Origin of the sequence: Granulicatella balaenopterae (genome assembly GCF_900111135.1) — a bacterium.
Classification (GTDB): Bacteria; Bacillota; Bacilli; order Lactobacillales; family Aerococcaceae; genus Granulicatella; species Granulicatella balaenopterae.
This window is the reverse complement of the sequence record NZ_FOGF01000008.1, coordinates 1-56,200: the sequence shown is the minus strand read 5'-3', so window position 1 is coordinate 56,200 and position 56,200 is coordinate 1. Positions and strand designations below refer to the sequence as shown.

The following is a 56,200-nucleotide window of genomic DNA, read 5'->3' as shown; positions in this document are numbered from 1 at the left end:
GATTGATTTAGCTGAGTCGGAATCGTTTATTAGTTTGAAGCAAGAAAGTTGGCAATGGTTTATCCGTTCAGTGGAGTATTACCCCCAAGCGTTTATGATGGTTCAAACAAAATTAAAACCTATTTTAGAAAACAAAAAGCAAGAACAGCAATTATTAGAAATGATCGCATTTTATTGTCGAGATATGTTATGTGTATGTGAAAAAACTGCTGACCAATTAATCCAACCAGAAAAACTGAACGATTATCAAGCATTAGCTAGTAAAACTACCACACAATATTGGTTAATGAAAATCGAAAAAGTCTATCAGGCGATGAAAATGCAGCAATCAAATGTTGGCGTACAAGGTATTTTAGAAGAATGGTGTCTGCCAAATTGATAAGCATGCAATAGAAAGGTGAGCAAAGATGAAAAAAGCAATAGGAGTCACATTTGAATCATTTGGAGATATTTTTTATTATCAAGTTCCAAATTTTCCAGTTCAAGTAGATGACCAATTAGTTATAGAACGTAATAAGGTGTTAGAGATTGCTATGGTAAAGTGTGTTCGTAGCGATATTCAAGAAGATGATTATTTAGAAAACAAAAAAGAGATTAAACGTCTGGTCGATCAGATTGATTTGAAAAAAATAGCTAAGAATGAAGCGGATTGTAAAGATATTGTCATTAAAACAAGAGAAATTATCGAAAACTTAGAATTACCAATGAAAGTGATTTCTGCGGAGTATACCTTGATGCGTGAACGTTTAATGATTAAATTTAGTTCTGATTCCAGAGTTGATTTCCGTCAATTAGTTAAAGAATTAGCAGCAATTTATCATACACGTATTGAATTACGTCAAATCGGTGTGCGTGATGAAGCGCAAATCGTTGGTGGCATTGGAATTTGTGGACGCCAGCTATGTTGTTCATCGTTTTTAGGCGACTTTACACCAGTATCCATTAAAATGGCCCGCGAGCAGCATTTATCATTGAATCCAACTAAAATTTCAGGGATTTGTGGGCGTTTAATGTGTTGTTTGAGTTTTGAGAATGAGACTTATGAAGAGATTCGTAAAAAAATGCCTGATATTGGTCGTGAGATTGATACTCCAGACGGCCGTGGCAAAGTTGTTGGTTTAAATATTTTGGAAATGGTGATTACCGTCTTTGTATTTGAATCCCGCCAAAAAGTCGATTATTATTTCAATGAATTTGATAAAAGTATGGTTAGAGTCACAGAAAATGAGAATTAAATAAAGATGAGGTGTCGATATGCAAAATCGTGAGGTATTAGATCGATTAGCAAGATTAAAAGAATCAGCCACAGAACAACTTGCAGAAATTACCCAATTAGAAGGGGAATTAGTTACTTTAATGGAAGAAAATCATAATCTTGCAATGGAAAATAAACATTTAAAAGATCGTTTAGATAGCTTGCAAGAGCCTGATGAAATCATTATAGAAGGTCAAGAAATTGAGTCATCAATGAGTAAATCATTATTAAACTTAGAAAATATTTATCATGAAGGGTTCCATATTTGTAATTTATATTATGGTAAGCGTCGTGAAAATGATGAAGAATGTATGTTTTGTACAGATATTTTGTATGGTGAATAGGATTTATAGACTATTTTTCAGAGCAAATCTATCTATGGTATAATACCTATGAAGATTTGCTTTTTTTAATGATGTTAAAGGTGGGGAAATAATGAAGATAGAATTAAAAGAAGGGGAACGCATTGATCGTTTGGAACGTGAGGGTATTTCAATTATTCAAAGTAGTCAGGTCTTTTCTTTTTCGTTAGATGCGGTGTTGTTAGCAGATTTTGCTAGTTTACCTCGTACAAAAAAAGGTGTTGTTGTGGATTTATGTTCAGGAAATGGGGCGGTAGCCTTTTTATTAACAGCTAAAACTAAGAATAAAATTTTAGGGGTAGAATTGCAAAGTGCTTTAGTAGATATGGCAAAAAGAACGGTAGCAATGAACAATTTAGAAGAGAAAGTATCGTTTTTACAAGCAGATGTAAGGGAGCTGAAAGGTGTTATTGCGAAGGATTCAGTGGATGTAATTACGTGTAATCCACCATATTTTAAAGTGGCTAAGAAGAATTTAACCAACAAATTAGATAGTTACACTTTGGCTCGTCATGAAGTAGCCTTGCCCTTAGAAGAATTATTAGAAGCAATGAGCGGTTTATTGAAGATGAAAGGGAAAGCGTATATGGTTCATCGTCCTGATCGTATGGCAGATATAATTATTTTAGCACGCAAATATCGTTTGGAACCAAAACGTGTGCAATTTGTTAGCCCTAAAAAAGGGAAAGAGAGTAATATTATGCTGATTGAATTTATTAAAGATGGTGGATTAGGAGGTATGCGTATTTTGCCGGAATTAGTAGTTTTTGATGAACAAGGTGACTATACGAGCGAGCTGAAGCAGGTGTTATTTGGTGAAGCCGATGACGAATAATAAAAAGAGTCACTATATGTATATTGTCTATTGTAAAGATCAGACTTTATATACTGGTTATAGTACAGATTTTTTAAGTCGAGTAAAGACTCATAATGCCGGAAAGGGTGCCAAATATACGAAGATTCGTCGTCCAGTTAGATTATTATTTGCTAAGGAATACCTTGATAAAAGCAGTGCCTTAAAAGCTGAAGCTGCCTTTAAAAAACAGACACGATCAAAGAAGATAGCTTTTTTAAAAGAGCATCAAATAGATTTAGAAAAAGTACAAAAACCAGTAATTGAGCTGTTAGAGGAGAGTGGAAAAGATGAATAGACAAAAGAGTTTTTCCCCAGATGTAATGGGGTGTTTATATTTAGTGCCAACACCAATTGGAAATTTAGAAGATATGACTTTTAGAGCAGTCCGTACTTTAGCAGAAGTTGATATTATTTTAGCGGAAGATACTAGACATACACAAAAGTTATTAAATCATTTTGACATTAATACATCACAAATGAGTTTCCATGAGCATAATACAAGAGAACGGATTCCACAAGTCATTGAAATGATACAGTCAGGGAAAACATTTGCGCAAGTAAGTGATGCGGGAACACCATCAATTAGTGATCCAGGTTTTGAATTAGTTCAAGCCTGTATTGAACAAGATATTACGGTTGTTCCATTACCGGGGGCTAATGCTGGGATTACTGCTTTAATTGCATCAGGTTTAGTGCCACAACCATTTTATTTCTATGGATTTTTAGGTCGTCAAAAACGTGAGCGTAAAGAGCAATTAGCATTATTAAAGAGTCGCCCGGAAACGGTTATTATTTATGAATCACCATATCGCTTGAAAGAATGCTTCAATCAAATTAGTGAAGTCTATGGTCGTGAGCAAGAAGTGGTATTATGCCGTGAATTAACGAAGAAATATGAAGAGTTCATTCGTGGTACGGCTGAGGAATTAGTTGAATTAGTTCATGAGGAAGATTTGAAAGGTGAATGCTGTATTTTAATTGGTGCCAAAACTGCGCAAAGTTTACAATCAATTGCCGATAATTCGGATGATGAACAATTATTAGCATTATCAATCGAAGAACATGTCCAACATTTAATTGATACAGATGGTTTAAGTCAAAAAGATGCGATTAAAAAAGTTGCGAAAGATCGCTCTTTACGTAAGCAAGAAGTCTATTCCATTATTCATCAATAACAGTATACAAAAAAACTATCAAACCATTTTGAGGTGGATTTGATAGTTTTTTATTATTTGTCCGCTAATAAATCACGAATTTGAGCTAATAACTCTTCAGTTGTAGGAGTAGCAGGTACTTCTTCAACAACTTCTTCGTCTTTTTTGCGTAAATTTTGAGCAGTATTCATTGCTTTAACAACAACGAATAAAACAGCTCCCACAATCAGAAAGTTAATAATAGCTGCGGCTAATTCACCAACACCTAAATTAACAGAACCAATTGTCCAAACAACTTTAGCGATTGCTTCAGCATTGAAGATAGCTGCGATAATTGGATTAATAATAGCTGTTACAAGCGCTGAAACAATCTTTTGGAAAGCTCCACCGATAACAACAGCTACTGCTAAATCAATCACATTACCACGCATTAAAAATTCTTTAAATTCTTTTAACATAGTCGACTTCCTTTCGTACTTTTTGAGATACTTGACTAGTATAATCTATTTTTTTGAAAATTACAAATGATTACATTTTTTATACATTTTTCAGTCAAATAATCTGTTTTCAAAATGTGTAAGTCAACATTTTTGTGGTATTGTGTTTAAGTTGTTAAAGTTCATGTTTATTTTTTGTGAATATAATTAGCTGGATTATAGTTTTCGCATGGGAAATCAGGTGTAGTACCTTGTGCGACTTGACTTAATAATTCACCAATATATGCTCCAGAAGTTAAGCCAGATGAGCCTAAGCCACTTGCTACTAATAATTGTGGGTAATCAGCTAATTGGCCAAAGAATGGTGCAAAGTCTGATGTATAGGCACGAGTTCCGATGCGGTCACGATCAATTGGATAGTTTTTTAGTCCTGGGTATAGTTTAATAACTTCTTCATACATATGATTTTGCAATTCTTTATCAGGTGTTAAATCAAAACCTTTATCATTCTCATGAGTTGCCCCAACAATAATACGTCCATTATGGAATGGTAAAAAATCAATCTCCCCATGTAACATACAAACTGGCCAGTTATCAGTGTAGTATTTGGTAGTATCCATTTGTATTTCGATTAATTGCCCTTTTTGTGGACGAACATCGACTGATAATGGTAAGGGACTCAAGATTTCTTTTAACCATGCGCCAGTTGCTAAGATGATTTGGTCGAATTCTTGCATTTCTCCATCGTTTACAACGAAAATTCGTTCTTTATATAATGTTAAGCTAACTTTTTTACGGATAATGGTTGCACCGTATTTTTTGGCTAATGTTAGTAGTTCCTCGGTTAATAATTTACCATCAACACGACCACCTCCACTACAAAAAACAGCGCCATCTTGTCCTTGCCAACCAGGGATTTTTTCTTGGATTTCTTCTTTTGTAACAATTTTTAAGTCACCAATCATCGGAGCATCTTCACGCCGTTTTTGAGCGATTTTTAATAGTTTTTCTAATTGTTGTTCTTTATGTTTAAAGACATAAGTACCGACTTGTTTATAGGGGATTTCTGCTATATTTTCTTTTTCAAGTTCGGCCATTAATTGAGGATAATAGCTTGCGCCAGTAGATGTTAGGTGATACCATTCTTTATTTCTTCTTTGTGATAACCATGGGCAAATAATTCCCGCTGCTCCAGCAGTTGCTTGTCCAGTACCTTCATCGAAAACAGTAACATTAATGCCTGCTTTAGCTAATTTGAAGGCTGCTGTTGAACCGACAATTCCTGCCCCAATAATGGCAATATTTTTCTGTTTCATCGGATAACCTACTTTCTATTTTTATTTATTGACATGCTCATTATACCACAAAATCAGAATTTGATTGAAAAATTACTTAATGTAAGCTAGTATAAAGCGTGTATAGAAAATTTTTAGTTTAAAATGAATTAATCTGAGGAGAAATGAAAATGAAACGTTTTGGAATTATTTTAGCAGCTGGTAAAGGAACTCGAATGAAATCTTCATTATATAAAGTGTTACATCCAGTTTGTGGTAAGCCAATGGTAGAACATGTAGTTGAAAAATTGGAAAAGGCCAATGCTGATGAGATTGTCTCAATTGTTGGTTGTGGGGCTGAAATGGTGCAAGATGTACTAGGAGATCGTTGTCAATATGCCTTACAAGAAGAACAATTAGGAACAGGACATGCAGTATTACAAGCAGAGGGTGTATTAGGTGATAAAGAAGGTACAACAATCGTCTTATGTGGTGATACGCCATTAATTACAGAAGAAACGATTAATCAACTAATTAAAACGCATCAAAAATTACAGGCAAAAGCAACTATTTTAACAGGTTTTGCAGAAAATCCAACTGGTTATGGACGTGTAATTCGTTCAGAAGATGGTTATGTAGTGAAAAACGTAGAACAAAAAGATGCAACGCCTGAAGAACAATTAATTCAAGAAGTTAATACAGGAACTTATTGCTTTGATAATCAAACTTTATTTGAAGCATTGCACCGTGTTGGAAATGATAATGCACAAGGCGAATATTATTTACCAGACGTATTGGAAATTATAAAAAAAGACGGTGGCATGGTAGCGGCTTATCAAATGTCTAATTTTGATGAAGGTTTAGGGGTTAATGATCGTATTGCTTTATCAAAAGCTGAAAAAATTATGCGTCAACGCATTAATCAGTATCATATGATGCAAGGTGTTACATTGATTGATCCAGAAACAACATATATTGAAGATAGTGTTATGATTGGCTCTGATACAGTTATTGAACCAAATGTTATTCTTAAAGGTCATACGAAGATTGGGTCAAATTGTTTCATCGGTGCGCACTCAGTAATTAGTCATTCGATTTTAGAAGATAATATTCGTGTGATTTCTTCTAATTTAGAAGATTCAGTAATGAAAAAAGGTAGTAATATTGGACCGTTTGCTCATTTACGTCCAAAAGCAGAAATTGGTGAAAACGTTCATATTGGGAATTTCGTTGAAGTTAAAAATGCTAGTTTAGCACAAGGAACTAAAGTAGGTCATTTAACTTATGTTGGTGATGCTGATTTAGGTCAAGATATTAATGTTGGTTGTGGAACTATTTTTGTGAATTATGATGGTAAAAATAAACATCGCTCAAAAATTGGTGATGGTGTCTTTATTGGCTGTAATGCAAACATTATTGCGCCAGTATCAGTAGGCAATCATGCTTTTATTGCAGCAGGCTCAACCATTACAAAAGATGTTCCTGAAGAGGCTCTAGCAATCGGACGTTCAAGACAAGAAATTAAAGAAAAATATGCGAATAAATTACCAGGAATGAAGAAATAATAACTATCAAGAAATCCATTTACAAAAAATGTAAATGGATTTCTTGTTTCATAGCGAAAAAAAGCGTTAACATCTACTAAAAAGTGAAACTGTAAAGGAAATGTAATATTTAAAGTAAAAAAAAGTGCTTTTTGCTATTCAAAAATGCAACAAAACATATTATTATAAGAGTAGATATATAAAAAAATGAAATTCGGGGGTTATTCTGGTGGAACATTATTCCGATCCAAAATTTAAGTTATTTGCATTAAGTTCAAATCGTCCTTTAGCAGAGAAAATTGCATCTGATTTAGGCATTGAACTAGGGAAGGTATCTGTTACTCATTTTAGTGATGGAGAGATTAAAATTAATATCGATGAAAGTATTCGTGGAGCGCATGTTTATGTGTTACAATCTACTTCATCTCCAGTAAATGATAATATTATGGAGTTGTTAATTATGATTGATGCATTGCGTCGTGCAAGTGCTAAGACTATCAATGTTGTATTGCCATATTATGGTTATGCTCGTCAAGATCGTAAAGCACAATCGCGTGAGCCAATCACATCAAAATTAGTAGCCAATATGATTACACAAGCTGGAGCAGACCGAGTGTTAACATTAGACTTACACGCCGCACAAATTCAAGGTTTCTTCGATATTCCAGTAGATCACTTGTTTGGTGCACCATTATTAGCTAATTATTTCTTAGAAAATCACTTCAAAGAAAAAGATATCGTTGTTGTATCACCTGACCATGGTGGGGTAACACGTGCTCGTAAATTAGCTGAATTCTTACATGCTCCAATTGCGATTATTGACAAACGTCGACCAAAAGCAAATGTTGCAGAAGTAATGAATATTATTGGTGATGTTAATGGTAAAGTAGCTGTATTAATTGATGATATGATTGATACTGCAGGTACGATTACATTAGCAGCCCAAGCTATTAAAGATGCAGGAGCTACAGAAGTATATGCTTGTTGTACACATGCAGTATTATCTGGCCCAGCATTAGAACGTATTAATAATTCAGTTATTAAAGAAGTAGTAGTAACAGATTCTATTAATTTACCAGAAGAAAAACGTGGTGGTAAAATTGTAGAAATTAGTGTATCACAATTAATGGCAGAAGCAATCCGCCGTATTCATGAAAATCGTTCAGTTAGCCCATTATTTATTGAAAAATTTAAAATGATTGACTAATAGGGAATGGTGTAAAAAAGCATTGAAGATTATCTTCAATGCTTTTTTTTGTATATAATGTTTCTTTGTTAAATCATGTGGATGAAGTGAAACTAGGGGTTAGTAGTGCTAGAAAGATGCCAATATTATTAGATGAAATATGCATTATTAGTAGATTTTATAAACGAAAGAAGCGATAACAAAGGTTACTTATCCTAAATTTTATCGTATTTTGAACTGCAAGAGTTAGTTTTTTGTAAAAATTGACAAGAAATGTATTGACAGAAATGACTTTTTAGGTTAACCTAATTTTTATAGGAGGTCTTTAGGGTAACCTAATTTATAAAGGGTATGGTAAAGATCTAAAGGAGGGATACAATGATTGAATGTCGTGATGTGAGTGTTATCTATCAAAACTCAGTAAAGGCATTAGAAAATATCAGCTTCTCATTAGAAGGTCCAACGATTACAGGAATTATCGGACCAAATGGAGCAGGTAAATCAACATTATTAAAAGCTATTTTACATATTATTAGAAGTGAAGGTATGATTACTATCGATGGTGTCGATTCACGAAAAAAATTAAAAGATGTGGCTTATGTTGAACAGAAAAGTGCGATTGATTTCACTTTTCCAATTACAGTAGAAGAATGTGTGTCTTTAGGGACTTATTCTCGTGTAGGGATTTTAAAAAAATTAGGGCAAAAAGAATGGGATGATGTCCATAAAGCGCTAGAAATGGTTGGTTTAGTCGATTTTAAAAAGCGTCAAATTGGTGAATTATCTGGCGGACAGTTTCAACGTGTCTTATTAGCGCGTTGTTTAGTGCAAGATACGAAATATATTTTCCTAGATGAACCTTTTGTGGGGATTGACTTAGTGAGTGAACAGATTATTGTTAGCATTTTAAATGATTTAAAAAAACAAGGCAAAACAATTGTGATTGTTCACCATGATTTAGGGAAGGTTAAGCAATATTTTGATCAAGTCATTATTTTAAATAAAAAATTAATTGCAGTAGGTAATACAGAAGAAGTCTTCAATAAAGTTGTCTTAAAAGAAGCTTATGGAGAAAAGATATTTGTTGAATAATAGGAGGAATGAAAAATGATTGCGAATTTTATAGAAGGTTTGCAGGAATTTCATTTCTTGCAAAATGCATTAGTTACATCTGTAGTAATTGGTGCAGTATCAGGTATGATAGGGTGTTTTATTATTTTAAGAGGAATGTCTTTAATGGGTGATGCTATTTCACATGCGGTATTGCCTGGGGTGGCATTATCGTATATTTTAGGGATTAATTTCTTTATTGGAGCCTTAGTATTTGGGTTCTTAGCATCCTTTATTATTGAGTTTATTAAAGGTAATAGCGTGATTAAGGGAGACACAGCTATTGGGATTACCTTTAGTTCATTTTTAGCCTTGGGGGTGATATTGATCGGAGTAGCCAATAGCTCAACCGATTTGTTCCATATTTTATTTGGTAATGTATTAGCGGTACAAGATATCGACAAATATATTACGATTGGTATGGCAGTATTTGTTGCAGTAATGATTGTCTTGTTCTTTAAAGAATTATTGATTACTTCATTTGACCCATTAATGGCACAAGCGATGGGGATGAATGTTGTAGCTTATCATTATTTATTAATGTTTTTATTAACATTAGTATCGGTAACAGCTATGCAAAGTGTTGGGACAATTTTAATTGTAGCTATGTTAGTTACACCGGCAGCAACAGCATTTTTATACGCTAAAAGTTTGAAAACGATGGTACTGTTATCATCAATTATCGGAGCATTTTCATCGTTTTTAGGGTTGTTTATTGGATATAGTTTTAATATTGCAGTAGGTTCAAGTATTGTTATTACATCAGCAGTCTTGTTCTTAATCAGTTTTTTTATATCACCAAAACAAAATTTTATCAGAAAGTGAGATTAGAAGAATGAAAAAGGTTATGAGTAGTTTTAAATTTATAGTAACAATTATGTTAGGGTTTTTATTAGTTGCATGTAGCCCAAGTACAACAAATACAGGAGAATCATCAGATACTCCAAAACCACAAACAGAGCAACAAGAACCATTAAAAGTTGTGGTAACTAACTCTATCTTATACGATATGACTAAAAATATTGCAGGAGACAAAATTGATTTACACTCAATCGTTCCTGTAGGTCAAGATCCACACGAATATGAACCATTACCAGAAGATGTGCAAAAAACATCTCGTGCAGACGTTATTTTCTATAATGGGATTAACTTAGAAACAGGTGGTAATGCTTGGTTTACTAAATTAGTTGAAAACGCAAATAAAGTAGCCAATGAAGATTATTTTGCTGTTAGTGATGGCATTGACGTTATTTACTTAGAAGGTGAAAGCGAACAAGGTAAAGAAGATCCTCATGCTTGGTTAAATATCGAAAATGGTATCATCTATGCAACAAATATTGCTAAACATTTAGGTGAAAAAGATCCAGCAAACAAAGAATTCTATGATGCAAACTTAAAAGAATATGTTGCTAAATTAGATAAATTAGATAAAGAAGCTAAATCAAAATTTGATGCTATTCCAGCAGAGAAGAAATTAATCGTAACTAGTGAAGGTTGCTTTAAATACTTCTCTAAAGCATATGGCGTACCATCAGCATACATTTGGGAAATTAACACTGAAGAAGAAGGAACCCCTGAACAAATTACAAACTTAGTAAACAAATTAAACGAGACAGAAGTTCCAGCATTATTCGTTGAAACAAGTGTTGACGATCGCCCAATGAAAACTATTTCTAATGAAACAGGTATTCCAATTTACGAAAAAATCTTCACTGACTCAATTGCCAATGAAGGTGAAAATGGAGACAGCTACTACTCTATGATGAAATGGAACCTAGATAAAATTTCAGAAGGTTTAGCACAATAATAGTAGCCTAATTACTGACAAAAGAGACAAATCCGGATATTTCGAAAATACTTTCTCCCATGCTTAACTTATCGAGAGGTATCTGGTGATTTGTCTTTTTTTTTATGTATAAAATATTGTGGAATAAATATAACTAGTAAATGTTCATTATAAATCACTAATAAAAAAGTTTTATGTCAGTTGTGAGCACTGTAAGCGTTGCCGTTTTTAGAAGGGTGTTATAATGTAACTGTTAATTAATATTCATATTTTTAAGGAGGGAACTAAGAATGAAAAAAGATCAAAGTATTAAACAAAAAGTTATCTTAGTTGGAGATGGTGCTGTTGGCTCTAGTTATGCATATGCGTTAGTATTACAAGGAATTGCTGAAGAGTTAGGAATTATTGATATTGCACGAGAGAAAACAGAAGGTGACGCATTAGACTTATCACATGCATTAGCTTTTAACTCACCTAAGAAAATTTATGCAGCTTCATATGAAGATTGTTCAGATGCTGATATTGTGTGTATTACAGCTGGAGCACCACAAAAACCAGGTGAAACACGTTTAGATTTAGTACATAAAAATTTACGTATATTAAAAGGGATTGTTGAGCCAATTATGGCAAGCGGCTTTGATGGTATTTTCTTAGTAGCAGCGAACCCAGTTGATATTTTAACATATGCAACAATGAAATTCTCAGGCTTACCAAAAGAACGTGTTATTGGTTCAGGTACAGCATTAGATAGTGCTCGTTTCCGTCAAGCAATTGCTGAATTAGTAAATGTTGATGCTCGTAACGTCCACGGATATATTTTAGGAGAACATGGAGACACTGAATTTCCAGTATGGTCACACGCTAATATTGGTGGGTTACAAATTTATGAATGGGTTAAACAAAATCCAGAAGTTGATGAAGAAAAAATGGTTGAAATTTTCTTCCAAGTACGTGATGCAGCCTATGAAATCATTAAGAAAAAAGGAGCAACTTTCTATGGTATCGGTGCCACTTTAGCACGTATCACTAAAGCAATCTTAAATAATGAAAAAGCTATTTTACCATTATCTGTTTATTTAGAAGGACATTATGGATTAGATGATGTATATATCGGAGCTCCAGCTGTTATTGGACGTAATGGTATTGAATCAGTTATTGAAATTCCTTTAGCACCTGCTGAACAAGAAAAAATGGAACATTCAGCTAAAACATTAAAAGCTATTATTGATGAAGCTTTTGAACAATTAGAAAACGAATAATTTATATTATTAGACTGGTTGAGGTTAATCACTTCAGCCAGTTTTTTTATGCATTGAAAAGGATGGTGGGGGAGTATTTGGAATGAGGGGATTTGTGCGTGGTTTTTAGATACAAAAAAGAGAGAAACGGCTTCTCTCTTTCAGATTGGTGTTAGGGAATTATTGTAAAGATAAAGTCGGGCTGTTGCATTTCTGGAAAGATAAATTCTGGGATTGTGATAATTTCAGAAATATCAGGCCAAAAATAATCTGGTAAAGTAATTACTTCTGAATCAATAGGAAGACTTGGCTCCACAATTTCAGGAACGACTACTTCAGGTTCCACAATTTCAGGTTCCACAATTTCAGGTTCCACAATTTCAGGTTCCACAATTTCAGGTTTCACGACTTCAGGAACGACTACTTCAGGTTCCACAATTTCAGGTTTCACGACTTCAGGAACGACTACTTCAGGCTCCACAATTTCAGGAACGACTACTTCAGGTTCCACAATTTCAGGTTCCACAATTTCAGGTTTCACGACTTCAGGAGCGACTACTTCCGGAACGACTACTTCCGGAACGACTACTTCAGGTTCCACAATTTCAGGTTTCACGACTTCAGGAGCGACTACTTCAGGTTTCACTACTTCAGGAGCGACTACTTCAGGTTCTGCAATTTCAGGTTCCACTACTTCAGGAGCGACTACTTCAGGTTCCACAATTTCAGGTTCCACAATTTCAGGTTTCACGACTTCAGGAACGACTACTTCAGGTTCCACAATTTCAGGATTCTTGATTTCCGGAATGAGCACTTGTGCTTGAACCGTTGTTAGTGGTGCAATTGGTTGTTTTGAATGGAAGAAACTTGCTTCAGAATTTAGTGAAGCAACTACCACCATATGGTCATTTTCCGGTAATTTTTCTTCTTGAGTTATGGTATGGTGATTATTAGCACTAATTTCTAATGATGAACGAGACTTATCTGCTAATAAAAGATCTGAATGGACAGAAGTGTCAACATCATCAGTTTGAACAATTAATGGGAATAGTTGATCAGAGACATATGGAGTGATAAATACCCGACCTACAGCAGCATTTGTAGCTATGATAATAGATAATATTGAAAAAGCACAAATTTGTCCAGCTGTAGAAGCTGCTTTAAATGTTTGAATCACTTTTTTTAGCATTTTCTCCCTCCTTTCACAATAAGGTGCTATTAAAAAAATGAGATAACGTCATATTTTGTACATATATATTATTTTATAACTGTATTATACACGATTATGTCCAAAAAATATACTAATTTTGTTCAAAAATAATAAAATATCTTGAAAAATGTCCTAGAAATAGGTTCTTTCATTCGTGAGAGTATTTATCTTGAGATAATCTTAATATCATTGTATTTTTACTCAGATTAGTGATAGGATATAATATGCATACAGAAGGACTAGAAAAGGTGGTTAGGAAATGAAAGTAGTAGTTGGATTAGGTAATCCTGGTAGTCAATATAGAGATAATAGACATAATATTGGCTTTATGACAATTGATGAATGGGCATACCAACACCATTTAGACTTTAATAAAGCAATGTTTGATGCAGTATATGCTGAGGAAATAATTAATGGAGAAAAAGTATTATTTGTTAAGCCGCAAACATTTATGAATTTATCAGGTCAAGCGGTGAGACCGATTTTGAATTATTTTAAAGTTCCAGTAGAAGATCTGATTGTGGTTTATGATGATATGGATCTTGATGTTGGCCGTATCCGCTTGCGTCAAAAAGGTAGTGCTGGTGGTCATAATGGCATTAAGAGTATGATTGAATGTTTAGGTACACAAGAATTTAAGCGTATCAAAGTAGGGGTAGGACGTCCTCAAGGTAAGCGTACTGTTGTTAGTCATGTGTTATCTGGATTTCCTAAAGAAGAGCAAGAAGATGTGATTTTATCGGTTAAAACAGCAGTCGATGTGATTAGTGATTGGTTAGAGCATGATGATTTTACGAAGACGATGAATCGTTTTAATCGCAAATAGATGAGAGAAGTAATACACTAGAATTAATGATAAAGTGAGTAGAGCCCAGAATAAAATCTGAGCTTTTTCTTGCTATAAAAATATATTGGAGGTTGCTATGAAGAATATTATTCAACAATTTAGTCAGTTAGCAAGTATTGAAAAATGGTTAGCTGATACAAAACATTCGAATAATCAATTAGTTTTAGGTTTATCTGGCTCAGCAAAACATTTAGCGGAAGCGGCTTTATTTGAAAAATTAGATAAAATGATTGTGATTGTTACGCCAACTGTCTTACAAGCCACACAAACCTATGAAGAATTAAGTGAATGGTATCCTAACGAGGAGATTTATTTATTTTCTTCAGAAGAATCATTAGCCGCTGAGACAGCTTTTGTATCGCCTGAAGTTAGAGCGGGACGTATTGAGACATTAGAATTTTTATTAGAAGGAAAAAAGGGGATTGTGGTATTACCAGTCGCAGCATTACGGAAACGTTTGGTGCCGGTTGCTGTATGGCGCCAGCAAGTTAAGCGCTTGGCAATTGGTGAAGAAATTACATCCTTAGAAGAGTTATCACAGCAATTAGTTCAAATGGGGTATAAATTTGAAACAATGGTACAGTCTCCAGGGGAATATGCGATTCGTGGGGGGATAGTAGATATTTATCCATTGAATCAAGAATATCCTTTACGAATTGATTTGTTTGATACGGAAATTGATTCCATTCGTTTATTTGATGTGGAAACGCAGCGCTCCTTAGAAGTGATTGAAGAAGTTGTGGTGTTACCGGCGACGGATTTACCAATTTTAGTTAGCGATGTTTTTCGAGCAAAAGATACTATTGTAAGTGTGATTGAGAAAGCGATTAAAAAATCAACTTCAGTAGAGTTAGCGGAGCAATTGCGAGCGTTAAAAGAATATCTCATAGGGCAACTTTTAGCTAATGAAATTCCAGAAAATATTGAATGGTGGTTAGAAGCTATTTATCCGGGAGAGACGACGGTATTAGATTATTGTATGGAGGCGACTCATTTAGTATTAGATGATTATCCAAGATTATTAGAAAAAGAACGCCAACTTAGTGAAGAAGATGCTCATTGGATGATGCATCGGGTTAGTCAAGGGCGCTTTTCTCCTAATCTGTCCATGACGATTGATATTAAAAAGACTTTAAAGAAATTTAATTTTAAGCGAACTTATTTTGCTATTTTTCAAAAAGGTATGGGGCGTGTACAGTTAGATTGTATCCATAATATTAATTATCGTGGCATGACTCAGTTCTTTTCACAATTACCATTAATTAAATCAGAAACTGAGCGCTATAAAAAACAAAATGCAACCATTATGATGGTGGTTGAATCTAAAAAAGCAGCTCAAAAGCTAGAACAAACATTAGAAGATTTTGAGATTAATGCCACCGTAACAGATGGTCAGTTATTATTACCAGGTAAAGTTCAAATTATGGTAGGCAATTTACAAAATGGTTTTGAATTACCACAAGATAAGTTTGTAATGATTACGGAGCGTGAACTATTCAATAAAATCAAAAAACGGATACCGAAAAAACAAAAACTATCAAATGCGGAACGTCTGAAAAGTTATACCGAATTACAAGTCGGCGATTATGTGGTACATGTTAATCACGGTATTGGTATTTATAAAGGGATGGAAACCCTAGAAATTAATGGGATTCACCAAGATTATATGTCGATTAGCTATAAGGATGGTGGTAATTTATTTGTACCGATTACTCAAGTGAAGTTAATTCAAAAATATGTTGCCTCAGAATCAAAAGAACCTAAAATTAATAAATTAGGTGGTACAGAATGGGCTAAAACTAAGCGCAAAGTAGCATCTAAAATTGAAGATATTGCTGATGAATTAATCGAACTCTATGCTAAACGTGATTCAGAAAAGGGATTTGCCTTTAGTAAGGATGCTCCGGAACAACATGAATTTGAAGAAGCTTTTCCCTATACAGAAACTGATGACCAATTGCGCACAGTTGAAGAGATTAAAAAGGATATGGAAAAGGAAAGACCAATGGATCGTTTATTAGTAGGGGATGTTGGCTATGGTAAGACGGAAGTAGCGATGCGTGCTGTCTTTAAAGCAGTTATGGATGGAAAGCAAGTAGCGATTTTAGTGCCGACAACGATTTTAGCTGAACAGCATTATGAAAACTTTATCGAGAGATTTAATGAATATCCATTTAATATTGGGTTATTAAGTCGTTTTAGAACGAAAAAACAACAAGATGAGACGATTGAAGGTTTGAAACAAGGACAAGTTGATATTGTCATTGGAACACATCGAGTGTTATCAAAAGATGTGGAGTTTTTAGATTTAGGGTTATTAGTAGTTGATGAGGAGCAACGTTTTGGTGTACGCCATAAAGAGCGTTTAAAACAATTAAAATCTCAAGTAGATGTATTAACCTTAACGGCCACACCAATTCCACGTACGTTACATATGTCAATGCTTGGTGTGCGTGAGTTATCGGTTATTGAGACACCGCCAGCTAATCGTTATCCTGTTCAGACTTATGTATTAGAACAAGATGCTTTAACGATTAAAGATGGTATTGAGCGTGAAATGGGACGTGGGGGACAAGTTTTCTATTTACATAATCGAGTAGATTCTATTGAGCGTAAGGCAGAAGAGATTAAAGCTTTAGTTCCGGGTGTTAGAGTAGGAGTAGCGCATGGACGAATGAGTGAGTCAACTTTAGAATCTGTTTTGTATCAATTTATTGAAGGGGAGTATGATGTTTTAGTCACGACTACCATTATTGAAACAGGGGTCAATATTCCAAATGTGAATACCTTATTTATTGAAGATGCGAATCGTATGGGTTTATCGCAATTGTATCAATTAAGAGGGCGTGTTGGTCGTTTTAATCGTGTGGCGTATGCGTATTTAATGTATCAACCGAATAAGTCATTAACAGAAGTCAGCGAAAATCGTCTGCAAGCTATGCGTGAATTTACCGAATTAGGGTCTGGTTTTAAGATTGCTATGCGTGATTTATCGATTCGTGGGGCAGGTAATTTATTAGGTAAACAACAACATGGCTTTATTGATTCGGTTGGGTTTGATTTGTATTCTGAAATGCTTAGTGAAGCCGTTCGTAAAAAACAAGGGAAACAAATGAAATTAAAAGATGATACAGTTGAAATTGATATTTCTGTAGATGCGTATTTACCAAATAAGTACATTCAAGATGAGCGTCAAAAAATTGAGATTTATAAACGAATTCGCTCGTTGGAAACAGAAGAAGAATATGATGCATTACTAGATGATTTAATCGATCGATTTGGTGAATTTCCTGATGAAGTGGCGTATTTAGCAGAAATTGGCATGATAAAAGCATTTGCTGAAAAAGTTGGTGTCACCTTAATTAAGAGAAATAAAACAGTTATTACTATCACAATCAATGCAAAAGGAAAACAATATCTACAAGGGGTGCCAATATTTGAAGCGTTAAAAGATATTCCATTAGCTGCACAAGTAGCCGATAAAGGCAATACCTTACAATTAACGATTAATGTCGCTACTCATCCAACTGATCGCTGGTTATTATACTTAAAAAAAATCTTAAAAAATTTAGCAGAAAAAATCAATCAAGCAACTGCTACTAAAGAAGAAGGTGAATAAGATGGCAGAAATCAAGCAACAGCCTATGACTCAAACACCAAGTTCCACTAGTCATAATCACAAAAAAATTATGCAAGGAGCTATTGTATTGTCACTTGCAGGTGTCATTGTGAAGATATTGAGTGCTATTTATCGTGTACCATTTCAAAATTTAGTGGGCAATACAGGTTTTTATGTTTATCAGCAAGTATATCCAATTTATGGGGTTGGAATGACCTTTGCTTTGTCAGGTTTCCCAGTATTTTTATCACATTTGATCGCCCAAGAAAAAAACGTCACGAAGCAAAAAACAGTAATGCAAAAAAGTTTTATGATTTTAACTGGATTAGGTTTATTATGTTTTTGTGGGTTATTTTTTGGAGGAGAATCGATTGCCTTATTAATGGGAGATAAAGGATTAACTCCAGTAGTTCATATGGTATCTTGGATGTTTTTATTAATGCCTTTCTTAGTGGTTAGTCGAGGGTATTTTCAAGGGAATTTCCAAGTCATGCCGACTGCTATTTCGCAAATTATGGAACAAATTGTCCGCATTAGTGTAATATTATTGGTGGCATTTATTTATTCAAGAGGACGCCTTAACTTATATAATATGGGGCAATGGGCGATGTTTAGCGCGACTGTTGCGGCTTTAGCAGCGAGTGTTGTCTTATATGGCTATCTTAAAAAAGATTGGCAACAACATTTTGGCACCAATTGGCTAAAGGAGTTCTTTGTATTTGAAAAAGATTCAAGCATTTCCTTAAAAGAATTAGCTTATCGCTTTTTAACTGAAGGGGGGACAATTTGTTTAGTAAGTTCGATGTTAGTGTTGTTTCAATTGGTAGACTCTTTTACTGCCTATAAAGCATTAGTTAATGGTGGTGTATTGCCAGAAGTTGCGAAGAGTTTAAAAGGGGTATATGATCGTGGACAGCCTTTAGTGCAATTAGGGATGGTGATAGGTATTGGCTTTACGTCAAGTTACTTACCCATGCTTGCAAAATCATTTGCTAGTCAACGGGAGATATTATTTCGACGTGAGGCAAAGTCCTTGATCAAAATGACCTATATTCTAGCTTTAATGGCAACAATTGGGATGATGGCAATTTTACCGCGTTTAAATCATGTCTTATTTGGAGATACTAGTGGGAATGTAATATTGGCGATTTATATCGTAAGTATTTTAGTGGCATCAATGATTATGGCGCATAATGGTATATTGCAAAGTACTTCAAATTATAAAATTACTTTAATAAGCTTATTAGTTGGCATTATCTTAAAAATCGTGTTTAATAAGGTATTAATAGCTCATTTTGGTTTAGTGGGAGCTAGTCTAGCGACAGTTGGTGGTTTAGTGGCGATGTATTTCGTTATTTTTAGTTTATCATCAAGTTATTTACAAAGGATTGTAAAATCAGTCATTATCAATTATCATATTATTGGTATCGCTTTAATGGTATTTAGTAGTGTGTATATGAGTGATTTCTTTATTCAAGAAGTCGTTCCCCATGGTGTGACAAGACTAGGGGATTTTGTGATTGTTTTAGTTGAAGTAATGATTGGGGCAATTGTTTTTGTTTCATTAGCACTATATAAACAGATTTTTACCACGCGCGAATGGCTAATGATGCCAAAAGGGAAAGAATTTTTACGTTATATAAAAAAATAAATAGAAAGATAGAGGAAGAAATATGAGATTAGATAAGTATTTAAAAGTATCTCGTTTAATTAAAAGACGATCAGTAGCAAAAGAAGTCGCTGATAAAGGACGTGTCAAAATTAATGGCGGCGTTGCCAAATCATCAGCAAATGTAAAAGTCGGCGATGAAATTACCATTCAATTTGGTAATAAGATTGTCACAGTTCGAGTGGAAGCGTTAATGGATTCTACTAAAAAAGAAGATGCCAAAGAAATGTTTAGCTTACTAAATACTGAACAAATTGTTGAAGAAGGATAAAAATTAAGACACTTGCATTCAATAAGTACGAAATAGTAGCGAATTTTATAAAAAATAGAAAATAATTGTCTTTTTTTATAGAAAGCAATAGACATTTAAATGGTATTCTTGCTATACTTTCAATAGTGAAAAGATTAGAAAAGCGAGGCGACTATTGTGAATAATTCACATAAAGATATGATGAGTCAGAATAAAGCTGATAAGTCTTTTAAAAATCAACAAAAAAATGCAAAAGTCGTATTACAAAAATCAAGCTTTATAAAAGTAATTGGTGGTATTATTGTAGCAAGTTTATCGATTACGATGGTGTATCAAACGATTGGTCAAATCCAAAAAGCATCAGAATTAGATGAACAAATTGTTATCGCAACTAAAAAAGAAGCAGATGCTAAGGAACGAAAAGAAATGCTACAAGCGCAAGTTGAATTATTAAACAATGATGAATATGTAGCTAAATTAGCCCGTAGCGAATATTATTTAAGTAAGCCTGGGGAAATTATTTTTAGTTTACCAAAAGAATTAGATGTTCAACAAATGAATAATAACCACTAAAATTATTTTTCAGATAGTTGATTCACGAAAAACGCATTATAAACAAGTATAAAAAGTATTAAAAAATTTAAGGAGGAACACTTTTTTTATGTCAATTGAGGTAGGAAATGTATTATCTGGTAAAGTTACAGGAATCACAAATTTTGGAGCTTTCGTAGATTTAGGAAAACAAAAAACAGGATTAGTTCATATTAGTGAGGTATCTAATTCTTATATTAAGGATATTAAAGATGTTTTAACTGTTGGCGATGAAGTATCCGTTAAAGTTATGACAGTCGCTCCAGATGGAAAGGTTAGTTTATCAATTCGTAGAGCACAAGAAAAAGAAGGGGAAAGCACGCAAAAAGCAGAAAAAAGTTTTAAACGCGCTCCTCGTTCACAAGAATCTCAAGGACAAAGAAAGTATTCTAACAATAACCATTCACAAAGAAATTCATACAATTCATCAAAAACATCTCCATCACAAGCAAAAACAGATGATTTTGATTCATTAATGTCAGCTTTCTTAAAAGATAGTGATGATCGTTTAGCATCATTAAAGCGTAACACAGAAGGCAAACGCGGTGGTCGTGGAGGCCGTCGTTCATAATTATATCATTAAGCTAATCTCCTCGAGCATATGTCGTTTGAGGGGATTATTTTTTCAACGGAGGTAAAAATGGAACACTTATTTAGAAGAAAAATCCAAGAACTAACAGATGATTTGCCTAATAAATGTGTTGTCTTAGCAGTCTCTGGTGGGGTGGATTCAATGGTATTATTAGAAGAATGGCTACAGTTGCCGAAAGAATTACAAGCGAAAAAGACGATTGTGTGTCATGTAAATCATCAATTACGCCAAGAGTCTGATCAAGAAGAAGCTATGGTTATTGCGGAATGTCAGCGTCTAGGAGTACCGGTTCGTATCGCTAAATGGCAGCATCATCGAGAATTCCCAGGAGGATTAGAAGCTGCGGCTAGGGCCTTTCGTTATCAATTTTTCCGAGAAGTAATGGCAGAAGTGGATGCTAGTTATTTAGTGACAGCTCATCACGCTGATGATCAAGTAGAAACAATGCTGATGAAATTAATTCGCGGGAGTTCTTTAGAAGGTGTGGCAGGAATCAAACCTTCACGTGATTTTTTTGGCAGCACATTAATTCGCCCATTACTCTCATTTTCAAAAAAAACCATTCGCCAAAAAGCATTAGAACAACAAATTACCTTTTGCGAGGATGATAGTAATTTTACCACTGATTATCAGCGCAATCGTATGAGATGGCAGATTATTCCGCAATTAGAACAAGAAAACCAACAGCTGAGACGCCATTTTGCAGAAGTGTCAGAACAATTATTTGATGTACTAACAGTTGAAAAAGAATTTTTGGCTCAAATAATCCACCAATATGTACAATTTGATCATCAAGAAGAAGAACTGATTATCGATACCGTTAAGTGGTGCCAGGAATTATCACCTTCATTAGAGAATCGCTTATTAGAATATATCTTTTATACGTATTTAATTACATTGGATGAGACAATTTCACGAAAACAATTAGCTTATGTTAAGCGTTTTTTACATGTGCCAACTGCTCAAGTAGATTGGCATTTAAGTAAGGACTTGACGTTAAAAAAATGCTATCATTCGCTTATTATTAGAAAAAAAGTTGTTGTTTCTCAAAATGTTATGGAAGAATTTATCATTAGAGAAATAGGAACAATTCCCTTATCCAAAACAGAAGTCATTGAAATAACAACTGGTGAAACTCACTTAATGGATAGTTGGCAAGTAGAAGTACCAAAAGATTGTCTACCTTTAACAATTAGACATCGCCAACCAGGTGACAAAATTCAAATTGCAAATACGCCAGTAAAGCATCAAAAAATTAATCGTTTTTTCATTAATCAAAAAATTTCAACAGACCAACGTGATAAGATTTGGATTTTAAGTGATAAAAACGAACAAATTCTCGCAATTTTAGATTATCGTAAGGCTTCCATATTGTTTAATCAGTCAGAAACTGATAAAATAACAGTATCTTATAAGAAAGTAAACAGAGGTGTAGGTAATGATTAATGATATGAAAAAAATCTTAGTTTCCGAAGAAGAAATTAAAGATACAGTAGCAAGATTAGGAAAAGAATTAACAGCAGATTACAAAGGAAAAGATCCATTGGTTATTTGTGTATTAAAGGGCGCTATCTTCTTTATGACAGATGTCGTTCGTGCAATGGATTGTAATGTTGAACTTGACTTTATGGATGTTAGCAGTTATGGGAATGGCTTTGAATCAACAGGGGAAGTTAAAATCGAACGTGACCTAGACACAAATGTTAAAGGTCGACATGTATTAATTGTTGAAGATATTGTGGATACTGGTCGCACATTACGTCACCTTGTTGAATTATTAAAACACCGTGGAGCAGAATCTGTTAAAGTATGTACATTATTAGATAAACCAAGTGGCCGTGTAGTAGACATGGAAGCTGATTATGTTGGGGTTGTTGTGCCAAATGAATTTTTAGTTGGATATGGACTAGATTTCAAACAATTCTATCGTAATATGCCATGTGTTGGTGTCATAAAGGAAGAATTTTACGAGTAAAGATTATTGGGCAAATAAAAGGTGATTGTGTTATAATATGCTCTAGAATTAAATATGACACATAAACCAAATAGAGGCTGTAGTTTATTTGGCATGTCGATAATCGAGGAGGAAAAATGAATAAAAAGAAAAAAGTATTTAAAATTAATATTATGAATGTATTAATATTCATTGCGATTATTGCAGTAGTATCAATGTTTACTCAGGGTGCTTCTACAGAGTCAAATGAAATATCTTATACAAAATTTATGCAACAATTGGAAAATGGCGAAATTAAGAAGATTAAGATCCAAGAAGATAAAGCGGTCTATAATATCTTAGGTGAATTTAAAGAAGCTCAAGATGTTGAAGAAGGCTCAAATAATGGATTTACTATCTTAGATAATCGCTCAGACAAGACAACATCTTTTAAAACAACCGTATTGAAAGAAAATGTTGATAAAGTCACAGAAGAAGCCATGGAAAATAAAACAGAAGTCACAAGCTTCCCAGAAAACCAATCAGGACTATGGATGGGATTAGTATTACAACTAATCTTACCATTAGTGATTTTCGGATTTATTTTCTATTCAATGTTTGCTAGTCAAGGTGGCCAAGGCGGACCGAAAGGTGTCATGAATTTTGGTAAATCAAAAGTCAATGACCAAAGTAAGCAAAAAGTGAAAGTGAAATTCTCTGATGTAGCTGGGGCTGAAGAAGAGAAGCAAGAATTAGTAGAGGTAGTTGAATTCTTAAAAGACCCACGTAAGTTTACAGCATTAGGTGCGCGTATTCCAGCAGGTGTCTTATTAGAAGGACCTCCAGGAACAGGTAAAACATTATTAGCAAAAGCAGTAGCCGGTGAAGCAGGAGTACCATTCTTCTCAATCTCAGGTTCTGAATTCGTTGAAATGTTTGTCGGTGTTGGGGCAAGTCGTGTAAGAGATTTGTTCGAAAATGCTAAAAAAAATGCGCCAGCAATCATCTTTATTGATGAAATCGATGCAGTAGGTCGTCAACGTGGAACTGGTATGGGTGGCGGACATGATGAGCGTGAACAAACCCTTAACCAATTATTAGTAGAAATGGATGGTTTCCAAGGTAATGAAGGAGTAATCGTAATTGCTGCTACTAACCGTTCGGATGTACTAGACCCAGCTTTACTTCGTCCGGGACGTTTTGACCGTCAAATTTTAGTAGGTCGTCCAGATGTTAAGGGGCGTGAAGCAATCTTAAAAGTTCATTCTCGCAACAAAAAATTAGGAAAAGATATTGACTTAAAAGTTGTTGCTCAACAAACACCAGGATTTTCAGGTGCTGAGTTAGAAAACTTATTAAATGAAGCTGCCTTAGTAGCTGCTCGTCGTGATAAAACAGAAATCGATGCTTTAGATGTTGATGAAGCTCATGACCGTGTAATTGCTGGTCCAGCTAAACGTGATCGTGCTATTAGTGAAAAAGAACGTCGCATGGTTGCTTATCATGAAGCGGGACATACAATTTGTGGTTTAGTCTTAAGTGAAGCTCGCGTTGTGCATAAAGTTACTATCGTCCCACGTGGTCGTGCTGGTGGATATGCGATTATGCTTCCAAAAGAAGATCGTTTCTTAATGACGAAAGATGAATTATTTGAACAAGTTGTTGGTCTATTAGGTGGACGTGTGGCGGAAGAATTTATCTTTAACGCTCAAACAACAGGCGCAAGTAATGACTTTGAACAAGCGACAGGTATCGTTCGTAGCATGGTAACAGAATATGGTATGTATGATGAATTAGGAACTGTTCAATATGAAGGTAACCACCAAGTATTTATTGGACGTGACTATGGTCAAACAAAAACTTACTCAGATCAAGTTGCTTATGAAATCGACAATGCCGTTCGCAAGATTATGAAAGAAGCTCATGATAAAGCTCGTCAAATCTTAGAAGAACATTCAGAACAATTAGCGTTAATTGCTGAAAAATTATTAGAATTAGAAACATTAGATGAACGTACTATCAAATCATTATTTAACACTGGTGAAATGCCAAAAAAGATTGAGGAATTTCCATCAGAATCAGGTGCAGCAAGTTATGATGAAGTGAAGGAAGCTTTAGCTAAAAAAGAAGCAAATCATAATAATGAAGATAATAACGAATCTTCTGAAGAAGTGGAAGTAGCAGATGATGCAATAGAAGCTCCAATTCAGACAAATAATGATGTAACTGAAGAATAACTACAAATAGTAATCAATAAGAGGAATGTTGGTAATGGATTACCGCATTTCTCTTTTTTTATTGTAAAAAATAGTTTAAAATTAAGAGGAGTTTATCGAATATGGAAAATTAGTGAAATTCCCACTATAATGAATAAGAAATGTCATAGCTAGAAATTTCGCAGATTACAAAAATAAATGAAAAGTTACTATCAGAAAGTAGGAATAAAAATGTCAGATTATATGTCAAAAGTATTGGCCTTTGATGGTCAAGTAAAAGCAACAGCTCTAATTGCTACCCGTGCTGTTGGAACAGCTCAAGTGAAGCATGATACATGGAGTGCAGCAACAGCAGCGATGGGTCGTACAATGATTGGTACACAATTATTAGCTAGTAGTTTAAAAGGGAGCGACCGTTTAGTAGTTCAAGTTAATGGAGACGGCTTAGGTGGTAAGATTGTTGCTGAAGCTAATGGTGCTGGCCAGATGCGTGGGTATATTACGAATCCTCATGTTAGCCTTCCATTGAATGAAAATGGCAAGTTAGATGTTCGTCAAGTAGTTGGAACAAATGGCTCATTAACCGTTATTAAAGACTTAGGTATGAAAGAACCTTTTGCCGGACAAGTGCCATTAGTTGATGGAGAATTAGGTGTAGACTTTACTTATTATTTAGCTGTTTCAGAACAAATTAATGGTGCAGTTGGTGTATCGGTATTAGTAAATCCAGATGAATCAGTTCGAGCAGCGGGGGGCTTTATGATTCAATTAATGCCTGGTGCTACTGAAGAGACTATTTCAGAAATCGAACACCGCATCAATCAAATCCCATTAGTTTCCTCATTAATTGACCAACAAGAAAATGCAGAAGATATTTTAATTCGTTTATTAGGTGAAGAGAATATTAAATTTTTAGAAAAAATGCCACTAGAATTCCATTGCGATTGCTCTCGCGAACGTTTTAGTGCTGGCTTAATCTCATTAGGTGAAGAAGAACTAGAAGAAATGATTCATGAAGATCAACCTGCAGAGATTGTTTGTCATTTTTGTAATGAAAAATATTCCTTCTCAGTAGAAGAATTAACAGCATTAAAAGCGGAAATCACTAATAAATGATTAGGTCAGTAATGAATAGCTGTGAAAATTAGTTGCAAAAAATGTAACATGTTATAGTAGAAGTGAATGAAAGATGATTTTACTAAGGAGGAAGGAAATGAAAAATTTTAAAAAGTTAATACCATTATTAATCACTATTTTAGTGGGGGTATTGATGGGGTATTTTTGGTTAATTCCTATTAATATTCATGTTGCTGGATTTTGGATGGAATGCTTAATGTTAGTAGCTGTATATATCTTAGCGGATAGCATGGTGGCAACGTATGATAAGTTTTTTGCTAAAGTACAAGTTGAAGAACCAACTATGTTTAGAAAGGATGGTAAAAAAAGTAAACTAAATCGCTCATTTATGAAAAAATACCAACTATTTTTAGTGGTGATTGTTGCGATTATGGCTATTTTACTAGTCGGAACATTCAGTGGATTACCAATCTGGCAAGCAAGTTCTTATGCCAGTCAAATTGGTGAACTGCAAACAGGAAATTTTGAGGAAGATTTAGATTTATCAGATGCTTCGAATATTATTACCGTTGATCGTGATATGGCTGAGAAGTTAGGTTCGCGTAAATTAGGTGAAGCAAAAGATTTGGTCTCACAATTTGACTTAAGTAATGATTTTGTACAAATTTCACGTGATGAACATCCTTTGCGTGTCTCACCATTAGAGTATGCTAGTTTTTGGCGTTGGTTAAAACATCAAAGAGTAGGAATTCCGTATTATGTAGAAGTGGATGCGATTGATGGATCTTCTCGCTTGGTTGAAACTAAAAAACCAATTCGTTATTCAAAGAGCGAGTATTTTAATCGTGATGTGCGTCGTCATTTATGGTTACATTATCCAACTGCTTATATTGATGAAATTACTTTCGAGGTTGATGAAGAGGGGAATCCGTTTTATGTAGCAACTGAAGTCGGTGCTAAAATTGGGTTATTTAGTGGGATTGATGTTGTTGGTATTTATACGGTGGATGCAGTAACTGGTGAGATCGAGCATTATGATATGGCATCAATTCCAGATTGGGTAGATCGTGCTATTCCAGCTCGAATTATTTTAAGCCAAATCAATGCTTATGGAATGTATCAAAGTGGATTTTGGAATACAATCTTTAGTCAACAAGGGGTAGTTAAGCATTCAGATGGTTATCGTTATTTTATTAAAGATAATGATTTGTATTTATATACGGGGTTAACATCTGTATTATCCGATGAATCTAATATCGGATTTGTCTTAGTAAATTCAAGAACAAAAGAAGTTTTTCGTTATGATTTAGGAGCAGCAACGGAAAGCAGCGCCCAAGAGAGTGCAGAAGGTTCTGTCCAAGAAAAAGGTTATCGTGCTACCTTCCCATTATTATTGAATGTGGAAGAAAAACCAACTTATTTCTTATCATTAAAAGATAGTGGTAATTTAGTGAAATTATATGCCTTTGTCGATGCAGAAAACTATCAACGTGTAGTCATTGGCGAAACAGTCCAAGAAGCCTATCAATCATATACTGGTCGTGAAGCGGCTTCAAGTGCTGAAGATATTGAAAATAAAGATTTTCAAGGTACTATTAATCAATTAACTACCGTTGTCTTAAATGGTGAAACAAATGTTGTCTTCACTTTAACAGGCGAGGAAGATATTTATTTTGCACCAGTATCATTAAGTAGTAAACTAGCCTTCCTACAAGTAGGAGATAGTGTTAATGGTGTCGCAAGCGGCACAGTAGTTTTGAGCATTGATGTATCAGGAAAATAATGAATAATTAGATAGATGATAAAAATAACTGCTGATAGGGTAGTTATTATGAAAAGTCGAGAGTGCTGTGTTTTGATATGCATGCTGCTCTTGATTTTTTTTATATCTTAAAAAAGCAGTAACAAGATTAGAATAATTCTTGTCAATATTATGAAAAAGTGGTAATAATAATATTTTTTTCACAAAATACCTTTAAAAAAGCAACTAAACAGTGTAAGATAAGAAGTATGTTGTCAGTGAGAATGATTCTCATTGCAAGTGAAAAGGAGAATATAGATGGACAAATTAGAAAAAAAGCTGATGGATGCTTCTGAAAATGAATTAGTTATGATTACAAATGTGGATGTTGATGCTGACCAAAAGACACATTTAGCTAACTTAGGTCTAGTAAGTGGCCGACTAATTAAAGTAATTTCAAAGCAATCAAAACAAATGATTATTCATGTGAAAAACACACGTGTTGGATTAGATGAAGAATTACAAAAAGTTATCACAGTAACAAATGAATTGAAAAATATTGGAGAAGTCGTAACCTTGGATCAAGTTGCGATTGGTAGCGAAGTTATTGTTGAAAAATTACAAAGTACAGGTGCTCTAAAAAGAAAATTAATGGATATGGGAATTACAAAAAATGCAAAAATTTCTGTAAGAAAAGTAGCTCCATTAGGTGATCCAATCGAATTAACCGTTCGTGGTTATGAGTTAACATTAAGAAAAAATGAGGCTCAGGAAGTAGTAGTTAGAAATTTTGGGAAAGAATAGGTGGAAAAATGACAGTAATAGCTTTAGTAGGTAACCCGAATAGTGGTAAAACCACATTATTCAATGCCTTAACAGGTATGAAACAAAAAGTAGGTAACTGGCCAGGTGTAACGATTGATAAAAAAGAAGGAATCTTAAAAGGGCATAATGATGTAAAAATTGTTGACTTACCAGGTATATATTCTTTATCACCCTATACAGCTGAAGAAGTTATCAGTCGAGACTTTTTATTACACGAAAAAGTTGATTTGATTTTAAATGTGGTTGATGCAACAAATTTAGAAAGGAACTTATATTTAACAACACAATTAATGGAACTAGGGTTACCAGTGGTCGTTGGTTTAAATATGATGGATATTGTAGAAAAAAATGATTCGCAATTAAGTGTTGCTGAGTTACAATATGGGTTAGATTTACCGGTTGTTGAGATTAGTGCTACAACTGGTAAGGGGATTGATGGATTAATTCAAGCAGTTACAACTAAACAAAATTGTGCAATGCCAATTGTTTTCTCTAAAAATGTTGAGAGTACATTATTGGAAATTACCGAACGTTTATTTAATGCTGTGCCAATGCCGCAATTACGCTATTGGACTGTAAAAGTTTTTGAAAAAGATAAAAAAGTTAATGTTAGTGAACTGTTAGATAGTGATAATAAAGCTTATGTTGATGGATTAATTAAACAACTTGAGGAGCAATTAGAAGATGATAGTGAATCAATTGTAGCCAGAGAACGTTATGACTGGATTGAAACATTAATGGCTTCAGTTAGTATTGAGATGAATATGACGGATTCTATCTCAGATGAAATTGATAGAATTGTCACAAATAGATGGCTAGGGTTACCAATCTTTGCCTTTGTGATGTTCTTAGTCTATTATTTTTCAATTAGTACAATCGGAACAATGGGTACTGATTGGACAAATGAAGTCTTATTCGGTGAAATTGTTCCCGAAGCAGTTACTGGATTTTTAGAGTCTATTAATATTCACCCATTAGTAATTGGCTTAATCGTTGATGGAGCTATCGCTGGGGTGGGTGCTGTACTTGGTTTTCTACCACAGATGGCTGCTTTATTCCTATGTCTTGCAATTTTAGAAGATTGTGGGTATATGGCTCGTGTTGCCTTTGTAATGGATAGAGTCTTTAGAAAATTTGGTTTATCTGGTAAGAGTTTTATTCCATTATTAATTGGTACAGGTTGTTCAGTTCCAGGGATTCAAGCTTCTCGTACCATTGAAAATGAAGAAAACCGTAAGATTACAATTATTACAACTTCATTTATTCCATGTGGTGCAAAATTACCAGTTATTGCTTTAATTGCCAATGCGATTTTCAATGGTAGTGAATGGGTTGCTTTTTCAATGTATGCATTAGGAATCTGTTCAGTATTATTATCAGGTGTTGTATTACAAAAATTAATGGGTGTTGATTTAGAACCAAAACCATTTATTATGGAACTACCAAGTTATCACTGGCCACATGTAGGTGCTATTTTACGCTCAGTATTAGATAAAGTATTAGCATTTATTAAACGTGCTGGAACAGTTATTTTTGTATCATCATGTATTATTTGGATTACGTCAACATTTAACTTCCGCTTTGAAGAAGTGGAAGATGCAGCTGATAGTATGCTAGCAATCGTAAGTGGCTTTATTGCTCCAATCTTCATTCCATTAGGTTTTGGCGATTGGCAATCAACTACAGCAACTATCCAAGGATTTGTCGCTAAAGAAAATGTTTTAAGTACAATGGGAGTTCTATTTGGGATTGCTGAGGAAGTAAGTGAAGAAAGTGGTACTTTATTAAATGCGGTAGCAAGTCATTATACAGTACCTTCTGCTATTTCATTATTAGTCTTTAATATGTTATGTATGCCATGTTTTGCAGCTGTGGGTGCCATGAAAACAGAGCTTAAGAGTAAAACATTAGCATTAAAAGCTGTACTTTATCAAACAGTATTTGCGTATACTTGGGCATATGTGTTCTTTGAATTTGCTAAAGTAATAGTTGGCGGATATAGCTTTGGTATTTCAACAGTCATTGCTATGTTAGTGATTGTGGCATATGCTATTATTTTATTCTATCCAGTTGATAAATGGGTGGTAAAATATAAAGGAGGCCAATTAGCGTGAATATTCAATCCTGGATCTTATTAGCAATTGTTATTGCAGCAATGATTATCGTGGTGGTGAGAATGTTTAAAAAAGGTTCTTCGTGTGAAAGTTGTCAGGTGGAAGATTGTGCGGTTAAGCATATTGCTAATAGTCAATCTTGTTGTCAGAAAAAAGAAGACACACGCTAAAAAGAGGTAGCTATATTATAAAATAGAATATCATTATATAAGATGATGCTTATTTGTTTAGTCAAATAGGGGTCATCTTTTTTTGCTCAAATCTTAAAAAAGAAGATTTAGATGTATAGTTTTGCAATGAAAAATGCCAGCAAACGCAATTGGTTTACTGACATCATTAAGATTATATTTATTAAATTCCGTAGAATAAACTATCTGTTGCATATTGAGGCTCACTAGTAACCATAATCCCTAAACTGCGGAATGTTTCTTCATCTGATTTAGTTAAAATAACGGTACTATGAGCTTGCAAGTTGCGTAATTTAGTTAATTGTTGCCATGCAAGTTCAGCAGTTGGGTTAGTAACAGCTGACATACTTAATGCAATTAAAATCTCTTTACTATCTAGCACTTGGTTGCGACGTTTTAAGACATCATTTTTCAAGTCATCGATTGTTTTTAAGATCACTGGAGGTAATAAGTGCATATCACCATTGATATCAGCTAATTCTTTAATTGCATTTAGGATACAAGCTGCCGAAGCACTCATCATATTGCTATGTTTACCAGTAATAATCTTACCATTTTCAAGTTCAATAGCTACAACAGGAGTTTCTTCTAATTCAGCTTTTTCACGAGCAATTTTAACGACTTTACGATCTTCTACACTTAAGCCCATTTCGTCCATAATTAATTTACCACGTTGAGCGGCTTCTCTTGTTACCGTACCTTTTTTATAGTCGCATTGTAAAGTAAAGTAACGTCGAACGATTTCTTGTTTGGCTGCTTCTTGACAAGCTTCATCATCAGTAATAGCAAATCCAACACGGTTTACGCCCATATCAGTAGGTGAGTAGTATGGAATTTCTTCTGAATTATAGATTTTTGTCAGAATTCTTCTTAATAATGGGAAAGCTTCGATATCACGATTATAGTTTACCGTAGTTTCACCATATTTTTCTAAATGGAATGGGTCAATCATGTTCACATCTTCAAGATCGGCAGTGGCTGATTCATAAGCAACATTGACTGGGTGTTTTAAAGGTAAGTTCCAAACTGGGAAAGTTTCAAATTTTGCATAGCCAGCAGATTTACCTTGTTTTGTTTCATGGTATAGTTGATTTAAACAAGTACCTAATTTACCGCTGTTTGGTCCAGGTGCTGCTAGAACAACTAATGGTTTGGTTGTTTCAATATAGTCATTTTTACCATAACCAGCATCACTAACAATAGTATCTACATCCATTGGGTAGCCTTCAGTATAGCCGTGTGTATATACTTTTAGACCACGACGCTCTAATTTTGTTTTGAATTGGCTAGCTGATGGTTGACCAGAATAACGTGTGATAACAACACTATTGATTTCTAAATCCCAGTGACGTAAATCATCAATCATTCGCATAACATCACGATCATATGTGATTCCTAAGTCGCCTCTAATTTTATTTTTTTCGATATCACCAGCATAGACGCAAATAATAATCTCAGCTTGTTCTCTTAATTTATATAAAAGCTTTACTTTACCATCTGGATCAAATCCAGGTAAGACGCGCATGGCGTGAAAATCTCCAATTAATTTACCACCGAATTCTAAATACAATTTATCATGTGCATTCACACGTTCCATAATATATCGGCTTTGTTCCTCTAAATATTTAGCACTATCAAATCCTTGTTTCATGGGACCCCTCCTATTTTTTTATTTCAAGTTATAAGTATACGACTACAATCAAAAAAATTCAATAAAAGGGTGTCATAAGATACAAAAATCCAAAAAAAGCCATTAAATCATAAAAAAATGCTTAAAAGTCACTTGGGAGAATTTATTTTAATCGTGAGTATGGTATACTACAAAGTGATAAATAGAAAGGGTGGAAATAAATGATTACATTAAAATCAAAAAGAGAAATTGATGCAATGGATGAATCTGGAGCTTTATTAGCTTCAATCCATGTTGCTTTACGTGACTTTATTAAACCAGGCGTAACAACTTGGGACATTGATCAATTTGTACAAAATAAAATTGAATCAGCAGGAGCTAGTGCACCGCAGATTGGTTATGAAGGCTATAAGTATGCAACATGTACTAGTGTTAATAACGAAATCTGTCATGGCTTCCCACGTAAAGAACCATTGAAATCAGGCGATATGGTAAAAGTGGACTTCTGTGTTGATTTAAAAGGCGCTTTATCAGATTCATGTTGGTGTTATATTGTTGGCGAATCTAATGAAGAATTAGAACGTTTATATAATGTAACAAAGACTGCTTTGTATAAAGGGATTGAACAAGCAAAAGCAGGGAACCGTATTGGTGATATCGGCCATGCGATTCAAACATATGTCGAAGGCGAAGGCTATTCAGTAGTACGTGACTTTATTGGACATGGTATTGGACCAACAATCCACGAAAGCCCAGCAGTACCTCACTATGGACTTCCTGGCAAAGGATTACGTCTAAAAGAAGGTATGGTCATTACAGTTGAGCCAATGGTAAATACTGGTACATGGCAAGCTGAAATGGAATCAAACGGTTGGACAGCCCATACATTAGACGGCGGCTTAAGCTGTCAATTCGAACATACATTAGCAATCACAAAAGATGGTCCTCGTATTTTAACATTACAAGAAGACCACAAAGATGATGTATTATAATAGAAATAATTTATAGTAAATAGTAACCTTTAAGGAGGCGTAAGGATGACAATTTTAGTAACAGGCGGCGCAGGATATATCGGAAGTCATACAGTAATTGAATTATTAAAGCAAAATGAAGAAGTGATTATTGTAGATAATTTTTGCAATAGTGTACCGGAAGTATTGAATCGTATAAACATCATTACTGGTAAAGATATTATCATGCATGAAGGGGATGTCCAAGATAAGGAATTCTTACGTGATGTGTTTTCTCAATATGATTTTGATGCGGTTATTCACTTTGCAGGTTATAAAGCAGTAGGTGAATCAGTAGAACAACCATTAAAGTATTATCAAAATAATATTGCAGCGACACTTAATTTAGTAGAAGTAATGACTGAATTTAATGTTAAGAGTATTGTCTTTAGTTCAAGTGCAACTGTTTATGGTATGAATAATCAAGTACCATTTAATGAAACAATGCCAACATCAGCAACTAATCCCTATGGGTATTCAAAACTAATGGTTGAACAAATCTTAACAGATATCGCAAATAGTGATGCAGATTGGGCAGTAACAAACTTACGTTACTTTAATCCGATCGGAGCTCATGAAAGTAGTTTAATAGGTGAGTGTCCAAATGGTATTCCAAATAATTTAATGCCATATGTTACCCAAGTAGCAATTGGGGAGCGTGAAGAATTAAGTGTTTTTGGTAATGACTATGATACGCATGATGGAACAGGAGTTAGAGATTATATCCATGTTACCGACTTAGCAAAAGGTCATGTTTTAGCAATTAATTATAATCGCACACATAAAGGTGCAACAGTCGTTAATTTAGGTACAGGAATTGGCTATAGTGTTTTAGATTTAGTGAAAACCTTTGAAGAAATTAACAAAGTACCAGTACCATACAAAATTTGCGATCGTCGCCCTGGAGATATTGCGACTTGTTATGCAGATGCTACAAAAGCCAAAGAACTTTTAGGTTGGCAAGCTGAAAAAACATTAGAAGATATGGTAAGAGATTCATGGAACTGGCAAGCAAAAAATCCACATGGTTACCATACAAAATAACTCATAAATCAAAATAGCGAAAACAAAAGAAGTAGTTAGTCAAATAAAATTGGTTAACTACTTCTTTCATCTATATAAACTAGTTTTAAGAATAAAAGGCTAAAAATATCTAACTAACAAATACAACAAGCAAAAGCGTGCACTAAACCGCATACTAGCAAAAGTTTCACAACAAGTTATTATCGCCTAATTCCAATAAAAAATAAAAAAGTTCATAAAAAATAAGAAAAAATTAAAAAATAAGACCATATTACTTTACATTTAGCTAAAAATGCAGTAAATTATTTTTCGTATATAATAAGGAAAGAACAAGGAAGAAACACACGGCTGCGTTTTCATAAAAAAAGTTTGAAAAATCAATAAAAAACACTTGATTATTTTTCATAACACATGTATACTTATAAAAGTGTTACAGCAAAGGACAAAAACTTCACTGAAACACTCCCCTAAATTTTATTTGGGGTAGCGATGAAACGAGAGGTTGCGACACACCCGGACGCTTTGCCACGAATGGGTAGAGGTCGGAAATTCACGTGGAGCTAGTCTTGTTACTAAAACAATTGACGAAGGAGGAGAGACAATGGCAAAACAAAAAATCCGTATCCGTTTAAAAGCTTACGAACACCGTGCGCTTGACCAATCAGCGGAAAAAATCGTAGAAACTGCAAAAAGAACTGGAGCTAGCGTAGCTGGACCAATTCCATTGCCAACAGAAAGATCAGTTTACACAGTTATTCGTGCGACTCACAAGTACAAAGATTCTCGTGAACAATTCGAGATGCGTACTCACAAACGTTTAATTGATATTGTAAGCCCAACACCAAAAACTGTTGACGCATTAATGAAACTTGATTTACCAAGTGGCGTTGACATCGAAATCAAACTATAATAATAAAATGGAGGTGTAACCATGACAAAAGGAATCTTAGGTAAAAAAGTAGGAATGACTCAATACTTTACAGAATCAGGAGAATTAGTACCTGTAACTGTTGTTGAAGTACAACCTAACGTTGTATTACAATTAAAAACAATGGAAAACGATGGATATGAAGCTGTTCAATTAGGTTTCGAAGATATCCGTGAAGTATTATCAAACAAACCTGCTAAAGGTCATGTAGCAAAAGCAAATGCTACTCCTAAGCGCTTCATTCGTGAAATCAACAATGTAGAGCTTAGCGAGTACACAGTAGGACAAGAATTAACAGTAGACGTATTCCAAGCAGGAGACGTTGTTGACGTAACTGGTACATCTAAAGGGAAAGGTTTCCAAGGTGCTATCAAGCGTCATGGACAATCACGTGGACCAATGGCTCACGGATCTCGTTACCACCGTCGCCCAGGTTCAATGGGTGGAGCATCATCACCATCACGCGTATTCAAAGGTAAAGCTTTACCAGGTCAAATGGGTGGAAATAGAATTACTATCCAAAACCTTGAAATCGTTAAGGTTGATGCAGAACGTAATGTTATCTTAATTAAAGGTAATGTTCCAGGTTCTAAAAAATCATTAGTAGAAATCAAAACTGCTATTAAAGCAGAAAACAAATAATTATTGTAAGAGAGGAGGAACGAGAGAATGACTAAAGTTACTTTATTTAAACAAGACGGTACGCAAAATGGCGAAATCGAATTAAACGATGGGATTTTTGGTATTGAACCAAACGAAAGCGTAGTATTTGATGCAATCATCATGCAACGTGCTTCATTAAGACAAGGAACTCACGCAGTTAAAAACCGTAGCGCAGTAAGCGGCGGAGGACGCAAACCATGGCGTCAAAAAGGAACTGGTCGTGCACGTCAAGGATCAATTCGTTCACCACAATGGCGTGGCGGAGGTATTGTATTCGGACCAACACCTCGTTCATATAGCTATAAATTACCTAAAAAGGTTCGTCGCTTAGCGATTAAATCTGTATTATCACAAAAAGTATTAGACAACAAATTATTTGTTGTAGACGCATTACAATTTGATGCACCAAAAACAAAAGAATTTGCACAAATGTTAAGTAACCTTAACGTTGATACAAAAGTATTAGTGGTTGTAGAATCATCTAACGACTTTGCAGCATTAGCTGGACGTAACTTACCAAACGTAACAATTGTTGATGAAACAAACGTTACTGTTTTAGACGTTGTAAACAACGATAAATTAATCTTAACACAAGCTGCTCTTTCTAAAGTAGAGGAGGGACTTCAATAATGGATGCAAGAGACGTAATTAAACGCCCTATCATTACTGAAGCTTCAATGCTTGCTGTTGACGAAAAGAAATACACTTTCGAAGTAGATGTTCGTGCGAACAAAACACAAGTAAGACAAGCTATCGAAGAAATTTTCGACGTTAAAGTTGAAAAAGTAAACATTTTAAATGTACGTGCTAAGTTAAAACGTGTTGGCCGCTATGCTGGTTACACTAACAAACGCCGTAAAGCAATCGTGAAGTTAACAGAATCTTCAAAAGATATTCAATTATTCTCAGAAGAAGCTTAATTCTTTTAAGAGAAAAACTACTATAACAATAGGAGGGAAAACACGTGGCGATTAAAAAATATAATCCAACCTCAAACGGCCGTCGTAATATGACTGGTTATGATTTTAGTGAAATCACTAAAACAAAACCTGAAAAAACGCTTTTAGAATCTTCTAAAAACAACGCTGGTCGTAACTCACAAGGTAAAATTACTGTACGTCACCAAGGTGGCGGACACAAACGTGCTTACCGTATTATCGACTTCAAACGTAACAAAGATAACGTTGAAGGTGTGGTAAATGCAATCGAGTACGATCCAAACCGTTCAGCAAATATCGCTTTAATCCACTATACTGACGGAGTTAAAGCTTATATCATTGCACCGAAAGGTATTAAAGTAGGGCAACGTATTGAATCAGGAGTTAATGCTGATATTAAAGTAGGTAATGCTTTACCATTAGCAAACATCCCTGTAGGTACAGTTATCCACAACATTGAAACTAAACCTGGTAAAGGTGGACAATTAGTTCGTTCAGCAGGTACAAGTGCACAAGTATTAGGTCAAGAAGGTAAATACACTTTAGTTCGTTTGAACTCAGGTGAAGTACGTATGATCTTATCAACTTGTCGTGCTACTATCGGTTCAGTAGGTAACGAACAACATGAATTAGTAAACATCGGTAAAGCTGGTCGTTCTCGTTGGTTACGTAAACGTCCAACAGTTCGTGGATCAGTAATGAACCCTAACGATCACCCACACGGTGGTGGTGAAGGTAAAGCTCCTATCGGGCGTCCATCACCAATGTCTCCATGGGGTAAACCTACTCTTGGATACAAAACACGTAAGAAAAAAGCTCGTTCTAACAAGCTTATTGTTCGTGGTCGTAAAAAATAATAAATGATTAATCTGATTCTATTAAAATCTGGAAGGAGGATATCAGCATGGGTCGTAGTTTAAAAAAAGGACCATTCATTGATGCTCATTTAATGAAAAAGGTCGAAGCTGCTCAAGGTAGCGAGAAAAAAGTTGTAATTAAAACATGGTCTCGTCGTTCAACTGTATTCCCTAACTTTGTTGGGTTAACAATTGCAGTTTACGATGGAAGAAAACATGTTCCAGTTTATATTCAAGAAGATATGGTTGGACACAAATTAGGTGAATTCGCACCAACAAGAACATATCGTGGTCACGCAAGTGACGACAAAAAAACTAAACGTAAATAACGAGGGGAGGACTTAATATGTCAGAACAAATTACGTCTGCAAAAGCATTTGCAAAAACAGTTCGTATTGCACCTCGTAAAGCTCGTCTAGTAGTCGATCTTATTAGAGGTAAAAACATCGGCGATGCAATTTCTATCTTAAAATTCACACCACGCGCGGCTTCTCCAATCGTGGAAAAAGTTTTAATGTCAGCTATTGCTAACGCAGAACACAATTACGATTTAGATGTAGAAAACTTATATGTAAGCGAAGCTTATGTCAACGAAGGACCAACAATGAAACGTTTCCGTCCTCGTGCAAAAGGTTCAGCTTCACAAATTTTAAAACGTACAAGCCACATCACTGTAGTGGTATCAGAGAAGAAGGAGGGATAATCAGTGGGTCAAAAAATTCATCCAATTGGAATGCGTGTTGGGATCATTCGTGACTGGGATTCTAAATGGTACGCAGATAAAGATTTCGCAAATTTCTTACATGAAGATTTAAGAATCCGTGATTATATCCGTAAACAATTAAGCGATGCTAGCGTTTCAACAATTGAAATTGAACGTGCTGCTAATCGTGTTAATGTTTCTATCCACACTGCTAAACCAGGAATGGTTATCGGTAAAGGCGGATCAGAAGTAGATAAATTACGCTTAAGCTTAAATAAATTAACAGGTAAAAAAGTACACATTAATATTGTAGAAATTAAAAAACCTGATTTAGATGCTAAATTAGTTGCAGAAGGTATTGCAAGAGACTTAGAACGTCGTGTTGCTTTCCGTCGTGCACAAAAACAAGCTATCCAACGCACAATGCGTGCAGGAGCTAAAGGTATTAAAACAATGGTATCAGGTCGTTTAAACGGTGCAGATATTGCTCGTTCTGAAAGCTATTCAGAAGGAACAGTTCCATTGCATACATTACGTGCCGATATCGACTATGCTTGGGAAGAAGCAGATACTACTTACGGAAAACTAGGTGTTAAAACTTGGATTTACCGTGATGAAGTATTACCAACAAGAAAGAATAAATCAGTGAAAGGAGGGAAATAATCATGTTAGTACCAAAACGTGTAAAACACCGTCGTGAATTCCGTGGAAAAATGCGCGGAGAAGCTAAAGGTGGAAAAGAAATCGCATTCGGCGAATATGGTTTACAAGCAGTGACATCTCACTGGATTACTAACCGTCAAATCGAAGCAGCTCGTATCGCAATGACTCGTTACATGAAACGTGGTGGGAAAGTATGGATCAAAATTTTCCCTCACAAATCATATACTGCTAAAGCTATCGGGGTTCGTATGGGTTCTGGTAAAGGGGCACCTGAAGGTTGGGTAGCACCAGTTAAACGTGGTAAAATCATGTTTGAAATTGCAGGCGTATCTGAAGAAGTAGCTCGTGAAGCACTTCGTTTGGCATCACACAAATTGCCAGTTAAAACTAAATTTGTGAAACGTGAAGAAATTGGTGGTGAATCGAATGAAGGTTAATGAACTTAAAAATGAACTTAAAGGGTTATCCACTGCTGAAATGGTTGAAAAAGAACAAGAATTTAAAACAGAATTATTCAACTTACGATTCCAACTTGCTACAGGGCAATTACAAAATACTGCTCGCATTCGCGAAGTACGTAAACAAATTGCACGTATCAAGACTGCATTGCGTCAAGAAGAATTGCAAAAATAATCACTCAGCAAAGGAGGCAATGATAAATTATGGCTGAAGAACGTAACCAACGTAAAGTTTATCAAGGTCGCGTAGTATCAGATAAGATGGACAAGACTATTGTAGTTGCAATCGAAACTTACAAACGTCACTCAACTTACGGTAAACGCGTAAAATATACAAAGAAATTTAAAGCACATGATGAAAATAACTCAGCTAAATTGGGAGATATTGTTAAAATTATGGAAACTCGTCCATTATCAGCAACAAAACGTTTCCGTTTAGTTGAAATTGTAGAAGAAGCAGTAATTATTTAATATTAAATAAATATATGTTCCATACGCTTGAAAGGAGGAACCAACAATGATTCAAGCTGAATCTCGTCTAAAGGTAGCTGACAACTCAGGTGCCCGTGAAGTATTAACGATTAAAGTTTTAGGTGGATCTGGCCGTAAAACAGCCAACATCGGAGATGTAATTGTCGCAACTGTTAAACAAGCAACACCAGGTGGAGTTGTTAAAAAAGGTGAAGTAGTTAAAGCAGTTATCGTTCGTACAAAATCAGGAGCTCGTCGTAAAGACGGTTCATACATTAAATTTGACGAAAACGCATGTGTTATCATTCGTGATGACAAGAGTCCTCGTGGAACACGTATCTTTGGACCTGTTGCACGTGAATTACGTGACAACAACTACATGAAGATCGTTTCATTAGCTCCAGAAGTACTATAAAACTTTTCAAAACGAAGGAGGTGTACAACACATGCACGTTAAAACTGGTGATAAAGTAAAAGTAATCTCAGGTAAAAACAAAGGTAAAGAAGGCGTAATTTTAAAAAGCTTTCCAAAACAAAACCGCGTTCTTGTTGAAGGCGTAAACATCGTTAAAAAACATCAAAAACCATCTCAAGCGAACCAAACAGGTGGAATCGTAGAAATGGAAGCACCAATTCATGTTTCAAACGTTATGTTCATTGACCCTTCTACAGGACAACCTACACGTGTAGGCTACAAAGTAGTAGATGGCAAAAAAGTTCGTGTGTCAAAACGCACAGGTGAACAATTAGATAAGTAATTTTTAGGAAGGAGGACCATCCTGCATGAACCGCTTAAAAGAAAAATATAACAACGAAGTGGTAGCTTCATTAATGGAAAAGTTTGGCTATAAATCTATTATGGAAGTACCAAAAGTTGAAAAAATCGTTATCAACATGGGTGTTGGTGATGCAACAACAAATGCTAAAAACTTAGAAAAAGCTGTTGAAGAATTAACATTAATTGCTGGTCAAAAACCAGTTATTACAACTGCTAAAAAATCAATCGCTGGTTTCCGTTTACGTGAAGGTATGCCTATCGGTACTAAAGTTACTTTACGTGGCGAACAAATGTATGATTTCTTAGATAAATTAGTGACAGTGTCACTTCCACGTGTACGTGATTTCCGTGGTATTTCTAAAAAATCATTCGACGGTCGTGGAAACTACACTCTAGGAGTTAAAGAACAATTAATTTTCCCAGAGATCGACTATGATAAAGTAGATAAAGTACGTGGTATGGATATCGTTATCGTAACTACTGCAAACTCTGATGAAGAGTCTAAAGAATTATTAACACAACTTGGAATGCCTTTCCAAAAATAAAAATATAGGAGGCGAAATAGTTTGGCTAAAAAATCAATGATCGCAAAAAACAAACGTCCAGCGAAATTCTCAACTCAAGAGTATACACGTTGTGAAGTTTGTGGTCGTCCGCATTCAGTATATCGTAAATTCAAACTTTGCCGTATTTGTTTACGCGAGCTTGCCTATAAAGGGCAAATCCCAGGAATGAAGAAAGCAAGTTGGTAAACACTAAACTTGATTAAAGGAGGTACAACTTAATGGTTATGACAGATCCAATCGCAGATTTCTTAACTCGTATTCGTAACGCTAACATGGTACGTCACGAGTCTTTAGAAGTCCCAGCATCAAACATGAAATTGGCAATTGCTGAAATCTTAAAAAATGAAGGTTTTATTAAAGACTATTCAGTAAAAGAAGATGACAAGCAAAATGTAATCAAAGTATTCTTGAAATATGGCAAGAATAATGAACGTGTAATCACAGGATTGAAACGTATTTCAAAACCAGGTTTACGTGTTTATGCAAAAACTGGCGAAGTGCCAAAAGTTTTAAATGGCTTAGGTATCGCAATCATTTCAACATCAGAAGGTGTTGTAACAGATAAAGAAGCAAGAGCTAAAAACGTAGGTGGAGAAGTATTAGCATACGTTTGGTAATATTAGAAAACAAGGAGGTGCACCGTAGTGAGCCGTATCGGAAATAAACCAGTTGTTATTCCAGCAGGAGTAACAATCGACTTAAAAGACAATACTGTAACAGTAAAAGGTCCTAAAGGTGAATTATCATACACATTCAACCCAGCTATCACATTAACTCAAAACGAAGGTGAAGTTGTGTTTGCTCGTCCAGATGATTCTAAAGAAAACAAAACAATCCACGGAACAACACGTGCTATTTTCAACAACATGGTTGTTGGAGTTACTGAAGGATTCCAAAAAGAATTGGATCTTATCGGGGTAGGTTACCGTGCTCAATTACAAGGAAACAAACTTGTATTGAACGTTGGATACTCACATCCAGTTGAATTCACACCAGAAGAAGGCTTGGTTGTAGAAGTACCATCAAACACAAAAATTATTGTAAAAGGTTATGACAAACAAAAAGTTGGCGAATTAGCAGCTAACATTCGTGGCGTTCGTCCTCCAGAACCTTATAAAGGTAAAGGAATTCGTTATGTTGATGAATTTGTACGTCGTAAAGAAGGTAAAACAGGTAAATAATAATATCTATTATTTGCCTTTTATCTCGCTCTTAGTAGCATAAAAATAGATAGAAGAGGTGAAAATTGTGATTACAAAACCAGACAAAAATAAAGTGCGTCAAAGCCGTCACGCACGAGTACGTCGCAAAATTTCTGGTACTGCTGAGTGCCCACGCTTGAACGTTTTTCGTTCTAACAAAAACATCTACGCTCAATTAATTGATGACGTAGCGGGTGTGACGCTAGCAAGTGCCTCTACATTAGATACAAACGTAGAAAACGGAACAAAAACTGAAGAAGCTACAGCTGTTGGTAAATTAATCGCTGAACGCGGAACAGAAAAAAATATTAAAAAGGTAGTCTTTGACCGTGGTGGATACTTATACCATGGACGTGTAAAAGCTTTAGCTGAAGCTGCTCGCGAAAATGGACTAGAATTTTAGGAAAAGGAGGATCCACAACACATGGTTAACATTGATGCAAGAAACTTAGAGTTAGAAGATCGCGTTGTTGCGATTAACCGCGTAACTAAAGTTGTTAAAGGTGGACGTCGTTTACGTTTCGCTGCTTTAGTAGTGGTTGGTGACCGTAATGGACACGTTGGTTTTGGTACTGGTAAAGCTCAAGAAGTTCCAGAAGCAATCCGTAAAGCAATTGAAGATGCGAAGAAAAACTTGGTTGAAGTTCCAACAAGTGGTTCTACAATTCCTCACGAAGTAATCGGACGCTACTGTGGCGGTAACGTATTATTGAAACCAGCTCAAGCCGGTTCTGGAGTTGCTGCAGGTGGTCCTGTACGTGCGGTAGTTGAATTAGCAGGTATCCACGACGTTACTTCAAAATCTTTAGGTTCTAACACACCAGTAAACATGGTTCGTGCTACAATCGAAGGATTAAAACAATTAAAACGTGTTGAAGATGTTGCTGCATTACGTGGCAAATCTGTAGAAGAATTATTAGGATAGGAGGACTTTAAAATGGCAGAATTAAAGATTACTTTAAAACGTAGCTTAATCGCACGTCCTCAAAATCAAGTTGATACTGTTAAAGCTTTAGGCTTAACAAAAATCAGATCTACTGTGGTAAAACCTGCAAACGATGCTATCAAAGGCATGGTTCGTACAGTTAGCCATTTAGTAGATGTAGAGGAAGTTTAATAGATAAACTTAACTTATAAGGAGGTGCCCGAAACATGAAACTTCATGAATTACAACCATCAGTAGGTTCACGTAAAGAACGTAACCGTGTTGGTAGAGGACAAGGTTCAGGAAATGGTAAAACATCTGGTCGTGGACATAAAGGTCAAAAAGCTCGTTCAGGTGGAGGAGTAAGATTAGGATTTGAAGGTGGACAAACACCATTATTCCGTCGTATTCCAAAACGCGGTTTCCAAAATATTAACCGTAAAGAATATGCAGTTGTTAATCTAGAAACATTAAACCGTTTTGAAGATGGACAAGAAATCACTGCTGCTGTATTAGTAGAATCTGGTATTGTTAAAAACGAATTAGACGGTATCAAAATTTTAGCAAATGGTAAATTAGAACGTAAACTTACTGTTAAAGCAAATAAATTCTCACAAGCAGCAAAAGAAGCTATTGAAGCTGCAGGTGGATCAATCGAGGTGATCTAATGTTCACACGAATGAAAAATGCATTTCAAGAAAAAGACGTACGAGATCGTTTATTATTTACAATGATGATTTTGGTCGTTTTTAGAATTGGTACTCATATTACAGTACCTGGTGTAAATGCAGCTGCCATTCAAGCATTTTCAAATGAAGGCTTATTCAACATTTTAAACACATTTAGTGGTGGGGCTTTATCAAGCTATTCAATCTTTTCAATGGGTGTTTCACCATATATTACAGCGTCAATCGTTGTTCAATTGTTACAGATGGATATTTTACCTACTTTTGTTGAATGGTCTAAGCAAGGTGAAGTTGGACGTAGAAAATTAAATCAAGCAACAAGATACTTAACTATTGTTATTGGATTTATCCAAGCATTAGGGGTATCGCTTGGCTTTAATGCTTTGTCTAATTTTGGATTAATTACAAACCCTAGTATGCAAACATATATTATGATTGCTTTAGTACTAACAACAGGTACCATGTTCTTAACTTGGTTAGGAGACATGATTACTGTTAAAGGTATTAGTAATGGGGTATCAATTTTAATCTTTGCTGGTATTATTGCAAGAATGCCATCTGATATTTTCACATTCTATAATCAAAATATCGCTGGTAAATCAGGTGGAGACTTGTATCGTGCTTTAGGATTTACTGCTGCTTTAATCGTTGCAGTAATCTTGGTAATTGCGTTAGTTGTATTTGTTGAACAAGCACAACGTCGTTTACCAATCCAACATTCTAAACGTGCGACAGGTTCTAATGAAACTTCACGTTTACCACTTAAAATTAACTCAGCAGGAGTTATTCCCGTTATTTTTGCAAGTTCATTTATGACATTACCAAGTACAGTTCTTGGTTTTGTGTCTGCAACTCATAGTGAAGATCACTGGTTCAAAGTTACTAGTATGATTTTTGACTTGACTCAACCTATTGGGGCATGTCTATTCACACTATTAATCATTATCTTTACTTATTTCTATGCATTCGTACAAGTGAATCCAGAAAAAGTTGCTGAAAACTTACAAAAACAAGGTGCTTATATCTTAAGTGTTCGTCCGGGTAACGATACTGAACAATATATTTCATCATTATTACTTCGTTTAAGTACTGTAGGAGCATTCTATCTTGGTTTAATTGCGATTTTACCAATGATTGCATCTGCTTTATGGTCACTTCCTCGTGGTATTATGTTAGGTGGTACTAGCTTACTTATCGTAGTTGGTGTTGCAATTGAAGTAAATCGTCAAATCGAAGGTCGTACGGTTAAACGTAGATATCAAGGATTTATCGAGGAATAGTTCGAAGTAGCGGCAAAATCGTGGTTTTTATAACTATTGGTTTTGTCACTCCTTCATATTTTATGATAGGGGGACAAGTATGAACGTCATTTTAATGGGGTTACCTGGTGCAGGTAAAGGTACTCAAGCTGAAAGAATCGTAAAAGAATATAACATTCCGCATATTTCAACGGGCGACATGTTCCGTGCGGCAATGAAAGAAGAAACTGAATTAGGATTAAAAGCTAAATCATTTATGGATAAAGGCGAATTAGTTCCTGATGAAGTTACAAACGGGATTGTTAAAGAACGTTTGGCACAAGAAGACACTAAAAATGGTTTCTTATTAGATGGTTTTCCTCGTACACAAGTCCAAGCAGAAGCATTAGATGGAATTATGAAAGATTTAGATCGCAAAATTGATGCGGTTATTAATATCGAAGTAGATCCGTCTATTTTAATGCAAAGACTTACTGGACGTATCATCTGTCGTGGTTGTGGGGCTACTTATCATAAAGTAAATAACCCACCAAAAGTAGAAGACACATGTGACCGTTGTGGTTCATCAGATTTCTATCAACGCGAAGACGATAAACCAGAAACAGTTGAAAATCGTATCCAAATTAATCTTGAACAATCAAAACCAATTTTAAGCTATTATGCTGATAAAGGCGTATTAGTTAATGTAGATGGCGGAAAAGATATTGATTCTATTTTTGAAGACATTAAAAAAATTATGCGCTAATAAGTGATAAACTTATTTGCATTTTAGTATAAAAATGGTATAATAAAACAGTTAGATAACATTAGTTTTTGTCAACCAAAGACACAGGACAACTATCGAATTGTTCAGTAAGGAGGATGATGAAGCATGGCAAAAGAAGACGTAATTGAAATTGAAGGTATTGTTAATGAAACGCTACCAAATGCTATGTTCAAGGTAGAACTTGAAAATGGTCACGAAGTATTAGCACACGTTTCTGGAAAGATCCGTATGCATTACATCAAAATTTTACCAGGAGATAAAGTTACCGTTGAGTTATCACCGTATGACTTAACTCGTGGAAGAATTACGTATCGCTTCAAATAATGTACTCCGTCAATGATAGAAGGAGGTAAAACAATGAAAGTTAGAGCTTCAGTAAAACCAATTTGCGAAAAATGTAAAGTCATTAAACGCAATGGTAAAGTTATGGTGATTTGCGAAAATCCCAAACATAAACAACGTCAAGGATAATAAATTATAAGGAGGTACTCACAGTATGGCTCGTATTGCAGGTGTGGATATTCCACGTGAAAAACGTATTGTTATTTCATTAACATACATCTACGGAATCGGTATGACAACTTCTAAAGCAATTTTAGCAGCAGCTAATGTTTCAGAAGATACTCGTGTTCGTGAATTATCAAACGACGAATTAGATCGTATTCGTGCAGAAGTTGATAAACTAAAAATCGAAGGAGACCTACGTCGTGAAAAGAACTTAAACATTAAACGTTTAATGGAAATCGGTTCTTATCGTGGTATGCGTCACCGTCACGGATTACCAGTTCGTGGACAAAACACAAAAAATAATGCTCGTACTCGTAAAGGCCCATCAAAAGCCGTTGCAGGTAAGAAAAAATAAAAATTAATTAAAGAAGGAGGTTAACACTTCATGGCAAAGAAAGTTGTACGCAAACGCCGCGTGAAAAAAAATATTGAAACAGGTGTAGCTCACATCCGTTCAACATTTAATAATACAATTGTTATGATTACAGACGTTCATGGTAATGCAATTTCATGGTCTTCTGCTGGTTCATTAGGATTCAGAGGTTCTAAAAAATCTACTCCATTCGCAGCTCAAATGGCTGCTGAACAAGCTGCAAAAGGATCAATGGAACATGGTATGAAATCTGTTGAAGTATCTGTAAAAGGACCTGGTTCAGGACGTGAAGCAGCAATCCGTTCATTACAAGCTACAGGTTTAGAAGTTACTGCAATTCGTGACGTAACACCAATTCCTCATAATGGATGTCGTCCTCCAAAACGTCGTCGTGTGTAATTGTTTGTTACTTACGAACTGTATATTACAATCACATGATGTACATACGTTTTGAAAGGGGTAATAATAATGATCGAAATTGAAAAACCAAAAATTGAAACGATTGAGATCAGCGAAGATGCCAAATTTGGTAAATTCGTTGTTGAACCACTTGAACGCGGTTATGGCACTACATTAGGGAACTCATTACGTCGCATTTTATTATCATCATTACCAGGTACTGCAATTACAGATATTCAAGTAGACGGTGTTTTACATGAATATTCAACAGTTGATGGTGTGGTAGAAGATGTAGCTGCAATTATTTTAAACTTAAAGAAAGTGGCATTAAAATCTTTTAGCGAAGATGATAAAACTTTAGAATTAGATGTTACAGGACCAGCTGTTGTTACTGCCGGTGATATCCGTTGTGATAGTGACATGGAAGTTCTAAATCCAGACTTATATATTTGTACTGTCGGTGAAGGTCACCGTTTCCACGTTCGCATGAACGCGAAAAATGGTCGCGGGTATGTTCGTTCAGAATATAATAAAACTGACAATATGCCAATTGGTGTTATTCCAATTGACTCAATTTATACTCCGGTAAGTAAAGTAAACTATCAAGTTGAAAATACTCGTATCGGACAAAAAAATATTTATGATAAGTTGACATTAGATGTGTGGACTGACGGATCTATTTCTCCTGAAGAAGCGATCAGTTTAGCTGCTAAAATCTTAACAGCTCACTTAAATATTTTTGTAAACTTAACAGATGAAGCTCGTAAAGCTGAGATTATGGTAGAAAAAGAAGAAAGTCATAAAGAGAAAATGCTTGAAATGACTATCGAAGAACTTGATTTATCAGTTAGATCTTATAACTGCTTAAAACGTGCTGGAATTAACACTGTTCAAGAATTAACAAATAAATCTGAAGCGGAAATGATCAAAGTTCGTAACTTAGGACGTAAATCACTTGAAGAAGTGAAACACAAACTAGTTGAATTGAACTTAGACTTAAGACGCGAAGACTAACACAAAACTCTTAAGAAGGAGGAATATACTAAAATGGCTTACCGTAAATTAGGACGTACAAGCGCGCAACGTAAAGCAATGATGCGTGACTTAACAACTGACTTAATTATTAACGAACGTATCGTTACAACAGAAGCTCGTGCTAAAGAAATCCGTTCTACTACAGAAAAAATGATTACTTTAGGTAAACGTGGAGACTTACATGCTCGTCGTCAAGCAGCTAAATATGTTCGTAATGAAGTTGCAGATGTTCGCGAAGAAGGCGAAAACATCGTTGTTGAATCAGCTTTACAAAAATTATTCAACGACTTAGCATCACGTTATAGTGAACGTCAAGGAGGATACACTCGTATTCTTAAAACAGAACCTCGCCGTGGAGACGCTGCTCCAATGGTAATTATTGAATTAGTTTAATAAAACCAAGCGAACACTTTTCGATGTATGAAAAGAGCGTTATGATGTTAGTAGTTATCTTCTATTCCGTCACATTTTTGACGGAATAGGAGGTTCTTTTATAGAAAGGATTATTGATAACTATTTAGTCTAGCTCGAGTTGGCTCATGATTATTTTCGTGAGCCAGCACATTCATCTAAAAAGTGTATTTTTTTTACCTATAATTATTCATATTTTTTAGAGGAGTTGATTAAAGAGTGGAAAAAGCTATAATAGAATTACAAAATATTAATTATACTTATCATAATAGTGAAAAGAAGGCACTATCTGATATATCGTTTAAAATTTTTCCAGGTGAATGGGTCGCAATTATTGGTCATAATGGCTCTGGAAAATCAACTGTTGCAAAAATTATGAATGGTTTATTAGAAGCAAATTCGGGGACTGTTTTTATTAATGGTGTTAAAATGACATATGAGAATGTATATGATTGTCGAAAAAATGTTGGTATGGTCTTTCAGAACCCGGATAATCAATTTGTTGGGAATACGGTTGAGGATGATATTGCTTTTGGTTTAGAAAATAATGGGATTCCTCGTGAAGAAATGCTTATTCGGATTGAAGATGCTTTAAAACGGGTGAAGATGACAGGCTTTGAAACTCGTGAGCCAGCTCGTTTATCTGGTGGACAAAAACAAAGAGTGGCGATTGCGGGAATTATTGCTTTATCACCGAAAGTCATTATCTTGGATGAGTCGACATCGATGCTTGATCCAGAAGGGCGCTTAGAAGTGATTCAAACTATTGAGGAATTGCATCAAACGAAGAATATGACGGTGATTTCTATTACTCATGATATTAATGAAGCAAGTAGGGCCGATAAAATTATCATGATGAACCAAGGTCAAGTAGATCAGATTGGGACGCCAGATGAAATTTTTAAAATAGGTTTAGAATTAGTAGAAAAAGGTTTAGATGTACCATTTTCTGAAAAGTTAAAATATGAATTGGCTCAAAAAGGGATTAATGTTCCGACAGAGTATATGGATGAGGAAAGGTTGGTAGACTGGATATGGAAATATCTTTTAAACACGTAAATTTTGACTATCAAGCAGGAACGCCTTTTGAACAAAGGGCTTTATTTGATGTTGATTTTACAATTCCTAATCATTCTTATACGGCTATTATTGGTCATACCGGTTCAGGTAAATCGACTATCTTACAACATTTAAATGCGCTATTAAAGCCTACTGAAGGGGAAGTCTGGATTGGGAGTGAAAAGATTGATGATACTACTGCTAATAAATCTTTAAAGCCAATTCGAAAAAAAGTAGGGATTGTATTCCAATTTCCTGAATCACAATTATTTGAAGAGACAGTGATAAAAGATATTGCTTTTGGGCCACAAAATTTTGGTGTAAGTGAAAAGGATGCTTTGGAGATTGCTCGTCAAACAGCGGCTATGGTTGGTTTGGATGAGAATGTGTTAGAGAAGTCGCCTTTTGATTTATCAGGGGGACAGATGCGTCGTGTGGCAATTGCTGGCGTATTAGCAATGCAGCCTGAAGTCTTGGTGTTAGATGAACCTACTGCAGGCTTAGATCCACAAGGTCGAATTGACATGATGGAGATGTTTTATCGTTTGTATCGTGAAAAAGGTATGTCGATTATTTTAGTGACGCATAATATGGATGATGTCTGTGATTATGCAGAGCATGTTATTGTGGTCGAAAAAGGTCGAATTGCTAAAACTGGTTCGCCAAAAGAATTATTTAAGGATATGAATTGGATGTTGGATAAACAATTAGGACGTTCAACAGCGAATCAATTTTTTAGTAAATTGGTCGAAAAAGGTTTAAAAACAGATGCAAATCCTTTAACAACTGAAGAGCTAACAAGTTTTATTATTGCAAAATATCAGGAGGCTAATCGATGTTAAATCAAGTATTACTAGGACGTTATATTCAAGGTGATTCATTTATCCATCGATTGGATTCGCGTACTAAGTTATTAGCAACATTTTTCTTTATTTTTATTATTTTTTTAGCAAATAATTGGGTGACATATGCTTTATTGTTTGCTTTTGTGTTTTTGGCAATCTATTTATCCCAAATTCCAGTTAATTTTTTTGTAAAAGGCATTAAACCTTTATTGTGGATTATTATTTTTACAGTAGGCTTGCAGATGTTTTTTACAACTGGCGGGACTACTTATTTCCAATGGCATTTTATTCAGATTACTTCTTTTGGAATTGTGAACGCATGCTATATTTTTATGCGTTTTGTATTGATTATTGTGATGTCGACATTATTAACATTAACGACACCGCCATTATCTTTAGCGGATTCGATTGAAGCAATTTTAAAGCCTTTAGAAAAAATAAAGTTCCCCGTTCACGAATTAGCATTAATGTTGTCGATTGCATTTCGTTTTGTACCGACTTTAATGGATGAAGCTCAAAAAATTATGAATGCTCAGCGTGCTCGTGGGGTGGAATTTGGTGAAGGTTCCTTAGTGCAACAAATTAAAGCCGTTATTCCGATTTTGGTGCCATTATTTGTGAGTGCTTTTAATCGTGCCCTTGATTTATCTTTGGCGATGGAAGCTAGAGGATATCAAGGTGGCGAAGGAAGAACGAAATTTCGTGTATTAAAGTATGGTAAGCATGATGTATATGTTTTTGTGGCGATGAGTTGTTTAACAATGGCATTAGTTTATTTAAGAGGATAATGAGTAGGACGAGTCAGAGTATGGCTTGTCTTATTTTTATTTTCAGTGTAGTATTACAAGAAGATAGATAGAAATGAGGAACAATGAATGAATAGATATAAAGCAATTATCGCTTATGATGGTACGAATTATGTTGGGTATCAAGTACAAACAAATGGTAATAGTATTCAAGCGGAATTGAATAAGGCATTAAAAAAGATGACTAAGGGGATGTATATTCCAGTTTGTGCATCAGGTAGAACGGATTCAGGCGTACATGCGAATGGACAAGTTATCCATTTTGATTATCCGGCCGATATCTCTACTGAAGGTGCGAAACGTGCATTAAATAGTTTATTACCAGATGATATTTTGGTAAAAGAAGTAGAAAAAGTGGATGAGGATTTTCATGCTAGATATACTGTAAAAGGGAAACGCTATATCTATCGTGTTAGTAATACACAAGCTATTGATCCGTTTAAACGCTTATATACTTTGCATCATCCGTACCGACTTGATTTAGATAAAATGCAAACGGCTTTAAATGCTATTATTGGAACTCATGATTTTACAAGTTTTTGCTCAACGAAAACAGATAAGGAAGATAAAGTTAGAACGGTCACAAAGGCATTAGTTTACCGCGATGAAACAAGTCATGAGGTCTGTTTTATATTTGAAGGTAATGGATTTTTATATAATATGATTCGTATTTTAGTAGGGACCACACTACAAATTGGGAATGGATTGCGCCCAGTTAATGAATTAGAACGTTTAATTGTTGTAAAAAACAGAAATGAGGCCGGACCAACTGCACCGCCACAAGGTTTATTTTTAGATGAAGTATTCTATCAAGAATTAGATAAAAGTAAGTTAGTACAGTAAAAAAAACTGTATTAGTTTAGAATGATTATAATTGTAAACGATTCCCCTATATGATATACTGTCACTGAATAAAGGTATTATTCAAAAATGATTTGGAGATAGAAAGGGAGTAATCTAATGAGCAAAATCGTAGTAGTTGGTGCAAATCACGCAGGAACAGCATGTATTAACACAATGTTAGCAAATTATGGTAAAGAGAATGAAGTAGTAGTATTTGATCAAAATTCAAATATTTCATTCCTAGGATGTGGCATGGCATTATGGATTGGTCAACAAATTTCTGGTCCAGAAGGCTTATTTTATTCAGACAAAGATCAATTGGAAGCAGCTGGAGCGAAAGTTCACATGAATACACCAGTTCAATATATTGATTTTGAAAACAAAGAAGTTCATGTTTTATTAGAAGGTAAGGAACACATCGAATCTTACGACAAATTAATTTTGGCCACAGGTTCTATTCCAATTATTCCACCAATTAAAGGGATTGAATTAGTAAAAGATAATCTTGAATTTAAAGCTACTCTAGAAAATGTGCAATTTGTTAAATTATATCAAAATGCGCAAGAAGTTATCGATAAATTAGAAAGACCAGACTTAAAACGTGTTGCGGTTGTTGGTGCAGGGTATATTGGGGTTGAATTAGCAGAAGCATTTAAACGTTTAAATAAAGAAGTCATTTTAATTGATGTAGCAGATACTTGCTTAGTTAATTACTATGATCATGACTTTACTGAAATTATGGCACAAAACTTAAAAGATAATGGTATTCATTGTGCATTTGGTCAAACAGTAAAAGCTGTTGAAGGAACAACAAAAGTAGAACGCATTGTAACCGACAAAGAAACATTTGATGTAGATATGGTTGTAATGGCAGTTGGTTTCCGTCCAAATAATACATTAGGAAAAGAAAAATTAGAATTATTTACAAATGGAGCATACTTAGTTAACAAAAAACAACAAACAAGTTATGATGGTGTTTATGCAGTGGGTGACTGTGCAACAGTTTATGATAATGCCATTGAAGCGTCAAACTATATTGCTTTAGCTACTAATGCAGTTCGTTCAGGAATAGTTGCAGCTCATAATGCATGCGGTACTGAATTAGAATCGATTGGGGTACAAGGCTCAAATGGTATTTGTATTTTTGACTTGAAGATGGTATCAACAGGTTTGACATTAGAAAAAGCAAAACGCGCTGGTTACAATGCAGTTGAAACAAGCTTCAGTGATTTACAAAAACCTGCTTTCATGGAACATGATAACTATGAAGTTAAGATTAAAATTGTTTACGATGCAGATACTCGTGTTGTATTAGGTTGTCAAATGGTATCTAAAGAAGATGTATCAATGGGAATTCATATGTTCTCATTAGCAATTCAAGAAAAAGTTACAATTGATCGTTTAGCATTATTAGATATTTTCTTCTTACCACACTTTAACCAACCATATAACTATATTACAATGGCTGCATTATCAGCTAAATAAAGAGTTGGAATTCCTCAAGGCACTTACTAAATGTAGTAGGTGTCTTTTTTTTGTTCATGATAAATAATAGTTGAAATATTAAAAATATAATGTTATACTTTTAAAACGTAAGAGTTACGATTTAAAACAGAAAGGAAAAGGTTAATAGGGTATGGCAAAAAAATCAAAAATTGCAAAATACAATCGTCAATTAGAAATGGTTGAAAAGTATCGTGATATTAGAATTCAATTGAAAAAGGAGAAGAATTATGAAGCATTAGCAAAATTGCCGAAAGATTCTAATCCTAATCGTTTGAAACATCGTGATCGCTTGGATGGGAGACCAAGAGGATATATGCGTAAATTTGGTATGTCGAGAATTAATTTTAGACAATTAGCTCATAAAGGGGAAATCCCTGGTGTGAAAAAAGCTAGTTGGTAAAATAATTTAGAATAAAGAGGTGTATTTATGGGGAAATCAGAATTATCATCTGCTTATCGTGAGATGAAAAGTAAAAATATTAAAACAAAGCGTCGTGCATTAAAAGTAATTCACGAAAATAAACGTAATAAGAAGAAAACCTAGGAGTTAAGAAGAAAGGGAGAGTATAATGAAAAAGATAATAGCTTTAGTTTCAGCGGCTTTATTATTGGTTGGTTGTTCTGCTAATAATCAAAGTCAACAAACAGAGAATCATAATGGTAAGTTGAAAGTAATGACAACTTTTTATCCAGTGTATGATTTTACAAAAAATATTATGGGTGAAGAAGGAGAGGTATCATTGTTAATTGGTGCTGGTACTGAGCCACATGGATATGAGCCTTCTGCCAAAGATATTGCCCATATGTATGAGTCTGATGCTTTTGTGTATTTAGATGAAAATATGGAACATTGGGTAGAAGATTTAAAACCTTCATTAGAAGAGGATGGTGTAGTGGTCATTAAAGGAACAGAAGGAATTACCTTAATGCCTGGTTCTGATGAAGATGAAGAAGGAGACCATCATGACCATGAGGGTGAAGAACATCATGAAGAAGGAGACCACCATGACCATGAGGGTGAAGAACATCATGAAGAAGGAGACCACCACGATGGTCACCATCATGAATTTGACCCACATGTATGGTTATCACCTGAGCTATCAATTGAAGTAGTAAATAATATTACAAATCAATTAGCAGCAGCTTATCCAGAAAAAGCTGAAACCTTTAAAGCGAATGCTAAAGCTTATATTGAAAAATTAACTTCCTTAGATAATGAGTACAAAGAAGCTCTAAAAGATGTAAAGACTCGAACTTTTGTAACGCAACATGCTGCTTTTGGTTATTTAGCTAGAGAATTTAATCTAAAACAAATAGCCATTACTGGATTATCTGCAGAAGTGGAACCATCACCCCAACGATTAGCAGAATTATCTGATTTTGTAAAAGAAAATCAAGTAAAATATATTTATTTTGAAGAAAATGCTTCAGAAAAAATTGCTAAAACATTAGCAGATGAAACAGGTGTTGAATTACTAGTTTTAAATCCATTAGAAAGTTTGACCCAAGAACAAATAGATAGTGGTGAAGATTATATTTCAGTAATGAAAGCTAATCTGCAAGCTTTATTAAAAACAACAAATCAATAAATTACTTGAGTGCTAGATGATTGTTATCTAGCGCTTTTTTTTGTGTGCCAAGCATGGCACTAATCTAGCTGGTGAAAGTCCAGTCACGGGTATTTACCGCCAAGTGTAGCGAACCACAAGTTGGTATCAGAAATGGTATAGATGAAGGAAGTGGTGTAGCAAAGTTCTTGAGCCTACGAACAGAAACTTGATAAGACGATTAGGTGGATAAGGTTGCCGAACAAACC

The 56,200-nt window shown here is 34.9% G+C and carries 69 protein-coding genes (1 of these 69 cut by a window edge); 65 read left to right on the top strand and 4 right to left on the bottom strand.

Going from position 1 to position 56,200, the window contains the following annotated elements; all coding sequences use genetic code 11:
• From BMX09_RS03155 to rsmI, 6 genes are all read left to right on the top strand, one after another.
• Positions 1-379, top strand: partial view of a hypothetical protein gene (locus BMX09_RS03155; RefSeq protein ID WP_089746254.1) — the 3' end only. It extends 575 nt beyond the left edge of the window; 379 of the gene's 954 nt are visible here — the last part of the coding sequence; the start codon falls outside the window, past its left edge; it ends in the stop codon at positions 377-379.
• A 28-nt stretch (positions 380-407) separates the two neighbouring features.
• Positions 408-1,235, top strand: coding sequence for a PSP1 domain-containing protein (locus BMX09_RS03150; protein ID WP_089746253.1), 828 nt, complete (start codon positions 408-410; stop codon positions 1,233-1,235).
• 19 nt (positions 1,236-1,254) lie between these two features.
• Positions 1,255-1,599 (top strand): initiation-control protein YabA, encoded by a 345-nt coding sequence (locus BMX09_RS03145; protein ID WP_089746252.1) that lies wholly within the window; start codon positions 1,255-1,257, stop codon positions 1,597-1,599.
• 91 nt (positions 1,600-1,690) lie between these two features.
• A complete protein-coding gene (locus tag BMX09_RS03140) occupies positions 1,691-2,452 on the top strand; it encodes a tRNA1(Val) (adenine(37)-N6)-methyltransferase (RefSeq protein ID WP_089746251.1) in 762 nt (253 codons plus the stop codon).
• Positions 2,442-2,768 (top strand): GIY-YIG nuclease family protein, encoded by a 327-nt coding sequence (locus tag BMX09_RS03135; protein WP_089746250.1) that lies wholly within the window; start codon positions 2,442-2,444, stop codon positions 2,766-2,768. The genes BMX09_RS03140 and BMX09_RS03135 overlap by 11 nt, the downstream gene beginning before the upstream one ends.
• The gene (gene rsmI, locus BMX09_RS03130) at positions 2,761-3,648 is read left to right on the top strand and encodes a 16S rRNA (cytidine(1402)-2'-O)-methyltransferase (RefSeq protein ID WP_089746249.1); all 888 of its coding nucleotides are present in this window, start codon (positions 2,761-2,763) and stop codon (positions 3,646-3,648) included. Before BMX09_RS03135 ends, rsmI begins: the two co-directional genes overlap by 8 nt.
• Before the next feature lie 53 nt (positions 3,649-3,701).
• Here the strand turns inward: rsmI and mscL are convergent, their stop codons facing one another.
• Both mscL and BMX09_RS03120 read right to left on the bottom strand, forming a co-directional pair.
• Positions 3,702-4,085 (bottom strand): large conductance mechanosensitive channel protein MscL, encoded by a 384-nt coding sequence (mscL, locus tag BMX09_RS03125; protein WP_089746248.1) that lies wholly within the window; start codon positions 4,083-4,085, stop codon positions 3,702-3,704.
• 167 nt (positions 4,086-4,252) lie between these two features.
• The gene (locus BMX09_RS03120; RefSeq protein WP_089746247.1) at positions 4,253-5,380 is read right to left on the bottom strand and encodes an NAD(P)/FAD-dependent oxidoreductase; all 1,128 of its coding nucleotides are present in this window, start codon (positions 5,378-5,380) and stop codon (positions 4,253-4,255) included.
• A gap of 149 nt (positions 5,381-5,529) precedes the next feature.
• Here BMX09_RS03120 and glmU point away from each other — a divergent pair, with 149 nt between their 5' ends.
• From glmU to BMX09_RS03090, 6 genes are all read left to right on the top strand, one after another.
• Positions 5,530-6,903, top strand: a complete 1,374-nt coding sequence (gene glmU, locus BMX09_RS03115) for a bifunctional UDP-N-acetylglucosamine diphosphorylase/glucosamine-1-phosphate N-acetyltransferase GlmU (RefSeq protein ID WP_245711119.1) — start codon at positions 5,530-5,532, stop codon at positions 6,901-6,903.
• Positions 6,904-7,108: 205 nt separating this feature from the next.
• Positions 7,109-8,089, top strand: a complete 981-nt coding sequence (locus BMX09_RS03110) for a ribose-phosphate diphosphokinase (protein ID WP_089746245.1) — start codon at positions 7,109-7,111, stop codon at positions 8,087-8,089.
• A 357-nt stretch (positions 8,090-8,446) separates the two neighbouring features.
• Positions 8,447-9,160, top strand: a complete 714-nt coding sequence (locus tag BMX09_RS03105) for a metal ABC transporter ATP-binding protein (protein WP_089746244.1) — start codon at positions 8,447-8,449, stop codon at positions 9,158-9,160.
• 15 nt (positions 9,161-9,175) lie between these two features.
• Positions 9,176-10,003: a metal ABC transporter permease gene (locus tag BMX09_RS03100; protein ID WP_089746243.1), complete on the top strand. Its 828-nt coding sequence runs from the start codon at positions 9,176-9,178 to the stop codon at positions 10,001-10,003.
• Positions 10,004-10,013: 10 nt separating this feature from the next.
• Positions 10,014-10,985 (top strand): metal ABC transporter substrate-binding protein, encoded by a 972-nt coding sequence (locus BMX09_RS03095; protein WP_281242662.1) that lies wholly within the window; start codon positions 10,014-10,016, stop codon positions 10,983-10,985.
• 269 nt (positions 10,986-11,254) lie between these two features.
• Positions 11,255-12,223 carry an L-lactate dehydrogenase gene (locus BMX09_RS03090; RefSeq protein ID WP_089746241.1) on the top strand — a complete coding sequence of 323 codons (969 nt, stop codon included), beginning with the start codon at positions 11,255-11,257 and terminating at the stop codon, positions 12,221-12,223.
• 151 nt (positions 12,224-12,374) lie between these two features.
• On the opposite strand, the gene BMX09_RS03085 is transcribed toward BMX09_RS03090, so the two are convergent.
• Positions 12,375-13,391: a hypothetical protein gene (locus BMX09_RS03085; protein WP_089746240.1), complete on the bottom strand. Its 1,017-nt coding sequence runs from the start codon at positions 13,389-13,391 to the stop codon at positions 12,375-12,377.
• A gap of 280 nt (positions 13,392-13,671) precedes the next feature.
• Between BMX09_RS03085 and pth the strand changes: the two genes are divergently transcribed.
• The 14 genes from pth to BMX09_RS10050 all read left to right on the top strand — a co-directional run bounded on the left by pth (position 13,672) and on the right by BMX09_RS10050 (position 31,056).
• A complete protein-coding gene (gene pth, locus BMX09_RS03080) occupies positions 13,672-14,238 on the top strand; it encodes an aminoacyl-tRNA hydrolase (protein WP_089746239.1) in 567 nt (188 codons plus the stop codon).
• Between the two features lie 97 nt (positions 14,239-14,335).
• Entirely contained in the window at positions 14,336-17,878 is a 3,543-nt protein-coding gene (mfd, locus tag BMX09_RS03075; RefSeq protein WP_089746238.1) for a transcription-repair coupling factor, read from the top strand.
• A 1-nt stretch (position 17,879) separates the two neighbouring features.
• Positions 17,880-19,529: a putative polysaccharide biosynthesis protein gene (locus BMX09_RS03070; protein ID WP_245711118.1), complete on the top strand. Its 1,650-nt coding sequence runs from the start codon at positions 17,880-17,882 to the stop codon at positions 19,527-19,529.
• A 22-nt stretch (positions 19,530-19,551) separates the two neighbouring features.
• Positions 19,552-19,818 (top strand): RNA-binding S4 domain-containing protein, encoded by a 267-nt coding sequence (locus BMX09_RS03065; RefSeq protein WP_089746237.1) that lies wholly within the window; start codon positions 19,552-19,554, stop codon positions 19,816-19,818.
• A 156-nt stretch (positions 19,819-19,974) separates the two neighbouring features.
• Positions 19,975-20,370 carry an FtsB family cell division protein gene (locus tag BMX09_RS03060; protein ID WP_218138911.1) on the top strand — a complete coding sequence of 132 codons (396 nt, stop codon included), beginning with the start codon at positions 19,975-19,977 and terminating at the stop codon, positions 20,368-20,370.
• 88 nt (positions 20,371-20,458) lie between these two features.
• Complete coding sequence (locus BMX09_RS03055) at positions 20,459-20,959, top strand: S1 domain-containing RNA-binding protein (RefSeq protein ID WP_089746236.1); 501 nt, start codon at positions 20,459-20,461, stop codon at positions 20,957-20,959.
• A gap of 69 nt (positions 20,960-21,028) precedes the next feature.
• On the top strand, positions 21,029-22,426 hold the full coding sequence (gene tilS / locus BMX09_RS03050; protein ID WP_177159512.1) for a tRNA lysidine(34) synthetase TilS: 1,398 nt from the start codon (positions 21,029-21,031) through the stop codon (positions 22,424-22,426).
• Complete coding sequence (gene hpt, locus BMX09_RS03045) at positions 22,419-22,955, top strand: hypoxanthine phosphoribosyltransferase (RefSeq protein ID WP_089746234.1); 537 nt, start codon at positions 22,419-22,421, stop codon at positions 22,953-22,955. The genes tilS and hpt overlap by 8 nt, the downstream gene beginning before the upstream one ends.
• A gap of 116 nt (positions 22,956-23,071) precedes the next feature.
• On the top strand, positions 23,072-25,150 hold the full coding sequence (gene ftsH, locus BMX09_RS03040; protein WP_089746233.1) for an ATP-dependent zinc metalloprotease FtsH: 2,079 nt from the start codon (positions 23,072-23,074) through the stop codon (positions 25,148-25,150).
• A 210-nt stretch (positions 25,151-25,360) separates the two neighbouring features.
• Positions 25,361-26,245, top strand: coding sequence for an Hsp33 family molecular chaperone HslO (gene hslO, locus BMX09_RS03035; RefSeq protein ID WP_089746232.1), 885 nt, complete (start codon positions 25,361-25,363; stop codon positions 26,243-26,245).
• A gap of 97 nt (positions 26,246-26,342) precedes the next feature.
• Entirely contained in the window at positions 26,343-27,989 is a 1,647-nt protein-coding gene (locus tag BMX09_RS03030) for an EI24 domain-containing protein (RefSeq protein WP_089746231.1), read from the top strand.
• A gap of 276 nt (positions 27,990-28,265) precedes the next feature.
• Entirely contained in the window at positions 28,266-28,751 is a 486-nt protein-coding gene (locus BMX09_RS03025; protein ID WP_089746230.1) for a FeoA family protein, read from the top strand.
• A gap of 8 nt (positions 28,752-28,759) precedes the next feature.
• Entirely contained in the window at positions 28,760-30,886 is a 2,127-nt protein-coding gene (gene feoB / locus BMX09_RS03020; protein ID WP_089746229.1) for a ferrous iron transport protein B, read from the top strand.
• Positions 30,883-31,056, top strand: a complete 174-nt coding sequence (locus BMX09_RS10050; protein ID WP_177159511.1) for a hypothetical protein — start codon at positions 30,883-30,885, stop codon at positions 31,054-31,056. Before feoB ends, BMX09_RS10050 begins: the two co-directional genes overlap by 4 nt.
• A 181-nt stretch (positions 31,057-31,237) precedes the next feature.
• On the opposite strand, the gene BMX09_RS03015 is transcribed toward BMX09_RS10050, so the two are convergent.
• The gene (locus tag BMX09_RS03015; RefSeq protein WP_089746228.1) at positions 31,238-32,725 is read right to left on the bottom strand and encodes a DUF1846 domain-containing protein; all 1,488 of its coding nucleotides are present in this window, start codon (positions 32,723-32,725) and stop codon (positions 31,238-31,240) included.
• Positions 32,726-32,925: 200 nt separating this feature from the next.
• On the opposite strand from BMX09_RS03015, the gene map reads away from it, so the two are divergent.
• From map to BMX09_RS02820, 39 genes are all read left to right on the top strand, one after another.
• Complete coding sequence (gene map / locus BMX09_RS03010) at positions 32,926-33,696, top strand: type I methionyl aminopeptidase (RefSeq protein ID WP_089746227.1); 771 nt, start codon at positions 32,926-32,928, stop codon at positions 33,694-33,696.
• Positions 33,697-33,741: 45 nt separating this feature from the next.
• Positions 33,742-34,758: a UDP-glucose 4-epimerase GalE gene (galE, locus tag BMX09_RS03005; RefSeq protein WP_089746226.1), complete on the top strand. Its 1,017-nt coding sequence runs from the start codon at positions 33,742-33,744 to the stop codon at positions 34,756-34,758.
• Between the two features lie 580 nt (positions 34,759-35,338).
• A complete protein-coding gene (gene rpsJ, locus BMX09_RS03000) occupies positions 35,339-35,647 on the top strand; it encodes a 30S ribosomal protein S10 (protein WP_143054367.1) in 309 nt (102 codons plus the stop codon).
• A gap of 21 nt (positions 35,648-35,668) precedes the next feature.
• Positions 35,669-36,307, top strand: a complete 639-nt coding sequence (gene rplC, locus BMX09_RS02995) for a 50S ribosomal protein L3 (protein ID WP_089746224.1) — start codon at positions 35,669-35,671, stop codon at positions 36,305-36,307.
• Positions 36,308-36,334: 27 nt separating this feature from the next.
• Entirely contained in the window at positions 36,335-36,958 is a 624-nt protein-coding gene (gene rplD / locus BMX09_RS02990; protein WP_089746223.1) for a 50S ribosomal protein L4, read from the top strand.
• Positions 36,958-37,248, top strand: coding sequence for a 50S ribosomal protein L23 (rplW, locus tag BMX09_RS02985; RefSeq protein ID WP_089746222.1), 291 nt, complete (start codon positions 36,958-36,960; stop codon positions 37,246-37,248). Before rplD ends, rplW begins: the two co-directional genes overlap by 1 nt.
• Positions 37,249-37,292: 44 nt before the next feature.
• The gene (rplB, locus tag BMX09_RS02980; protein ID WP_089746221.1) at positions 37,293-38,123 is read left to right on the top strand and encodes a 50S ribosomal protein L2; all 831 of its coding nucleotides are present in this window, start codon (positions 37,293-37,295) and stop codon (positions 38,121-38,123) included.
• 47 nt (positions 38,124-38,170) lie between these two features.
• A complete protein-coding gene (rpsS, locus tag BMX09_RS02975) occupies positions 38,171-38,452 on the top strand; it encodes a 30S ribosomal protein S19 (protein ID WP_089746220.1) in 282 nt (93 codons plus the stop codon).
• A 17-nt stretch (positions 38,453-38,469) separates the two neighbouring features.
• Positions 38,470-38,826 carry a 50S ribosomal protein L22 gene (rplV, locus tag BMX09_RS02970; protein WP_089746219.1) on the top strand — a complete coding sequence of 119 codons (357 nt, stop codon included), beginning with the start codon at positions 38,470-38,472 and terminating at the stop codon, positions 38,824-38,826.
• A 3-nt stretch (positions 38,827-38,829) separates the two neighbouring features.
• Entirely contained in the window at positions 38,830-39,489 is a 660-nt protein-coding gene (rpsC, locus tag BMX09_RS02965) for a 30S ribosomal protein S3 (protein WP_089746218.1), read from the top strand.
• 2 nt (positions 39,490-39,491) lie between these two features.
• The gene (gene rplP / locus BMX09_RS02960) at positions 39,492-39,926 is read left to right on the top strand and encodes a 50S ribosomal protein L16 (RefSeq protein ID WP_089746217.1); all 435 of its coding nucleotides are present in this window, start codon (positions 39,492-39,494) and stop codon (positions 39,924-39,926) included.
• On the top strand, positions 39,916-40,122 hold the full coding sequence (rpmC, locus tag BMX09_RS02955) for a 50S ribosomal protein L29 (RefSeq protein WP_089746216.1): 207 nt from the start codon (positions 39,916-39,918) through the stop codon (positions 40,120-40,122). Before rplP ends, rpmC begins: the two co-directional genes overlap by 11 nt.
• A gap of 29 nt (positions 40,123-40,151) precedes the next feature.
• The gene (gene rpsQ, locus BMX09_RS02950) at positions 40,152-40,418 is read left to right on the top strand and encodes a 30S ribosomal protein S17 (RefSeq protein ID WP_089746215.1); all 267 of its coding nucleotides are present in this window, start codon (positions 40,152-40,154) and stop codon (positions 40,416-40,418) included.
• Positions 40,419-40,464: 46 nt separating this feature from the next.
• Positions 40,465-40,833, top strand: a complete 369-nt coding sequence (gene rplN / locus BMX09_RS02945) for a 50S ribosomal protein L14 (protein ID WP_089746214.1) — start codon at positions 40,465-40,467, stop codon at positions 40,831-40,833.
• A gap of 31 nt (positions 40,834-40,864) precedes the next feature.
• Entirely contained in the window at positions 40,865-41,176 is a 312-nt protein-coding gene (rplX, locus tag BMX09_RS02940; RefSeq protein ID WP_089746213.1) for a 50S ribosomal protein L24, read from the top strand.
• Between the two features lie 25 nt (positions 41,177-41,201).
• Positions 41,202-41,741, top strand: coding sequence for a 50S ribosomal protein L5 (gene rplE, locus BMX09_RS02935; RefSeq protein WP_089746212.1), 540 nt, complete (start codon positions 41,202-41,204; stop codon positions 41,739-41,741).
• Between the two features lie 21 nt (positions 41,742-41,762).
• Positions 41,763-41,948: a type Z 30S ribosomal protein S14 gene (locus BMX09_RS02930; RefSeq protein WP_089746211.1), complete on the top strand. Its 186-nt coding sequence runs from the start codon at positions 41,763-41,765 to the stop codon at positions 41,946-41,948.
• A gap of 32 nt (positions 41,949-41,980) precedes the next feature.
• A complete protein-coding gene (rpsH, locus tag BMX09_RS02925) occupies positions 41,981-42,379 on the top strand; it encodes a 30S ribosomal protein S8 (RefSeq protein WP_089746210.1) in 399 nt (132 codons plus the stop codon).
• A 27-nt stretch (positions 42,380-42,406) separates the two neighbouring features.
• A complete protein-coding gene (gene rplF / locus BMX09_RS02920) occupies positions 42,407-42,943 on the top strand; it encodes a 50S ribosomal protein L6 (protein ID WP_089746209.1) in 537 nt (178 codons plus the stop codon).
• 67 nt (positions 42,944-43,010) lie between these two features.
• Positions 43,011-43,367: a 50S ribosomal protein L18 gene (gene rplR, locus BMX09_RS02915; RefSeq protein ID WP_089746208.1), complete on the top strand. Its 357-nt coding sequence runs from the start codon at positions 43,011-43,013 to the stop codon at positions 43,365-43,367.
• Positions 43,368-43,388: 21 nt separating this feature from the next.
• Positions 43,389-43,889 (top strand): 30S ribosomal protein S5, encoded by a 501-nt coding sequence (gene rpsE / locus BMX09_RS02910; protein ID WP_089746207.1) that lies wholly within the window; start codon positions 43,389-43,391, stop codon positions 43,887-43,889.
• A gap of 12 nt (positions 43,890-43,901) precedes the next feature.
• Entirely contained in the window at positions 43,902-44,081 is a 180-nt protein-coding gene (rpmD, locus tag BMX09_RS02905) for a 50S ribosomal protein L30 (RefSeq protein ID WP_089746206.1), read from the top strand.
• Between the two features lie 35 nt (positions 44,082-44,116).
• Positions 44,117-44,557, top strand: coding sequence for a 50S ribosomal protein L15 (rplO, locus tag BMX09_RS02900; RefSeq protein ID WP_089746205.1), 441 nt, complete (start codon positions 44,117-44,119; stop codon positions 44,555-44,557).
• Positions 44,557-45,855 carry a preprotein translocase subunit SecY gene (gene secY / locus BMX09_RS02895; RefSeq protein WP_089746204.1) on the top strand — a complete coding sequence of 433 codons (1,299 nt, stop codon included), beginning with the start codon at positions 44,557-44,559 and terminating at the stop codon, positions 45,853-45,855. Before rplO ends, secY begins: the two co-directional genes overlap by 1 nt.
• Positions 45,856-45,934: 79 nt before the next feature.
• Positions 45,935-46,579 carry an adenylate kinase gene (locus tag BMX09_RS02890; protein WP_089746203.1) on the top strand — a complete coding sequence of 215 codons (645 nt, stop codon included), beginning with the start codon at positions 45,935-45,937 and terminating at the stop codon, positions 46,577-46,579.
• Between the two features lie 126 nt (positions 46,580-46,705).
• Positions 46,706-46,924 (top strand): translation initiation factor IF-1, encoded by a 219-nt coding sequence (gene infA / locus BMX09_RS02885; RefSeq protein WP_005607446.1) that lies wholly within the window; start codon positions 46,706-46,708, stop codon positions 46,922-46,924.
• Positions 46,925-46,957: 33 nt separating this feature from the next.
• Positions 46,958-47,071 carry a 50S ribosomal protein L36 gene (rpmJ, locus tag BMX09_RS02880; protein ID WP_022155406.1) on the top strand — a complete coding sequence of 38 codons (114 nt, stop codon included), beginning with the start codon at positions 46,958-46,960 and terminating at the stop codon, positions 47,069-47,071.
• A gap of 25 nt (positions 47,072-47,096) precedes the next feature.
• A complete protein-coding gene (rpsM, locus tag BMX09_RS02875; RefSeq protein ID WP_089746202.1) occupies positions 47,097-47,462 on the top strand; it encodes a 30S ribosomal protein S13 in 366 nt (121 codons plus the stop codon).
• 30 nt (positions 47,463-47,492) lie between these two features.
• Entirely contained in the window at positions 47,493-47,879 is a 387-nt protein-coding gene (rpsK, locus tag BMX09_RS02870) for a 30S ribosomal protein S11 (RefSeq protein ID WP_089746201.1), read from the top strand.
• A gap of 69 nt (positions 47,880-47,948) precedes the next feature.
• The gene (locus BMX09_RS02865; RefSeq protein ID WP_089746200.1) at positions 47,949-48,893 is read left to right on the top strand and encodes a DNA-directed RNA polymerase subunit alpha; all 945 of its coding nucleotides are present in this window, start codon (positions 47,949-47,951) and stop codon (positions 48,891-48,893) included.
• 33 nt (positions 48,894-48,926) lie between these two features.
• A complete protein-coding gene (gene rplQ, locus BMX09_RS02860) occupies positions 48,927-49,307 on the top strand; it encodes a 50S ribosomal protein L17 (RefSeq protein WP_089746199.1) in 381 nt (126 codons plus the stop codon).
• A gap of 237 nt (positions 49,308-49,544) precedes the next feature.
• Complete coding sequence (locus BMX09_RS02855; RefSeq protein ID WP_089746198.1) at positions 49,545-50,384, top strand: energy-coupling factor ABC transporter ATP-binding protein; 840 nt, start codon at positions 49,545-49,547, stop codon at positions 50,382-50,384.
• Entirely contained in the window at positions 50,360-51,226 is an 867-nt protein-coding gene (locus tag BMX09_RS02850) for an energy-coupling factor ABC transporter ATP-binding protein (protein ID WP_089746197.1), read from the top strand. The genes BMX09_RS02855 and BMX09_RS02850 overlap by 25 nt, the downstream gene beginning before the upstream one ends.
• Positions 51,220-52,017: an energy-coupling factor transporter transmembrane component T family protein gene (locus tag BMX09_RS02845; RefSeq protein ID WP_089746196.1), complete on the top strand. Its 798-nt coding sequence runs from the start codon at positions 51,220-51,222 to the stop codon at positions 52,015-52,017. Before BMX09_RS02850 ends, BMX09_RS02845 begins: the two co-directional genes overlap by 7 nt.
• 87 nt (positions 52,018-52,104) lie before the next feature.
• The gene (gene truA, locus BMX09_RS02840) at positions 52,105-52,878 is read left to right on the top strand and encodes a tRNA pseudouridine(38-40) synthase TruA (RefSeq protein WP_089746195.1); all 774 of its coding nucleotides are present in this window, start codon (positions 52,105-52,107) and stop codon (positions 52,876-52,878) included.
• A gap of 117 nt (positions 52,879-52,995) precedes the next feature.
• Positions 52,996-54,363, top strand: coding sequence for a H2O-forming NADH oxidase (nox, locus tag BMX09_RS02835; RefSeq protein ID WP_089746194.1), 1,368 nt, complete (start codon positions 52,996-52,998; stop codon positions 54,361-54,363).
• Positions 54,364-54,514: 151 nt separating this feature from the next.
• Positions 54,515-54,784 carry a 30S ribosomal protein S14 gene (gene rpsN, locus BMX09_RS02830; RefSeq protein ID WP_089746193.1) on the top strand — a complete coding sequence of 90 codons (270 nt, stop codon included), beginning with the start codon at positions 54,515-54,517 and terminating at the stop codon, positions 54,782-54,784.
• A 27-nt stretch (positions 54,785-54,811) separates the two neighbouring features.
• Positions 54,812-54,928: a putative metal homeostasis protein gene (locus BMX09_RS10045; RefSeq protein ID WP_089746192.1), complete on the top strand. Its 117-nt coding sequence runs from the start codon at positions 54,812-54,814 to the stop codon at positions 54,926-54,928.
• Between the two features lie 25 nt (positions 54,929-54,953).
• Positions 54,954-55,973, top strand: coding sequence for a metal ABC transporter solute-binding protein, Zn/Mn family (locus BMX09_RS02820; RefSeq protein WP_089746191.1), 1,020 nt, complete (start codon positions 54,954-54,956; stop codon positions 55,971-55,973).
• Positions 55,974-56,200: the final 227 nt, after the last annotated feature.

Excerpts from the sequence above, each read along its gene's own strand:
- BMX09_RS03150 (WP_089746253.1), top strand. The coding sequence starts at position 408 with ATGAAAAAAGCAATAGGAGTCACATTTGAATCATTTGGAGATATTTTT.
- BMX09_RS03145 (WP_089746252.1), top strand. The coding sequence starts at position 1,255 with ATGCAAAATCGTGAGGTATTAGATCGATTAGCAAGATTAAAAGAATCA.
- BMX09_RS03140 (WP_089746251.1), top strand. The coding sequence starts at position 1,691 with ATGAAGATAGAATTAAAAGAAGGGGAACGCATTGATCGTTTGGAACGT.
- BMX09_RS03135 (WP_089746250.1), top strand. The coding sequence starts at position 2,442 with ATGACGAATAATAAAAAGAGTCACTATATGTATATTGTCTATTGTAAA.
- rsmI (WP_089746249.1), top strand. The coding sequence starts at position 2,761 with ATGAATAGACAAAAGAGTTTTTCCCCAGATGTAATGGGGTGTTTATAT.
- mscL (WP_089746248.1), bottom strand. The coding sequence starts at position 4,085 with ATGTTAAAAGAATTTAAAGAATTTTTAATGCGTGGTAATGTGATTGAT.
- BMX09_RS03120 (WP_089746247.1), bottom strand. The coding sequence starts at position 5,380 with ATGAAACAGAAAAATATTGCCATTATTGGGGCAGGAATTGTCGGTTCA.
- glmU (WP_245711119.1), top strand. The coding sequence starts at position 5,530 with ATGAAACGTTTTGGAATTATTTTAGCAGCTGGTAAAGGAACTCGAATG.
- BMX09_RS03105 (WP_089746244.1), top strand. The coding sequence starts at position 8,447 with ATGATTGAATGTCGTGATGTGAGTGTTATCTATCAAAACTCAGTAAAG.
- BMX09_RS03100 (WP_089746243.1), top strand. The coding sequence starts at position 9,176 with ATGATTGCGAATTTTATAGAAGGTTTGCAGGAATTTCATTTCTTGCAA.
- BMX09_RS03095 (WP_281242662.1), top strand. The coding sequence starts at position 10,014 with ATGAAAAAGGTTATGAGTAGTTTTAAATTTATAGTAACAATTATGTTA.
- BMX09_RS03090 (WP_089746241.1), top strand. The coding sequence starts at position 11,255 with ATGAAAAAAGATCAAAGTATTAAACAAAAAGTTATCTTAGTTGGAGAT.
- BMX09_RS03085 (WP_089746240.1), bottom strand. The coding sequence starts at position 13,391 with ATGCTAAAAAAAGTGATTCAAACATTTAAAGCAGCTTCTACAGCTGGA.
- pth (WP_089746239.1), top strand. The coding sequence starts at position 13,672 with ATGAAAGTAGTAGTTGGATTAGGTAATCCTGGTAGTCAATATAGAGAT.
- mfd (WP_089746238.1), top strand. The coding sequence starts at position 14,336 with ATGAAGAATATTATTCAACAATTTAGTCAGTTAGCAAGTATTGAAAAA.
- BMX09_RS03070 (WP_245711118.1), top strand. The coding sequence starts at position 17,880 with ATGGCAGAAATCAAGCAACAGCCTATGACTCAAACACCAAGTTCCACT.
- BMX09_RS03065 (WP_089746237.1), top strand. The coding sequence starts at position 19,552 with ATGAGATTAGATAAGTATTTAAAAGTATCTCGTTTAATTAAAAGACGA.
- BMX09_RS03055 (WP_089746236.1), top strand. The coding sequence starts at position 20,459 with ATGTCAATTGAGGTAGGAAATGTATTATCTGGTAAAGTTACAGGAATC.
- tilS (WP_177159512.1), top strand. The coding sequence starts at position 21,029 with ATGGAACACTTATTTAGAAGAAAAATCCAAGAACTAACAGATGATTTG.
- hpt (WP_089746234.1), top strand. The coding sequence starts at position 22,419 with ATGATTAATGATATGAAAAAAATCTTAGTTTCCGAAGAAGAAATTAAA.
- ftsH (WP_089746233.1), top strand. The coding sequence starts at position 23,072 with ATGAATAAAAAGAAAAAAGTATTTAAAATTAATATTATGAATGTATTA.
- hslO (WP_089746232.1), top strand. The coding sequence starts at position 25,361 with ATGTCAGATTATATGTCAAAAGTATTGGCCTTTGATGGTCAAGTAAAA.
- BMX09_RS03030 (WP_089746231.1), top strand. The coding sequence starts at position 26,343 with ATGAAAAATTTTAAAAAGTTAATACCATTATTAATCACTATTTTAGTG.
- BMX09_RS03025 (WP_089746230.1), top strand. The coding sequence starts at position 28,266 with ATGGACAAATTAGAAAAAAAGCTGATGGATGCTTCTGAAAATGAATTA.
- feoB (WP_089746229.1), top strand. The coding sequence starts at position 28,760 with ATGACAGTAATAGCTTTAGTAGGTAACCCGAATAGTGGTAAAACCACA.
- BMX09_RS03015 (WP_089746228.1), bottom strand. The coding sequence starts at position 32,725 with ATGAAACAAGGATTTGATAGTGCTAAATATTTAGAGGAACAAAGCCGA.
- map (WP_089746227.1), top strand. The coding sequence starts at position 32,926 with ATGATTACATTAAAATCAAAAAGAGAAATTGATGCAATGGATGAATCT.
- galE (WP_089746226.1), top strand. The coding sequence starts at position 33,742 with ATGACAATTTTAGTAACAGGCGGCGCAGGATATATCGGAAGTCATACA.
- rpsJ (WP_143054367.1), top strand. The coding sequence starts at position 35,339 with ATGGCAAAACAAAAAATCCGTATCCGTTTAAAAGCTTACGAACACCGT.
- rplC (WP_089746224.1), top strand. The coding sequence starts at position 35,669 with ATGACAAAAGGAATCTTAGGTAAAAAAGTAGGAATGACTCAATACTTT.
- rplD (WP_089746223.1), top strand. The coding sequence starts at position 36,335 with ATGACTAAAGTTACTTTATTTAAACAAGACGGTACGCAAAATGGCGAA.
- rplW (WP_089746222.1), top strand. The coding sequence starts at position 36,958 with ATGGATGCAAGAGACGTAATTAAACGCCCTATCATTACTGAAGCTTCA.
- rpsS (WP_089746220.1), top strand. The coding sequence starts at position 38,171 with ATGGGTCGTAGTTTAAAAAAAGGACCATTCATTGATGCTCATTTAATG.
- rplV (WP_089746219.1), top strand. The coding sequence starts at position 38,470 with ATGTCAGAACAAATTACGTCTGCAAAAGCATTTGCAAAAACAGTTCGT.
- rplP (WP_089746217.1), top strand. The coding sequence starts at position 39,492 with ATGTTAGTACCAAAACGTGTAAAACACCGTCGTGAATTCCGTGGAAAA.
- rpmC (WP_089746216.1), top strand. The coding sequence starts at position 39,916 with ATGAAGGTTAATGAACTTAAAAATGAACTTAAAGGGTTATCCACTGCT.
- rpsQ (WP_089746215.1), top strand. The coding sequence starts at position 40,152 with ATGGCTGAAGAACGTAACCAACGTAAAGTTTATCAAGGTCGCGTAGTA.
- rplN (WP_089746214.1), top strand. The coding sequence starts at position 40,465 with ATGATTCAAGCTGAATCTCGTCTAAAGGTAGCTGACAACTCAGGTGCC.
- rplX (WP_089746213.1), top strand. The coding sequence starts at position 40,865 with ATGCACGTTAAAACTGGTGATAAAGTAAAAGTAATCTCAGGTAAAAAC.
- rplE (WP_089746212.1), top strand. The coding sequence starts at position 41,202 with ATGAACCGCTTAAAAGAAAAATATAACAACGAAGTGGTAGCTTCATTA.
- rpsH (WP_089746210.1), top strand. The coding sequence starts at position 41,981 with ATGGTTATGACAGATCCAATCGCAGATTTCTTAACTCGTATTCGTAAC.
- rpsE (WP_089746207.1), top strand. The coding sequence starts at position 43,389 with ATGGTTAACATTGATGCAAGAAACTTAGAGTTAGAAGATCGCGTTGTT.
- rpmD (WP_089746206.1), top strand. The coding sequence starts at position 43,902 with ATGGCAGAATTAAAGATTACTTTAAAACGTAGCTTAATCGCACGTCCT.
- rplO (WP_089746205.1), top strand. The coding sequence starts at position 44,117 with ATGAAACTTCATGAATTACAACCATCAGTAGGTTCACGTAAAGAACGT.
- secY (WP_089746204.1), top strand. The coding sequence starts at position 44,557 with ATGTTCACACGAATGAAAAATGCATTTCAAGAAAAAGACGTACGAGAT.
- BMX09_RS02890 (WP_089746203.1), top strand. The coding sequence starts at position 45,935 with ATGAACGTCATTTTAATGGGGTTACCTGGTGCAGGTAAAGGTACTCAA.
- infA (WP_005607446.1), top strand. The coding sequence starts at position 46,706 with ATGGCAAAAGAAGACGTAATTGAAATTGAAGGTATTGTTAATGAAACG.
- rpmJ (WP_022155406.1), top strand. The coding sequence starts at position 46,958 with ATGAAAGTTAGAGCTTCAGTAAAACCAATTTGCGAAAAATGTAAAGTC.
- rpsM (WP_089746202.1), top strand. The coding sequence starts at position 47,097 with ATGGCTCGTATTGCAGGTGTGGATATTCCACGTGAAAAACGTATTGTT.
- rpsK (WP_089746201.1), top strand. The coding sequence starts at position 47,493 with ATGGCAAAGAAAGTTGTACGCAAACGCCGCGTGAAAAAAAATATTGAA.
- BMX09_RS02865 (WP_089746200.1), top strand. The coding sequence starts at position 47,949 with ATGATCGAAATTGAAAAACCAAAAATTGAAACGATTGAGATCAGCGAA.
- rplQ (WP_089746199.1), top strand. The coding sequence starts at position 48,927 with ATGGCTTACCGTAAATTAGGACGTACAAGCGCGCAACGTAAAGCAATG.
- BMX09_RS02850 (WP_089746197.1), top strand. The coding sequence starts at position 50,360 with ATGGAAATATCTTTTAAACACGTAAATTTTGACTATCAAGCAGGAACG.
- BMX09_RS02845 (WP_089746196.1), top strand. The coding sequence starts at position 51,220 with ATGTTAAATCAAGTATTACTAGGACGTTATATTCAAGGTGATTCATTT.
- truA (WP_089746195.1), top strand. The coding sequence starts at position 52,105 with ATGAATAGATATAAAGCAATTATCGCTTATGATGGTACGAATTATGTT.
- nox (WP_089746194.1), top strand. The coding sequence starts at position 52,996 with ATGAGCAAAATCGTAGTAGTTGGTGCAAATCACGCAGGAACAGCATGT.
- rpsN (WP_089746193.1), top strand. The coding sequence starts at position 54,515 with ATGGCAAAAAAATCAAAAATTGCAAAATACAATCGTCAATTAGAAATG.
- BMX09_RS10045 (WP_089746192.1), top strand. The coding sequence starts at position 54,812 with ATGGGGAAATCAGAATTATCATCTGCTTATCGTGAGATGAAAAGTAAA.
- BMX09_RS02820 (WP_089746191.1), top strand. The coding sequence starts at position 54,954 with ATGAAAAAGATAATAGCTTTAGTTTCAGCGGCTTTATTATTGGTTGGT.